This is a genomic window from Gluconobacter sp., assembly GCF_047723935.1.
In the GTDB taxonomy this organism is placed as follows: domain Bacteria; phylum Pseudomonadota; class Alphaproteobacteria; order Acetobacterales; family Acetobacteraceae; genus Gluconobacter.
The window spans coordinates 1-51479 of sequence record NZ_JBDOBO010000017.1 but is presented as its reverse complement, the minus strand read 5'-3'; the positions used below and the strand labels follow the sequence as shown (position 1 = coordinate 51479).

The following is a 51479-nucleotide window of genomic DNA, read 5'->3' as shown; positions in this document are numbered from 1 at the left end:
CACCATCGGTCACGTCGATCACGGCAAGACCTCGCTGACTGCTGCAATCACCAAGGTGCTGGCAAAGTCCGGTGGCGCAACGTTCAGTGCATACGACCAGATCGACAAGGCTCCTGAAGAGCGCGCTCGTGGTATCACCATCTCCACGGCTCACGTTGAGTATGAGACGAAGAACCGTCACTACGCTCACGTCGATTGCCCGGGCCATGCTGACTACGTCAAGAACATGATCACCGGTGCCGCTCAGATGGACGGCGCAATCTTGGTTGTATCCGCTGCTGACGGCCCAATGCCGCAGACGCGTGAGCACATCCTGCTTGCTCGTCAGGTTGGTGTTCCTGCTCTGGTTGTGTTCCTGAATAAGGTTGACCAGGTTGACGACGCTGAGCTGCTCGAGCTCGTGGAAATGGAAGTTCGTGAGCTTCTGTCTTCCTACCAGTTCCCAGGCGACGATATCCCCATCGTCAAGGGTTCTGCTCTTGTGACCCTTGAAGATGGTGACGCCACCATCGGTGAAGATCGCGTTCTTGAGCTGATGGAAGCTGTAGACACCTACATTCCGCAGCCTGAGCGTCCGGTTGACCGTCCGTTCCTGATGCCGATCGAAGACGTGTTCTCGATTTCGGGTCGTGGTACGGTTGTCACGGGTCGTGTTGAGCGTGGCGTTGTGAACGTCGGCGACGAAGTTGAGATCGTTGGTCTGAAGGATACCATCAAGACAACCGTTACGGGTGTTGAGATGTTCCGTAAGCTGCTCGATCGTGGTGAAGCCGGTGACAACATCGGTGCACTGGTTCGTGGTACGAAGCGTGAAGACGTTGAGCGTGGTCAGGTTCTGGCAAAGCCGGGTTCCATTACGCCGCACAAGACGTTCAAGGCTGAGGCTTACATCCTCACGAAGGAAGAAGGTGGCCGTCATACGCCGTTCTTCACGAACTACCGCCCGCAGTTCTATTTCCGTACGACCGACGTCACTGGCGTCGTGACGCTGCCGGAAGGCACGGAAATGGTCATGCCGGGTGATAACGTAGCCATGGATGTCGAGCTGATTGCTCCGATCGCCATGGACGAAGGCCTCCGCTTCGCAATTCGCGAAGGTGGCCGCACCGTGGGTGCAGGCGTGGTTTCTTCAATCAGCGCCTAAGTCCTGCGTTTCGCCGTTGATATGGAAGCCCCGGCCAGATTTATTTCTGGCCGGGGTTCCCTTTCAGATGCAATGGCAGTAGGACGAGACCCGAATTTTTGAGTTGGACGAATTAAGACTATGGACAACCAGAACATCCGCATTCGCCTTAAGGCGTACGATCATCGAGTGCTGGACAACAGCACCAAAGAGATCGTAAACACGGCGAAGCGTACGGGTGCGCGGGTTCGGGGTCCGATCCCGCTGCCGACGCATATCGAACGGTTCACGGTGAACCGCTCGCCACACGTGGATAAGAAAAGCCGCGAACAGTTCGAAATTCGGACTCACCGCCGGCTGCTCGACATTGTCGAGCCGACCCCGCAGACCGTGGACGCCCTCATGAAGCTCGACCTCGCCGCTGGCGTTGATGTCGAGATCAAACTCTAAGGTCCAGACGATGCGTACCGGATTGATTGCAAAAAAGCTGGGGATGACCCGGCTGTTTAAAGAAGACGGCACTCATGTGCCTGTGACGGTTCTGCACCTTGACGAAGTTCAGGTTGTGGATACCCGCACGAATGAGCGTGATGGCTATACAGCCGTTCAGCTCGGTCTTGGTAATGCCAAGGTGAAGAATGTCACCAAGGCAAATCGTGGCCACTTTGCCCGTACCAAGGTTGAGCCGAAGAAGCACCTCGTAGAGTTCCGCGTTGCGGAAGATGCTCTGCTTGAGGCCGGCGCAAAGCTCTCCGCTAACCATTTCGTGGTTGGGCAGAAAGTTGATGTCACGGGCCAGAGTAAGGGTAAAGGTTTTGCGGGTGTTATGAAGCGTCATAACTTCGCTGGCCTTGAAGCCTCTCACGGCGTTTCCATTAGCCACCGTTCTCATGGTTCTACGGGCCAGCGCCAGGATCCTGGCAAGGTCTTCAAGGGCAAGAAGATGGCAGGGCATATGGGTGACGAGCGTGTTACAACGCTGAACCTGGAAGTGGCAGCCGTGGATGAAGAGCGTAACCTGATCATGGTCAGGGGTGCGATTCCTGGTGCGAAGAACAGCCTTGTGCTGATTCGCGATGCAATCAAGAAGGCTCGCCACGCCGATGCGCCGTACCCGGCTGCAGTCGTAGCGGCCGCCGGTTGAGGACGAGGGGCATGGAATACGATATCAAGACCCTCGATAATGGCAGCGCTGGCTCAGTCGCGCTTCCAGAAGAGATTTTCGCGGTTTCTCCGCGTGCCGACATCATGGCGCGAGTTGTTCACTGGCAGTTGGCTAAGCGCCGCGCTGGCACGCATCGCACCAAAGGCATGGGTGAAGTTTCTGGCACGACGAAGAAGCCGTTCCGCCAGAAGGGCACCGGTTCTGCACGTCAGGGCTCGCTGCGTGCGCCGCAGTTCCGTACCGGTGGCGTTGTTCATGGTCCGGTTGTCCGTGACCACGGATACGATCTGCCAAAGAAGGTTCGTCGTCTCGGCCTGATTTCTGCGCTGTCGCAGAAGGCTGCTGCGGGCAAGCTGGTTGTGCTCGATACCGCCAATGGCGTGAGCAAGACCCGTGAAGCTGCTGCTAAGCTCAAGGTTCTCGGCTGGTCCTCCGCGTTGATCGTGGATGGTGCGGTTGATGAGCAGTTTGCTCGTGCGGTTGCGAACCTGCCGAAGATTGACGTCCTGCCGACCATCGGCGCGAACGTCTATGACATCCTCAACCACGATGTACTGGTTATTACCCGTGCGGGTCTTGAGGGTCTTAAGGAGCGTCTGGCATGACCATCTCTATCGTCATGAACGCACGTAAGACAGCTGAGAACATGTCTCAGGAAGCTCTTTACGATGTGGTCCGTTCGCCGCTGATCACGGAAAAGGCTACGCTTCTTTCGGAGCGTAATCAGGTTGTTTTCAAGGTCTCTACGACTGCAACCAAGCCGCAGATCAAGGCCGCTGTCGAAAAGCTCTTCAACGTTAAGGTTTCTGGCGTGAACACGCTGGTCCAGAAGGGTAAGACGAAGCGCGTCAAGGGTCGTCCTGGTCGCCGCTCTGACATCAAGAAGGCGTATGTACAGCTTGCAGAAGGTCAATCCATTGACCTTACAGCGAAGCTGGGCTGACGCGGGGTAATAACCATGGCACTAAAGCACTTTAATCCCACGACGCCGAGCACACGCGGCACCGTGCTGATTGATCGTAGCGAGCTCTGGAAGGGCAAGCCGGTCAAGCAGCTGACGGAAGGTAAGAACAAGTCTGGCGGTCGTAATAACCACGGCCGTACGACAGTTCGGTTCCGTGGCGGCGGGCACAAGCAGTCCTATCGTTACGTCGATTTCAAGCGTCGTAAGTTCGATGTGGGTGCAACGATTGAACGCCTTGAGTACGATCCAAATCGTACGGCGTTTATCGCGCTCATCAAGTACGATGACGGCGAGCTTGCTTACATTCTGGCTCCGCAGCGCATCAAGGTTGGCGATCGCGTCATCTCTGGCGCCCATACGGACGTGAAGCCGGGCAATGCGATGTCTCTCGGCGCTATGCCGGTTGGTACGATTGTTCACAACATTGAACTGAAGCCAGGTGCTGGCGGCAAGATGGCACGTTCCGCTGGAACGTATGCTCAGCTCGTTGGTAAAGATGCGGGCTACGCCCAGATCAAGCTTCAGTCTGGTGAACTACGTCTTGTTCGCGGCGAATGCATGGCAACGGTTGGTGCTGTCTCTAACCCAGACAACATGAACCAGCACATGGGTAAAGCTGGACGTTCCCGTTGGCTCGGACGTCGTCCGCACAACCGTGGCGTTGTCATGAACCCGGTCGATCACCCACATGGTGGTGGTGAAGGTCGTACCTCTGGTGGCCGTCATCCGGTTACGCCTTGGGGCGTTCCGACGAAGGGTTACAAGACGCGTGTTAACAAGAAGACGGATAGCCTGATCATCCGTCGCCGTAAGTCCGGCAAGTAAGAGGGGGCAAACAGAGATGGCACGTTCCGTCTGGAAGGGCCCGTTCGTTGACGGGTATCTGTTCGGTAAGGCTGAAGCGTCCCGCGCTTCGGGTCGTAATGAAGTGATCAAGATCTGGTCGCGTCGTTCGACGATCCTTCCGCAGTTCGTCGGGCTTACGTTCGGCGTCTATAATGGTCACAAGTTCCTGCCTGTGCAGGTCACGGAGAACATGGTCGGTCACAAGTTCGGTGAATTCTCACCGACACGGACCTACACCGGTCATGGCTCTGACAAGAAGTCGAAGCGGGGCTGAAAATGAGCAAGCCGAAGCACATCCGCACGCTTGCTGATACGGAAGCGCAAGCAATTACGCGTAACATCCGTGTTAGCCCGCGTAAGCTGAACCTGGTTGCGGCAATGATCCGTAACCAGCCAGCTGACAAGGCTATTGCCGCTCTGACCTTCTCGCGTCGTCGTATCGCGCAGCAGGTTAAGAAGACTCTTGAGAGCGCCGTGGCCAACGCTGAGAACAATCATCAGCTGGACGTTGATCGTCTGGTTGTGAAGACGGCTGAAGTCGGCAAGTCCATCGTCATGAAGCGTTTTCACGCTCGTGGCCGTGGTCGTTCGGCTCGCGTTGAAAAGTTCTTCAGCCACCTGAAGATTGTTGTGGCCGAAGCTGCAGAAGCGTCGGAAACCAGCGAAGAGCAGAAGGCAGCTTGATCCATGGGACATAAGGTCAATCCAATCGGGCTTCGGCTCGGTGTTAACCGTACCTGGGATAGCCGCTGGTACGCAGGTGCAGACTATGCACGTCTTCTTCATGAAGACCTTAAGCTGCGTGCATTCCTGCGTCGCAAGCTGTCTGGTGCTGGCGTCTCTCGTGTTGTTATTGAGCGTCCGGCAAAGAAGCCCCGCGTAACGATCTACGCTGCCCGTCCGGGTGTCGTGATCGGTAAGAAGGGTCAGGACATTGATGCACTGCGTAAGGAACTGAGCCGTATGGCGAAGACCGACGTAGCGCTGAACATCGTTGAGATCCGTAAGCCGGAAATCGACGCAACTCTGGTTGCTGAAAACATTGCTCAGCAGCTTGAGCGTCGCGTTGCTTTCCGCCGCGCCATGAAGCGCGCAATCCAGTCTGCAATGCGTCTGGGCGCCCAGGGCATCCGTATTACTTGCAGCGGACGTCTGGGTGGTGCCGAAATCGCACGTGACGAGAAGTATCGTGAGGGACGTGTGCCGTTGCATACGCTCCGCGCTGATATTGACTATGGCACGGCGACGGCCAAGACGACTTATGGAACCTGCGGTGTGAAGGTCTGGATCTTCAAGGGTGAGATCCTGGCTCATGACCCCCTGGCACAAGACCGTCGTGCCGCGGAGCAGGCTCCGCAACGTTGAATTGTAGGCGAAAGCCTACAGTTCCATTGCTGGTGCTGATTGAGGATTTAACAACATGCTTTCCCCAAAGCGGACAAAGTTTCGTAAAGCTCACAAAGGCCGTATCCACGGCCTGGCGAAAAGCGGAACGCAGCTGAACTTCGGTGCATATGGTCTGAAGGCTCTTGAGCCAGAGCGGATCACGGCCCGTCAGATCGAAGCGTCCCGTCGTGCTATTACTCGTGCGATGAAGCGTGCCGGTCGCGTCTGGATTCGTATTTTTCCTGACCTTCCGGTCTCGACAAAGCCTGCAGAAGTGCGTATGGGCTCGGGCAAGGGTTCCCCAGAGTACTGGGCAGCTCGTGTCAAGCCAGGTCGCATCCTGTTTGAGATCGAAGGCGTTCCGCCGGAAGTCGCTCGCTTGGCACTGAGCCTGGGAGCTGCAAAGCTTCCGATCAAGACCAAGTTCGTTCAGCGTATCGGAGACGCGTAAGATGGCCGACACGTACAAGCCTACAGATCTGCGCGCGAAGAGCGAGGACGAGCTGAACGTTCTGCTCATCGATCTGAAGCGTGAACAGATCAATCACCGTTTTGCGGCTGCCACCGGGCAGTCGGAAAACACCAGCCGTGTTAAGGTCGTGCGTCGTGCTGTCGCGCGCATCAAGACACTGGCTCATCAATCGAAGAACCGTGCGGGCGCCCAAACGTCCGCCGCAAAGTCCTGAGAGGAGACGGACGATGCCAAGGCGCGTCCTGACAGGGCGAGTAACGAGCGACAAGATGGACAAGACGGTTACCGTTCTTGTTGATCGTCGTATCATGCACCCGCTCTATAAGAAATTCATCCGCCGCTCCAAAAAGTATGCGGCTCATGATGAAGCCAATGTCTGCCAAATTGGCGATCTGGTTCGCATTGAAGAATGTGCACCGATTTCCAAGCGCAAGACTTGGTCTGTCGTCGCACGCAACGGAGAGGACATGGCTTCGGCTTCCTCTTCCGTCAGCGCATAAGGGGGTAGGCACATGATTCATCCCGAGACCAACCTTGACGTCGCCGATAATTCCGGTGCGCGTCGGGTGCAGTGCATCAAGGTGCTGGGCGGCTCCAAGCGGAAGACTGCCTCGGTCGGCGACATCATTGTCGTATCCGTTAAGGAAGCCATTCCCCGCGGTAAGGTGAAGAAGGGTGACGTCCATCAGGCCGTTATCGTTCGTACGTCTTATCCGGTACGTCGTGCAGACGGATCTGCGATCCGTTTTGACAAGAATGCTGCTGTGCTGATTAACAAGCAGCAGGAGCCGATTGGCACGCGTATCTTTGGCCCGGTCGTTCGTGAACTGCGTGCTCGCAAGTTCATGAAGATTATCTCCCTGGCGCCGGAGGTGCTGTAATGGCTGCACGTATTAAAAAAGGCGATCAGGTCCTCGTTCTTTCCGGCAAGTCCCGGGGTGTTCGTGGCGAAGTCCTTTCAGTGATGCCAAAGGCTGAGAAAGCTGTCGTTCGCGGCGTAGCTATCGCTAAGCGTCACACGAAGCCCAACCGCGCAGGTGGCGAAGGTGGTATTATCGAGCAGGAAATGCCGATCCATCTGTCCAACCTAAAGCTGGTTGATCCCAAGAGCGGTAAGCCGACACGCGTTGGTTTTCGGGTTCTTGAAGACGGTCGCAAAGTTCGTGTTGCTAAGGCAACCGGCGAAGTGATCGAAGGCTGAGGAACGCAAAAATGAGCGATAACAACACCGCTTTGCCGCGTATGCAGCAGCGCTACGAAGAAATTCTTCGTAAGCAGCTTCTTGAGCAGTTCGGCTACGCAAACCCAATGCAGGTTCCTAAGCTCGAGAAGATCGTGCTGAACATGGGCGTTGGCGAAGCTGCTGGCGACCAGAAAAAGCTGGATGCAGCAGTTGCTGAAATGGCAGCGATTTCCGGTCAAAAGCCGGTTAAGACGCTGGCACGCAAGGCTATTGCTGGCTTCAAGATCCGTGAAGGTCTTCCGATCGGTTGTAAGGTTACTCTGCGTCGTCAGCGTATGTATGAGTTCCTCGACCGTCTCGTGACGATCGCAATGCCCCGCATTCGTGATTTCCGTGGTCTTCCGGCAAACAAGGGCTTTGATGGTCGTGGCAACTTCGCCATGGGCATCAAGGAACAGATTGTTTTCCCGGAAATCGAATATGACAAGATCGATGCCGTTCGCGGTATGGACATCATCTTCGTGACCACTGCAAAGACCGATGCCGAAGCAAAGGCTCTGCTGAAGGCCTTCGATCTGCCGTTCGCAGGTTGATCAGGTAATTTTTCAGACCGATCGCGACTAAAAATAAGGATTCGGCCTTCCATTGGAAGGCCGCTTTCCTTTATAGACACGCTGATTGGAAAACCGTCGGGATAGGCCTGACAGGTTCCGGGAGAAAATTCGAGATGGCGAAGATCTCAGCGGTTAACCGTAATAACCATCGCGCAGCTCTTGCGAAGCGCGATAAGGAAAAGCGGACCGCTCTTAAAAACATCATCAAGGATCGTTCCCTTTCGGTTGAAGACCGATTTGAAGCGACTCTTAAGCTGGCACAAATGCCACGTAACGGATCCGCAACGCGCGTCCGTCTTCGTTGCAAGCTGACCGGTCGTCCCCGTGCTAACTACCGTAAGTTCGAGCTTTGCCGTATCGCTCTGCGTGATCTTGCGTCCGCCGGCCAGATTCCTGGCATGGTCAAGTCGAGCTGGTAAGGGATAGATCGAATGTCGTTGTCTGATCCACTGGGTGATATGCTTACCCGGATCCGTAATGCTCAGCGTGCTCGCCATGCTGCCTGCGTTGCGCCCGCTTCTAAGCTTCGCACAAACGTGCTTGAGGCTCTGAAGCGTGAAGGTTACATCCGTGGTTTTTCCACGGAAGAAGTCCGCAAGGGCGTATCGCAGCTCCGTATTGAGCTGAAGTACGTTGAAGGGCAGCCGGTCATTAAGGAAATCCATAGGGTCTCCAAGCCTGGCCGTCGTGTCTATTCGAAGATCAAGGAACTTCCGCGCGTTTATGCCGGCCTTGGTGTGTCGATCCTGTCCACCCCGCGTGGCGTCCTTTCGGACGTCGAGGCCCGCGCTGCCAATGTTGGCGGCGAGGTTCTCTGCCGCGTCTTCTGAGGAGGGTCGCATGTCTCGCGTAGGTAAATATCCCGTAGAAGTTCCGGCAGGTGTGCAGGTCGCAGTTGCCAACGGTGTCTTCACGGCCAAAGGCAAGCTTGGTGAACTGAGCTTCCCGGTTTCTCGTCACGTGGACGTGAAAATCGAAGACAACTCAGTTGCAGTTGCTCCGATTGGTCGTCGCTCCCGTGAAAACTGGACGATGTGGGGAACGACGCGCGCTCTGATCGCAAATATGGTCAAGGGTGTGTCTGTTGGTTTCACCAAGGGTCTTGAAATCCAGGGTACGGGTTTCCGTGCCGCTGTTCAGGGATCCAATCTGGTGATGAACCTCGGCTTCTCGCACGATGTCGTTTATCCGATTCCGGCCGGTATCAAGATCACCACGCCGCGTCCGACCGCTATTGTTGTTGAAGGCAACGACAAGCAGCGCGTTGGTCAGGTCGCTCTCGATATTCGCAGCTTCCGCAAGCCTGAGCCATACAAGGGCAAGGGCGTTCGTTATGACACGGAAGTTCTGCGTCGCAAGGAAGGTAAGAAGAAGTAATGGCATCGCAGCAAGGATTGCAGGAACGTCGCCGTCAGCGGCTGCGTTTCCAGCTTCGTCGCAAGAGCGGCGGCCGGCCGCGTTTGTCGGTCTTCCGTTCCAGCAAGCACATTCACGCCCAGATCATCGACGATGCACAGGGTCGTACTCTTGCCAGCGCGTCTACGCTGGAAAAAGAGCTTCGCGACAATGGCAACACCGGTGCTAACGTGGACGCAGCTTCGGCGATCGGCAAGCTGATCGCGGAACGTGGCTTGGCAGCTGGCGTGACGGCCGTCGTGTTTGATCGCGGCGCTTATGTCTATCATGGCCGGGTCAAGGCCCTGGCAGAGGCTGCCCGTGAGGGCGGACTCTCGTTCTAAGGAGGATCACACATGGCACGTGAGCCAAGAGAAGGCGGCCGTGGTGGTCGTGAGCGCGAGCAGGGCGATGATCTGGTCGACAAGCTCGTAACCATCAATCGTGTTGCCAAGGTTGTTAAGGGTGGCCGTCGCTTTGCTTTCGCAGCGCTGGTTGTCGTTGGCGATCAGAAGGGACGTGTTGGTTACGGTGCGGGTAAAGCTCGTGAAGTGCCGGAAGCCATTCGTAAGGCTACTGAGCGCGCTAAGCGCACGATGATTCGCGTACCAATGAAGGAGGGTCGTACCCTTCATCATGATACGTCTGGCCATTATGGTGCTGGCAAGGTGGTTGTTCGTGCAGCGGAAGCTGGTACGGGTATCATCGCTGGTGGTCCGATGCGTGCGGTTTTCGAGAGCCTAGGTGTTAACGACGTTGTCGCTAAGAGCCTTGGAACGCGTAACCCGCACAACATGATCAAGGCTACGTTCGCTGCTCTTGAAAAGGCAAGCAGCCCTCGCAACGTCGCTTCGCGTCGTGGCAAAAAGGCCGCTGAGCTTTTCGGTAAGCGCGAGCAGGCTCAGACTGAGGAGACTGCAAATGTCTGAAAACGGTAAGACCGTTCAGGTAAAGCAGATCGCTTCTGTCATTGGTCGCAAACCGGGCCAGGCTGAGACCATTGTTGGTCTTGGTCTGCGCGGTATCGGTTCCACCCGTACGCTGGAAGATACTCCGGCTGTGCGTGGGATGATCCGCAAGGTTGCCCACCTCATCCAGGTGGAGGGTTGAAATGAACCTTAACGAACTGCGCGATAACGAGGGCTCTCGGTATCGCAAGAAGCGCCTAGGACGTGGCATTGGTTCCGGTAAGGGTAAGACCTCCGGACGTGGTGTTAAGGGTCAGAAGGCTCGTGAAGGCGTCTCGCTGAATGGCTTTGAAGGTGGTCAGCTTCCGCTGTATCGCCGTATGCCTAAGCGTGGCTTCGTGAACATCTTCCGTAAGGAATATGCTCCGGTGAACCTTGGCGCGATTTCGAAGGCTATCGAAGCAGGTAAGCTGGATAAGTCGGCTCCTGTCACAGAAGCAACGCTGCGCGCTGCTGGGCTTGTCAACGGCAAGACCCATGGTGTTCGTCTTCTTGCGAAGGGTGAACTTTCGCATGGCGTGACCATCGAAGTTGACGGTGCTTCTGCGGCAGCTCTTGCTGCCGTCGAGAAGGCCGGTGGCTCCGTTAAGGTGCTCGCACCGAAGAAGGAAGTTCAGGCTGAAGCCTGAGCTTTCCTCTCCCAGATTTATCTGGGGTATGGTTAGATAGTGAACAGCGTCCCGTGCAGATGTGCGGCGACGCTGTTTTCATGAAAGGACAGGTGGATGGCTTCCGCAGCAGAGCAGCTCGCCGCCAATCTCAATATGAGTTCCTTTGCCAAGGCGACTGAACTCAAGAAGCGTATCTGGTTTACGCTTCTGGCCCTTATCGTTTATCGGCTTGGAACATACATTCCTGTTCCTGGTGTTGATGCGACAGTCATGGGTCAGCTGCTGGCACAGCATCAGGGTGGCATTCTGGGCATGTTTGACATGTTCACGGGTGGCGCTCTCGGACGCATGACTGTGTTCGCCCTGAACATCATGCCGTACATCAGTGCATCAATTATCATTCAGCTTCTTTCGACAGCTCTTCCATCCATGGAAGCAATGAAGAAGGAAGGTGAGGCGGGGCGTAAAAAGCTTAACCAGTACACCCGCTACCTCACTGTTTTTATTGCACTTTTCCAAGCGTACGGTATCGCTGTTGGTTTGGAGAACATGACGTCTCATGGCGCAAGCGCTGTGGTGATGCCGGGTGCCTTCTTCCTCGCGTCGTGTGTCGTGACGCTGGTTGGTGGCACGATGTTCTTGATGTGGCTTGGCGAGCAGATCACATCACGGGGTGTCGGTAACGGTATTTCACTGATTATTTTCGCGGGTATTGTCGCCAATTTGCCTCATGCGCTGGCCAGCCTTTTTGAACTGGGCCGCACCGGGGCATTGTCTCCGATTTTCGTGATGATCTTTCTGGTTATGGCGATCGCTGTCATTGCCTTTATCGTCTTCATGGAGCAGGCACAGCGTCGTGTTGTGATCCAGTATCCGAAGCGTCAGATTGGCAATCGCATGTTCGGCGGTGATTCCACGCATATGCCGTTGAAGGTAAACACGGCGGGTGTAATCCCTCCCATTTTTGCTTCTTCCGTATTGCTGATTCCTGTGACGATTTCAGGATTCATGAACGGGCATAATATGCCGGGCTGGCTTTCCGTTCTTGGGCAGCAGCTTGGTCAGGGACAGCCTCTTTATATGCTGTTCTATGCCGCAATGATTCTGTTTTTCTCTTACTTCTACGCTGCTGTGACATTCAATCCTGAAGAAACGGCTGAAAATCTGCGTAAGCAGGGCGGCTTTATTCCGGGTATTCGTCCGGGAGCAAGCACCGCGTCATATTTCGATCGGATTCTGTCGAGGCTGACCACGATCGGTGCTCTGTATCTGGTCGTTGTCTGTCTCCTGCCGCAGATTTTGATCAGCAAGTACAACGTGCCATTTTATTTTGGCGGTACGAGCCTCATCATTATTGTGTCGGTCACAATCGATACCGTGACGCAGGTCCAGTCTCATCTTGTTGCCCACCAGTATCAGGGGCTGATCCGCAAGCAGCGTAGCCGTGGTTCCAGGAATGGCATTTCGGGAGGAAATAAGCGTCGATGAATATCATTCTTCTTGGCCCTCCCGGGGCAGGCAAGGGGACGCAGGCGAAACGTCTTGAGCAGCTTTATGGGCTAAAGCAGATCTCGACTGGAGATATGCTGCGGGCGGAAGTTGCTGCGGGAACGCCAATCGGCAAGGAAGCAAAAGCCATTATGGAGAAAGGGGAGTTTCTTCCTGATCCGATAATGGTGAAGATGATCCAGGGACGGATTGCCCAGCCAGATTGTGCTCAAGGGTTCATTCTGGATGGTTTCCCAAGAACGGAAAGCCAGGCGGAAGCACTTGATGCCATGTTGGGCACCGACGGATTGAAGATTGACGCCGTCATTCTTCTGGATGTCGCCGAAGATCAGCTTGTCGAGCGTATTGCCAGTCGTACTGCGGAAGATGGTACACGTCGGCCAGATGACAATCCTGAGGTGGTGAGATCTCGTCTTGATATCTATCGCCGTCAGACTGCACCAATCCTTCCTTATTATGAGAAGGCTGGTCGTTTGAAGCATGTTGATGGAATGCTGGGCGTTGACGAAGTGGGTGCAGAGATTGATTCACTCATCGGAAAGACCGCAAAAAATTGAAGAAATGAGAATGATCACGAAGAAGTGATCATTCTCATTTGACTCAAGGGGGGTGCCCGGTATATTGCGCGCCCTCGACATATCTGCAGCGTAGAGGTGGCCTGTGTTCCGGAATCGGACTGGGAGCTGACATGCCTGCGATGCAATCGATCCGGTTTCGACCGGACATGAAACAGGCTGACGCGGTCAATTGATCGCGTCGATGGGAGAATTGGCGTGGCACGTATTGCCGGCGTAAACATTCCGACCAACAAGCGGGTGGTCATCAGCCTGCGCTATGTCTACGGCATTGGCCCGTCGACCGCGCAGGCAATCTGCAGCAAGCTCGGTATCCCCGATGCAAAGCGCGTTAACGAACTGTCTGACGATGAGATCGTAAAGATCCGTGAGCTGATCGATGGCGAATTCCGCGTCGAAGGTGATCTGCGTCGTGAGACGGCCATGAACATCAAGCGTCTGATGGATCTGGGCTGCTACCGCGGTCTGCGTCATCGTCGCGGCCTTCCGGTCCGCGGTCAGCGTACGCACACGAATGCACGTACCCGTAAGGGTAAGGCAGTGGCGATTGCTGGCAAGAAGAAGGTCACGCGCTAATTCGCGCCTGACTGCTTCACTCTGACGCTTCTCGCTAACTTTTAGGACGACCTCTATTATGGCTAAGGCCGCAGCACCGCGCATTCGTAAGAAAGAGCGCAAGAATATTATCTCTGGCGTTGCACACGTGCTTTCCACGTTCAACAACACCATGATCACGATCTCTGACGCGCAGGGTAATGCCATTGCATGGTCCTCCTCGGGCGCACAGGGCTTCAAGGGCTCGCGTAAGTCCACACCGTATGCGGCACAGGTTGCTGCAGAAGACGCAGGCCGTAAGGCTCGCGAGCACGGTATGGAAACGCTTGAGATCGAAGTGTCCGGTCCGGGTTCGGGGCGTGAAAGTGCTCTTCGTGCGCTGCAGGCTGTTGGCTTCACCATTACGTCCATCCGTGACATGACGCCGGTGCCCCATAACGGCTGCCGTCCGCGCAAGCGTCGTCGCGTTTGAGTGATGCCATGCCGTACATTCGTGAGGATGTACGGCATGTGTAGTGATTGCATCTCCCTCCGCACGATTTGTGCGGGCCAGGTGCCGCCAATTTTTGTTGGCGGGCTTCGTTGTTTGAAAGGCCACGACCTTGGTTCTCCAGAAAAACTGGCAGTCCCTCATCAAGCCGGAGAAGCTTGAAGTCGAGCCCGGCCCGGTTGCCTCGCGCATCGCCACAGTCGTGGCGGAGCCGCTGGAGCGCGGTTTCGGTATGACGCTCGGTAATGCGCTGCGTCGTATTCTTCTGTCCTCACTTCAGGGCGCTGCAGTAACTGCCATTCAGATTGATGGCGTGCTGCATGAGTTCTCTGCTGTACCTGGCGTGCGTGAAGACGTAACGGACATCGTCCTGAACGTTAAGCAGCTTGCTCTGCGTATGCACAGTGAGGGACCGAAGCGCATGATTCTCACGGCGACTGGTCCGGGAGAAGTAAAGGCAGGGCAGATTCAGGCCGGGCATGATATTGAAATCATGAACCCTGATCTTGTGATCTGCACCCTTGATGATGGTGTGAAGCTCGGAATGGAGTTCACCGTCAACATGGGCAAGGGTTACGTTGCTGCTGTTGCAAACCGTCCGGAAGATGCTCCGATTGGTATGATTCCGATCGATGCAATCTACTCACCGGTTCGCCGCGTGTCTTACAAGGTCGAGCAGACCCGCGTTGGTCAGGTCACTGACTACGATAAGCTGCTGCTGACGGTTGAGACGAACGGTGCTGTAACGCCGGAAGACAGTCTGGCTCTTGCTGCGCGTATTCTTCAGGATCAGCTTCAGCTGTTCATCAATTTTGATGAGCCGCGTCCGGTCCAGCATGAAGAGCCGCAGGACGACCTGCCGTTCAACCGCAATCTTCTTCGCAAGGTTGACGAGCTCGAGCTTTCGGTGCGTAGCGCCAACTGCCTCAAGAACGACAACATTGTTTACATTGGCGATCTGGTGCAGAAGTCCGAACAGGAAATGCTCCGTACGCCAAACTTCGGGCGTAAATCGCTCAACGAGATCAAGGAAGTTCTCACCGGTATGGGGCTGTCGCTCGGCATGAGCGTCCCGGCCTGGCCGCCCGAGAACATCGAGGATCTGGCCAAGCGTCTCGACGAGACGTTCTGAGAACTTTCAAGGTAAGGAAAACTAGCAATGCGTCATGGTGTGAGCGGGCGTAAGCTCAATGTCACCTCTTCTCACCGCGCTGCCATGTTCCGCAACATGGCCGTCGCACTCATCAAGCACGAGCAGATCACGACGACTCTGCCGAAGGCGAAAGAACTTCGTCCGGTTGTTGAGAAGCTGATCACTCTCGGTAAGCGCGGTGACCTGCACGCTCGTCGTCAGGCATTCGCTCAGCTGCGTGATGACACGGTTGTCAGCAAGCTCTTCAGCACGGTTGCTGAGCGCTACAAGGCTCGTGCCGGTGGCTACTCTCGCGTTCTGAAGGCTGGCGTACGCTACGGCGATAACGCCGACATGGCAGTCATTGAACTCGTAGAGCGTGATGTCGATGCCAAGGGCCAGGACAGCGGTCCGAAGCCAGTTGCAGAAGAGCAGGAAGCCGCCTGAGGCTTCTCGTTTTGAGACGAAAAAAAGGCCGGTGCAGCAATGCACCGGCCTTTTTTTTATTCTGCGGTTCACATTGCTGTGCAGAGTGTGTAGTTTTGCCACATCTCTTGCAGGACGATTCCCGTCTGGTTTGTTAACCGGCTGTTTTTCTCCCGCCCGTCAGGGCGGGGAGGGTATCTCTTTCCTGAAGGTCAACAATCTGTTGGCCTCGCTGTCCTGCATAATTTTGAGAAACGGGTCCGAGCACTCTCGTAGGGCCCGCAACGACGCCTCCCATATCTGTTTCGGCAATGAGGCCGAAGCAGGTTCGTGACGCGCCTATGCCTGGAGAGCATGAAAATGTCCGAAACAGCCGCACCTAAACGCGGACTAGCGGAAATTCTTGGCATCCCACGCGCCCTTTTCTGGGCTTTTGTTGGTCAGCTTCTATTCATGGTGGGAGACGGTGTTGAAGCCGGATATCTCGACACCTACATGCTGCACCACGGCCACTCCCAAGGGTTCGTCAACGAACTCTTCACTCTTTACGGCATCACGGTCATGATTGCCGCCTGGTTCTCCGGGCCTCTCTCTGATCTGATGGGCCCCAAGAAGGTCATGTGGATCGGTCTGGTCCTTTGGGCTCTTCTGGAAGTCTGCTTCCTGACGTTCGGGCTCGGTCCGAATAGCGGGCCGATGATTCTTCTCTTTTATGCGCTGCGTGGATTTGCCTATCCGCTGTTCGCATACGGTTTCCTTGTGTGGATTGCTGCCGCAACTCCGGCTGCCATGCTTGGATCGGCTGCTGGATGGTTCTGGTTCTCTTTCTCTGCGGGCCTGCCGACACTTGGCTCCCAGTTTGCACGCTATACGATCCCATATCTTGGTGAACTCAAGACGTTCTGGTGCTCACTTGGTCTGGTGATTATCGGTGGCCTCGTCGCATTGCTGTTCACGCACGAGCCTACGGGTAAGAAGCGTCTGCTGCCTGATCATGTGCCAACCAAGGATATCTTCTTTGGCTCGCTGAGCATCATGTGGCGTGAGCCTAAGACGACGATTGCGGGCATTGTCCGTATTATCGACACGTCTTCGGAATATGCATTCCTTGCGATCATGCCAGCGTTCTTCGTGGATCAGCTGCATTTCAGCCTGGAACAGTGGCTCAATCTGCTGTCGCTGATCTTCCTCAGCAACATTCTTTTCAACCTTGTCTCCGGCATGGTTGCTGACACTCTGGGCCATCGTTTCGTGGTGTCGGTCTTTGGTGGCATCGGTGGCTTCATTGCCATCCCGCTGTTCTACTATGTGCCGATCTGGTACCCGGGGAATTTCTGGGCCGTGGCTGCTGCCGGCATTTTCTATGGTGCGACCGTTGCTGCATTCGTGCCGCTTTCCGGCCTGATGCCGCAAATCTGCCCACGTGAAAAAGCCGCTGCACTTTCCATTCTCGGCTTGGGCGCAGGTGCTTCTACCTGGGTTGGACCAGCAATCGTTTCGCTCTGTGGGGCCGTTTTTGGTCCGGGCATGAGCTATGTGATCTGGACGTTTGCCGTAATTTATCTCGCTTCTGCGGGAATGACGCTGGCTCTCAAGATTTCTCCTGAAGCTCGCCGTTATACGGAAGAAGCTGCAGCGCGCGGCGAAGTGAGCACGACTGTCGGGCACTAAGGCCCATCAGTCACACCTTCGTTGTTAAGTTGTAAAAGAAGAGGGGTGGTTCGTTATCGAACTGCCCCTGTTTTTGTATGTTCTTGATGGAATGATCTCGGAGTTAAAAATTATGGATGCTGATCTGGCTTCATATCTGGATGAGAGTGTGCCGTCGTTGCAGGAGGGGGCTGAACGTCTTGTGGATTGTACCGGCGCAAAGAAAAATATTTGCTCATTTGTAAGAGAAAGTCGGGCCGTGGTGGCGGATCTGATGGTGGATCAGCCATTTTTCTTGCTGCTGTCCGCTTTTGTCAGCGGTCTGTTGTTAGGACGTAGTCTTTTTTCAGGAAAGAAACCTTCCTGAGGCACATGACGTTACGACATGACCACGACCTATAATTCAAGGATCATGTCCCATGCTGCATTATGCTATCGTTTTCTTCATTATTTCTATCATTGCCGGTGTGTTCGGCTTTTCGGGCATTTCCGCAGCAACCGCTGGTATTGCCAAGCTGTTTTTCATCATCTTCCTGGTACTTGCTGTTCTGGCCATTCTGGCTGGCGTTGCCGGGCTACACGCTCTCTAAGCGCTGTATCCTTCGCCGGATGAGGGCATAAAAAAGGGCGGGATGAAAATCCCGCCCTTTTTGTTTTCAGCGTCCGTTTTTGTCTTTCTGGATGAAAGAGGGAAGCAAAGGGTTGTCTGTCTGAAGAGAGGCTTTCGTTGGGAGGTCTTTTACATTCCAGCCGCCGCCAAGATCAGTCAGCAGAGCAACTTCAGCATTGAATTGCTGCTGGCGAATGCTCAGTTGGCTCTCTTCATACTGAAGAGCGGTCTGCTGTGCTGTAATGACGGTCGTGTAAATCTGGGTGCCGGCGAGATACTCATTCATGGAGACCCGTACGGCAGCCTGGGCACTTGCGACGGCTTGGTTCTGAAGTCCTAGCTGCTGATCAAGGTAATGCAGATTCGACATCTGATCTTCCGTGTCTTGCATGGCTGCAAGAACAGTCTGTCGATATGTGGCGACCGCATTATCGTAGTCTGCCTCGGCTTCACGGATAGCAGCAGTTCGTGCGCCGCCCTGGAAGATCGTTTCCGTGGCAGCCGCGCCCAGGCCCCAGGTACGGGTAGCGGTCTGGATCAGTTGCTGGAGCGGATTACCGCTATAACCATAAGATGCAGAGAGCGTGATTTCCGGGAAGAACGCGCCAATCGCATATCCGATTTCGGCATTATAGGCTTCCATGTTGCGCTCAGCCTGGGCGACGTCCGGTCGGCGTTCAAGGATCATGGAAGGAACGGCTACAGGAGCTGCAGGAATCTCCTTGGGAAGCAATGCTGGAGCGATCGTCACGTCTGCCGGTGCGCGACCGGTCAGCATTGCAATGGCATGCTCATATTGGGCGCGGGCAATATGAGCATTGGCGAGGCTGGCTTCGGTGGATTGCAGAAGATACCGGGCCTGCAGAACGCTTGTTGGGTCAGCAACGCCTGCCTCAAGCTGGTTTTCAAGAATTTTGAGATTGTCCCGGTATAGGCCCACGTTGCGCGTATAGAGATCGACCAAACTGTCCTGATATCGCAGGCTGAAATAGTCCTGCGCCAGTGTCAATTGATAGGACAGGCGCATGCTTGCAACCAGCGCGGCGTCGCCCTGCGTTGCAGCAACCTGCTGCTGAACCTGCCGCCGTATTTTTCCCCAGACATCAACCGTCCAGCTTGCAGATGGGCCGGTTGCCCAAGTGTTGCTCGTGTAAGACTGTGATGAGGTGTAGGTGAAACCACCACTGGTGCTTGAGGCACTGCTGCCCTGCGAATTCCTGTTGAAGCTGAAATTCCCGCTCAGTGTGGGGTACAGGCTTGCCTTGATGGAATCGATGGTCGCCGCGGCTTTGCGATACTGCGCTTCGTATTCCTTCAGGCTCTGATTGGATGTCGCGATGCGTTCTTCCAGATCATTGAGAAGCGGATCATTGAAGATGGTCCACCAGTCGCCTTTGGGCATCTGAACCAGATCCGGGCGTGCCTTGTTCCAGCCGGCTGGTGGCGGCACTTCTTTGAAGTGTGGAGAAATGACTGCCGAAGGACGATGGTAATTCGGTCCAACCATGCACCCACTCAGGAAAGGCACGGCTGCTGCTCCCAGCAGAAAAGTACGCAGGGAAGGCATACGAAGGACGGTCATCAGATTTCCGTTTCCCGGGGCGAGATGTGAAGCAGAATGGCAAAGTTATGCCGGGCGCGGCCGAGCATCTTTCCAAAACGATCGAGATAAAGGAACACGACGGGCGTGCTGTAGAGCGTGAGAAGCTGGCTGACCATCAGCCCACCCAGAATGGCGATGCCAAGCGGGCGGCGCAGTTCGCAGCCATATCCATTCCCGAAGACGAGAGGCACGGCACCAAAGGCTGCAGCCAGAGACGTCATGAGGATCGGGCGGAACCGCAGAACGCTCGCCTGCTGGATAGCCTCAAAAGCTGTTGCGCCCTCGCGTTGTGCGACAAGAGCACAGTCGATCAGCATGATCGCATTCTTCTTGACGATACCAATCAGAAGAATGACGCCAATCATCGCCATGAGTGAGAACTCCTGCCCAAACAACTGAAGGGCGAGAAGGGCGCCGACGCCAGCAGAGGGCAGGGTGGACAGGATCGTCAAGGGATGGATCAGGCTCTCATAGAGCATACCCAGAACGATATAGACCGCCGCAAGAGCAGCAAGGATCAGCAAAGGCTCATCACTGACAGACTTCTGGAAAGCTGCGGCATTGCCTGCAAATCCACCATGAATAGTGGGCGGAACATGCAGTTTGACCATAGCCGCTTCGACAGCCTGAACGGCAGGTCCAAGAGATGCACCTGGCGCCAAATTGAAAGACACGGTTGTAGCGACGGAAAGTCCATCATGATTGACCGTCAGGGCCGTGTTCGTGGCGCGCTGATATCCAAGCACCGAAAGCGGCACCATGTTGGAAACGCTAGTGGCAACAGCTGCACCGCTAGACGCGGATTTTCCGCCTGCCAAAGCATTCGCCACGGAGTTGATGTAAGACTGTTCGCTCTGAGAGAGGGTGCTGGTTGTGGTGTCGGCTCGAACACGCAGGTTGTTCGAAGACGTGCCGCCTGCGGCGGTTCCACCAGATGCGCTAACCCACATCTGTTTCAGCGTTTCGGGGCTTTCCCAGTATCTCGGAGCGACTTCCATCACCACATGATACTGGTTCAGATTCCCGTAAATGACGGAAGCTGAACGCTGACCAAACGCATCGTAGAGTGTATTGGCTATGAGTTGGGGCGTGATGGAATAGCGGGAAGACATATCCCGGTTGATCGCAATGGCAATGGCCTGACCGCCTTCCTCTACGTTGGACGAAACATCCATGAGCAGGGGAATTTTTGAGAGCGCTGCAACAATTTTAGGCGTCCACTCATAGAGCTCTTCGGCAGATGGGCCTTCCAGCGAGTACTGATAGGCTGCGTCTCCCGAGCGCGCACCAATACGGACTGCCCCTGGAGCCATAAGGCGGAGTTGCGCGCCTGGAACGTGCGAGAACGCCCGGTTGATGCGTTGAACCGTCGCAGCCAGATCGTCCTTACGTTCCTCTTTAGACTTCAGAGCGACAAAAAGATTGGCGGAATTGGCCGAGCGTCCGCCTGCGCCACCCATAACCCCCGCAACATCCCTGTCTGCTGCGACGACTTTCATGGCGCGGGCGGTAATGTCTTTCAGGGACTGAAAGGACACGGACTGATCGGCGACGAGACGCCCCATGAGTTGCCCGGTATCTTCAGACGGAAAGAAGCCCTTGGGCATTTTCACAAAGAGAACACCGGCCAGAATCAGTGTTGCTGGCAAGGACATAACGATCAGGAATGGATGCCGAAGGCTCCATCCGAGTGACTGTTCATACCCTTTGGCGACCCGGTCGATCATGCATTCAAGCATGGAACCAATTCTGCCCCAGAAGCCCTGTGAGGCTACGGGCGCAGAGCTGAGGATCAGGGCGCTGAGCATCGGGGTGAGGGAGAGGGACAGCACCATGGAGATGGTCAGCGTGATAACCATGACCATTGCGAACTCATGGAATAACCGACCCGCAATGCCGCCCATGAACATGATGGGAGCGAAAACCACAATCAGGGACACGGTGATGGATAAAACCGTAAAGGCAACCTCGCTTGCCCCGAGAATTGCGGCTTCCACCCGCTCATGACCCATTTCCATATAACGGGTAATGTTCTCAAGCACGACGATGGCATCGTCCACAACGAAGCCGGTGGAGATTGTCAGAGCCATCAGAGACATATTGTCGAGCTGATAACCCAGCAGCGACATCACCCCGAATGTTCCGATGATCGAGATGGGGACGACGATCGCTGGAATGAGAATGGCGGACAGGCTGCGCAGAAACAGCAGTACAACGACGACGACCAGCACCACGGCTATGATGAGAGTTTGTTTCGTATCATTCAGGGACGCGCGGATTGTCTTGGATCGGTCAATCAGGACGTTGATATGGGTGTTGCCCGGCATTGCCGACTGAAGAATGGGAAGGCGCTTGCGAATACCATCAACCGTCTTGATGACGTTGGCCCCCCCCTGTGTGAACACCGTACAGATGATGGCGCGCTGGCCATTGAGGAAGCCCGTCTGGCGCAGATCTTCAACGCTGTCATTGACTTCCGCGACGTCTGTCAGGCGGACGGGTTGGCTGTTGCGATAGGCGACGACCAGCCCACGATAATCCACGGCCTTGCTGGCCTGATCGTTGGTGGACAGCATGAGGCGCGTGCCGTGGGAGTCAATGAAGCCCTTCGGCGTGTGAGCATTAGCCGATGCAAGTGCTGCGCGAACATCTTCGAAACCAATGCCATACCGGAACAGGCGGAGAGGATTCAGTTCTACGCGAACCGCAGGGAGGGAACTGCCGCGGATTTCGACTTCGCCCACGCCCTCAACCTGACTGAGCTGCTGAATCAGAACGTTGCTGGCAAACTCATAAAGCTCCTGTGGCGTCCGGGTGCTGGACGTCAGCGTCAGTGCAACAACCGGGGGACCGTTGGAGTTGGCTTTGTCGTAAGTCGGGTTTGTGCGCAGAGTGGAGGGAAGATCCTGGCGTGCGCCCTGAAGCGCAGCTTCGACGTCTCGCGCGGCACCATTGATGTCGCGGGAGAGGTCAAACTGAAGCGTAATGCGGGTCTGGTTGACCGTTGATTCAGACGTCATCTCCGTAACGCCCGAAATCGCACCCAGATGCCGCTCCAGCGGGGCTGCGACTGTACTGGCGATTTCGGACGGAGAACCGCCAGGCTGGTTCGCCATCACCATGATGACCGGGAAGTCCACGTTCGGCAGATCGGCGACGGGCAGGCTGAAATAGCCCAGGATGCCGCCGATCAGGAGCGCAACGGCCAGAAGGATCGTTCCAACTGGCCGCATGACGAAAAGGCGGATCAGCCTCACGGGTTGCTGTGCGTGCTTGGAGTTTGCGCCCGGCCTGCATGATAGCGCTGCATCAGCGTTCGCGTCTTACGGCCGATGCCGTCCATGAACAGATAGATGACCGGAGTGGTGAACAGGGTCAGCATCTGTGACAACATCAGGCCACACACAATCGCCACGCCGAGGGGGCGGCGCAGTTCGGAGCCGACGCCATGGCTCAGCATGAGAGGCAGGGCACCGAACAGTGCGGCCAGTGTCGTCATGAGGATCGGACGGAAACGCAGGAGAGCTGCCTGACGAATGGCTTCGAGCGGTGTGTGCCCTTCCAGTCGCTCAGCCTCGAGGGCGAAGTCGATCATCATGATGGCATTCTTTTTTACAATGCCGATCAGCAGCACGATGCCGATGATCCCCATGATGTCGAGGTCCATACCGAACAGGTACAGGCCAATCAGCGCGCCGATAGCAGCGGATGGCAGCGTCGACAGGATGGTGATGGGGTGGATGAAGCTCTCATAGAGAATACCCAGCACAATATAGACCGCGATGACCGCAGCCATAACAAGCCAGACTTCGTTCGTCAGAGACGAGCGGAAAGCTGCGGCTGTGCCTTGGAACGCGGTTTCGAATGCAGGAGGAAGGCCAAGCTGCTTCTCAACCCGTTCAATGGCACTCGTTGCCGCACCGAGCGAATACCCTTTCGAGACGTTGAAAGAGATCGTCGTGGCTGGGAACTGGCCGTAATGACTGATGAGGAGGGGGGCAAGGCTATGACTGATCGTCGTAACCTGCTTCAGCGGGACCAACCCGGAAGTCGGCTGACGTGTCGGGCCGGAGGTGCTGCTGCCTGCTTCGGATGAAATCCCCGGCAGGTACAACTGGTTGAGGGACGTCAGGTCGTTTTGAAGGTCTGGAAGAGCTTCCAGAATAACGCGGTACTGGTTGGCCTGCGTGTAGATCGTTGAGATCTGACGCTGGCCATAACTGTCATACAGAAGGTTATCGACCGTCTGCGGTGTGATGGAATAACGAGCACCCGTTGCACGGTCGAGCGAGAGCTGGGCAACCAGACCTTCAGCTTGCAGATCGGACGTGACATCCGACAGGGAAGGCTCCTGTTTCAGCGCGTCGACAATTTTTGGAACCCACGTCTTGAAGGTGTCGTAATCCGGGTTCTCAAGCATGAACTGGTATTGTGTGGCCGAAATCGAGGAATCCAGAGACAGATCCTGAATCGGCTGAACAAACAGCTGCGTTCCGATGACATTCTGGCCGACCTGGCCCAGACGCTGAAGGATGGTTGTCAGGTCAGAGGTGCGCTCATCCCGTGCCTTGAGATTAATCAGAAAACGACCGACGTTTAGCGTCATGTTCTGGCCGTCAATTCCCACAAAGGACGAAATGCTGGCCACATCCGGATCCTTGAGGATCTCGGCGCCCAAAGCGGCCTGACGCTCCTTCATGCCGTTGAAGGAAATCGCCTGGGACATGACGGAAATGCCCTGCACAACGCCTGTATCCTGCGTTGGGAAGAAGCCTTTCGGGATTGTGTAGGCCAATGCACCCGTCAGGATGATTGTTCCGAGCGTGACCAGAAGCGTCAGGCCACGGAACCGCAGAACCACGTCCAGCCAGCGGCCATACAGGACAATCATGCCATTGATGCCGCGTTCCGTTGCATCGGACAGGCGGCCCCAGAACCCACGGCTCTTGGAGGGGGCATGCGTATCCGTCAGCATCCGCGCGCACATCATTGGAACCAGAGTAATGGAAACAATGGCCGAGATGACGATCGTGATGGAGAGCGTCATGGCGAATTCGTGGAACAACCGTCCCACGACATCCTTCATGAACAACAGCGGGATGAGCACTGCGATCAGCGAAACCGTTAGCGAGATGATGGTAAAGCCGATTTCTCCGGCACCCTTCAGGGCAGCGGTGTAACGGTCTTCGCCAGCTTCCACGTAACGGGCAATGTTCTCGATCACCACGATGGCGTCATCCACAACAAAGCCTGTGGCAATGGTGAGGGACATCAGCGACAGGTTATCGAGCGAGAACCCGAGCAGATACATTGCCGCCATGGTGCCCACCAGCGAAAGCGGGACCGACAGGCTGGGAATGATTGTGGCAGGGACATTGCGCAGGAAGACGAAAATGACGCCGACCACGAGCAGCATGGACAGACCCAGCTCATATTCAACATCATCAACGGAGGCGCGGATGGTTGTTGTCCGGTCTGTCAGCGGTGTGATTTCGATGCCAGGGGGCAGGTCCTGCTTGAGCTGGGGCAGGATGCGCAGAACGTTGTCCACCACGCCAATCACGTTGGCGCCGGGCTGACGCTGAACATTCAGGATCAAAGCAGGCGTCTTGTTCGACCATGCCGCCAGCTGAGTGTTCTCTGCACCTTCGACGACAGTAGCCACATCACGAACGCGGATCGGGCCGCTGTTCTGATAGGCAATGATTTGGTCCATCAACTGATCGACGGACTTGATTTGCCCATCAATGCGTAGAGATGTAGAGCGTTTTGGGCCGTCAAATGTGCCTGTTGGGGAGTTGACGTTCACGGTCGTAATGATCGTGCGCAAGGTATCAATCGCGATGCCGTACGATGTCAGCTTCGGGATGTTGACCTGAATGCGGTACGCCTTGCGATTGCCACCAGACAGCGTGACGAGACCCACGCCGGAGATCTGGCTGATCTTCTGCTCAAGACGCGTGTTGACGTAATCTTCCACTTCCGGAAGCGGCAGGGTTTTCGACGTGATACCCAGTGTCAGGACCGGAGTATCCGCCGGATTGACCTTCGCATAAATCGGAGGTGCTGGCAGATCTGTTGGGAGTAGAGATGTGGCGTTGTTGATGGCTGCCTGAACTTCCTGCTCCGCCACGTCCATGGACATGTCGAGGCCGAAGCGCAGGGTCACCACCGAGGCACCGCCAGAAGACTGTGACGTCATCTGGTCCAGGCCCGGCATCTGCCCAAGCTGCGTTTCAAGTGGAGCCGTGATGGACGTGCTCATCACGTCCGGTCCGGCGCCTGGGTAATAGGTCGATACCGTAATGGTTGGGTATTCAACCTGAGGCAGCGCGGAGACTGCCAGGAAGTGGTAGCCGAGCAGTCCGCTCAGCAGGATGGCGAACATCAGGAGGCTGGTGGCAACCGGACGCTCGATGAACAGGCGGGACGGATTCACGGTCTTGCTGTTCCCTGTGAGCGGTCAGTGATTGCCGGTAACATCGGCTGCGGACGGATCATTGCCACGCTTGGCGGCATCGGTGCTCTGCTGGCCATTGCTGTGGCGATGATGGGTCTCGGCCGTCTTGGCTTCTGCAGCGGCGTTCTGGGTGTTCGGCGTGGACGTATCGGGGATTGAGATTTTCTGTCCCGGACGCAGATGGCTCACACCATCAGTCACGACGCGATCACCCGTCTTCACACCGGACAGAATGACGGCGTTGCTGTCGTCCGTCTCACCAACCTTGACCGGCACATCCTTCACCGTCATGTCCGGCTGAACGACATACAGGAACTGTCCGTCAGGGCCGGTCTGGAGTGCATTGCCTGGCACGATAAGGACGTCGTGCAGCGTATTGACGAGGAGATGTGCATTCACGAATTCATTCGGGAACAGCCGCTCGTCTTCATTGGCGAAAATGCCACGCATACGAACCGTACCGGTGGACGTGTCGATCTGACTGTCCAGTGCTTTCACGGTGCCGTCAGCAATCTTCTGAGTGTTATCGCTGTTCCAGGCCTCGACCGGGAGTTCCTGAACTTCACGCAGACGATCGGCAACAGGGCCAATCTGGTTCTGCGGAACAGTAAAGATAACGGAGATTGGCTCCATCTGCGTCAGGATTGTCAGGCCGCCGGACTGGCCAGCGGAGACATAGTTGCCCTTATCGAGCACACGGATACCAACGCGGCCATCAACCGGGGCAATGATGTGACAGTACATCACGTTCAGTTCGGCGTTATGGACGTTGGCTTCGTCGAACTTCACAGTGCCTTCAAGTTGCTGAACCGTGAATTCCTGATCTCGGGCTGTCATCGCTGATGTCGAGTTCTGACGGATCAGCTTCTGGTAACGGGCATTGTCCACACGAGCTTTTTCAAGCTGGGCGCGGTCGGCTGCAAGTGTTCCTTTGTACTGGGCAAGAATTGCTTCGTACGGACGTGAATCAATCAGCTCCAGTTCATCGCCTTTTTTAACGTGCTGGCCTTCCTGATAATACACATCAAGAATATGTCCGTTGACGCGCGGTGTAATCGTCACGTTTGTCACGGGAATGACTGTGCCGATCAGTTGCAGGATGACAGGCATGTCGCCTGTATGAACCGTGGCAACGGCAACAGGCTGAGTGTCGCCCGCGGCGCCATTTTTGTGCGATTTTCCTGAATGGGATCCGTGCGTCCGCAGGACTGCAAAAAGGATCAGCAGAATCACCAGAACAATCGTGCCCCATAGCAGCCAGCGACGGCGGGGGCGTCGGGCTGGCGAGGGGGACTGGGCGTTTATGCTCTGGTGGCGGTCGCTGGGTCCGGCCGTCTGCTCGTCCATAGTGGTCCTGTCTTTCCCGTACAGCTTTTTGGTATGGATGCACCTGAGAAACGGCATCCTTCCGTCAGTTCTTTCCTTATAGTGCAGCGAACGCAATGCTGCCATGACGGGACCTTAAATCCTGTTCAGGTTTGGCAACGAATACGCAACATGGAAGGCTAAGAGATTGCTTTTCAAGGCAATCTGTCTCTTGCTTCATTTCATGCTCGCACCATATCCTTATGGAAACCCGATGGTCCGTGGGCCGTTTAAGGCAGGAACGGATCACATCCGGATAAGGAGATACAGACATGGCTGATACGACAGGTACAAAGGCTGAGGGCCTACTTGATGAAGTCAAGGGCAAGGTCAAGGACGGCGTTGGCGGTCTGACGGGTGACACCGCCACGCAGGCTGAGGGTAAGTTCGATCAGCTGTCTGGCATGGCTCAGCAGGAATTCGCTGACCTCTATGACGAAGGCGAGACGAAGCTCGAAGCTGCGACGGCTTTTGTGCAGGATCGTCCGCTTATCTCGATCGTCATTGCAACAGTTGTTGGCATGATTGTCGGCGGTCTGCTGTTCGGGCGTAAGAGCAGCTGATTTCACACACGCATTACATCGTGTGCTAGAAGCCTCCCGGAGTAATCCGGGAGGCTTTTTTTCTATGGAATGGTTTTACGAGAATAACGGGCAGCAGACTGGGCCCGTATCCCGTGAAGAAATTCTGCGTCTGATCATGCAGCAGCGGATTCGTCCGGAGACGCTGGTCTGGACACCGACCTTTGGGGATTCCTGGCGTCCGGCATCGTCCGCCGGGCTGGTTTCACCATTGACGGGACTGATACGCCCTTCCGCCGAAATTTCAGAGCATTGGGCCTGGGCGCTTCTGGTTGGTCCGTGGATCATGGGGCGCCTGACGCTTTACATCATGGACTGGCGGCATGTTGCGGAAGCAGACCGCATGAGCACGATGTCTATCGTCAGTCTTCTGGTGCTTGGCCTTTTCTTTACTGCGTTTTTTATGGATCGGAATTCGATCCGGGAAACAGGCGCTACACCTCCAGGTTTCTGGTGGTGGCTGTTCCTGCCTGGATATTTCTGGCGTCGTCGCCAGATCACCGGACGAGGGCGATCTCTTCTTGCCGTCAGCATCGTGCTGCTCGTGTTCAACATCGGTGACACGATCAGCCGGTGGCCCGAAATACAGCAGCAAGTTAACCACACGCATCATGCCTCCAGCGCACCTCAGGTTCCGGCAGAGGGCGAGGGTGAGCAGGAAAACCTCTGAAAGGCACGTGAAAGAGTCTTTCAAGGCACACTTGACAACTTATTCTGAAAAATAAGCCATTTTTGGGCTTCCCTTTCGAGTCGCCATGATTCAAAACCGATTCGGTAGTCAGTTGATTAACCGGATTGGTCGGGGAGAAGTTCAGGAATGCCAGATTACGCCCTTGAAGCGGCCCACGGAGGGCTGGTCGTCGGGATCGACGAAGTCGGGCGTGGTCCTCTGGCTGGGCCTGTAGTGGCAGCAGCCGTTGCGTTCACATCTCCCCCCGATGAAATGCTTTCGCGTCTTCTGGATGATTCCAAGAAACTGACAGCGAAACGGCGAATGGTTGCCTACGAGCTACTGATGCAGGCTTCGAATATCCTGATCGGGGTCGGCGCAGCATCCGTCACGGAAATTGAACAGATCAACATTGCACAGGCCTGTCACCTTGCGATGAGGCGTGCATTGGACCGACTGGGCCCAATGCCAGATCTCGCGCTTGTTGATGGCAAGCATGCGCCCAAGCTGCCTTGTCCCATTCAGATGGTGATTGGTGGAGATGGCATCAGTCTCTCCATCGCGGCAGCTTCCATTATCGCAAAAATTACAAGAGACCGCCTGATGGCCCGTCTTGCCGTTCGGCATGATGCCTATGGATGGGAGCGCAATGCCGGATACGGCACCGCTGTTCATATGAGCGGCCTGAAAACGCAGGGCGTTACACCCCATCACAGGCGCGGATTTGCGCCTATTCGAAACATGATTGAAGCAGAGGCACACGCAGCATGACCGGCGAACTCCCAGTGGACCAGATCCTGCGTGGCGAATGCGTAGAGACGATGAAGACCCTGCCGGATGGCAGCGTGGACTGCATCTTCGCCGATCCACCATATAATCTTCAGCTTCGTGGCGAACTGCGGCGCCCGGACGAAACTGTTGTTGATGGCGTTGATGATGCCTGGGACAAGTTCGACGATTACTCGGCGTACGACAAATTCACGCGTGAGTGGCTGTCAGAAGCACATCGTATTCTGGACAAGGACGGCACGATCTGGGTGATCGGCTCCTACCATAACGTGTTTCGTCTTGGTGCTATTCTTCAGGATCTTGGGTTCTGGATCCTGAACGATATCATCTGGCGCAAATCCAATCCGATGCCGAATTTTCGTGGGCGCCGGTTTACGAATGCTCATGAAACCATGATCTGGGCGGCCAAGAGCCCGCAGAGCCGTTATCGTTTCAACTATCAGGCCATGAAAGCGCTGAACGATGACCTTCAGATGCGATCGGACTGGTACTTGCCGTTGTGCACGGGGAACGAGCGCCTCAAGAACGAGCACGGCTTGAAGCTGCATCCGACGCAGAAGCCGGAAAGCCTTCTGCATCGTGTGCTTGTGGCGTCCACGAATGTTGAGGATGTGGTGCTTGATCCATTCTGTGGCAGTGGCACGACCCCTGCGGTGGCCAAGCGATTGGGGCGTCACTACGTCGGAATTGAGCGTCACCCGGATTATGTGAAGGCGGCGCGTGAGCGGGTAGCCCGCGAAGAGCGTCTGACGTCCGAGCATGTTGCTGTTACGCCTGCCAAGCGCGATATCCCAAGGATACCGTTCGGGAGCTTCGTGGAAACGGGTGTCTTGCCTGCGGGAACGGCGCTTTACGATCGTCAAAAGCGTCTGAAGGCAACGGTCACGCCGGATGGCACGCTGGTATCGGGCAATCAGCGGGGTTCCATTCACAAGTTGGGCGCAATTCTGACCAATGCGCCTTCCTGCAATGGATGGACGTTCTGGTTCTTTGAGCGGGACGGAGAAATGGTGCCAATTGATATTCTGCGCCAGGAAAGCGTTGCCCTGCGAAACGTGGGCTAAAGCGCCCTTCCGCTCTGTAAAGCAGATTATAAAAAAGGCCTGAAGGAGAACTCTCCTTCAGGCCTTTTCTGTTTCTAAAACGTTAGGAAATCAGCGTCCTGCAAATCCAAGGAAGCCGGATGCCGGATCAGCGGTACCGCCCTTTTCATCGAAATGAGGAGAAGGCGCCGCACGCGTTGCTGTCGAGGCTTTGCCGCCGATTGTCAGGTGACCGCTGCCACCTTTCATCTGCACACCACTATCCTTAACGCTCGTTTCCAGGCGCCCATCCGGATTGTAGGTCCGCATGGAAAGCAGCAGGAACATGATGTCTTTGCGATTCAGGTCAATCGCCATGTCCAGCGGGGTCTGATCGAGAATGTTGTGGCCATTCATGTCAGCACCACGATTCAAGGCTTCTTTGGACGCATTCAGCGAACCGCGATTGATAGCATCAAAGAGAGCCGTCGTCGGGTTCGTGTCCACACGTGCATGGCCCGCATCGTCATCTGCCGCTTCTGCGCCTGGCAGAGCTGAAGGCGGGGCGGCGCGTTTCGCGGCCTTGCGGGCTTCTGCCTTTTTGGCAGATTCTTCCGCTTCCTGTTCAGCTTCTGCGTCATCGGCATCCTGCGCATGGGCAGAGTGCCAGGGCACGAAGATTGTCGGTGTGGCTGCCAAAGCGGCAATCAGCAGAAGGCGGGGCAGGGTGAGGGGCAGTCGCATAGGGTCAATATACTGCGATCTGAAGTCCTGTGCGAGTCTCCAGAATCGTCGTCCGCAACTTGTCACATGCTGCAATATCAACGTCCTTCCCGCCACCAGCCAAAGCCAAGGAATAGTAGGGCGAGAACGAGCGCAAGCCATGCTGGAACGAGGTCCTGCGTTCGCGTTTCCCCGGCCACGGCCGCTTGACTGACTGGCAGGCCGATCCATCCCGAACCGGATAGATCCTGCCCTGTGGTGATTTGTCGCAGATGAGGAATACCGATTCCTGCCCAGTTCTGGCTTCCGCCCGATGCCTGGGCCGTTGCGCCCATGACTGTTGCGGTTGCGCGGAGGTCCTGCCGTTCAAGAATATCCTGTGCGGCAGGACTGGCGAAGGCGACAAGGCCATCTTGCCGGATTGTCCAGATACCGCCGCCCGTTACCGGCATGCTGCCATGCCAGAGGCCTTTCCCGCCTGTCATGGCAATAGGCTGGGTGTGACCGTCGGGAAGAGTCACCATGGCTTGTGGAGTTATGGCGGTCTGACCCAGCGCATGACGGTCCACCAGAAGCTGGCCATTTTCGATGCGGGCACTTAGCCGGTTCTCTTCGAGATCCGGTTCTTTCATGAGCCAGTGCGAGAGGCGCCGCAGGAGTTCAGCTTGTGGGCCTCCACCGCCTTCATTGCGTGACCAGAGCCAAAGCTGATCAGACAGAAGCATCGCAACGCGTCCCTGATCCACTCGGTCAAGCAGAAGGAGGGGTGAGCCATTGGGGCCGTTCATCAAATTCTGGCCGTGTGACTGGTCTACCTTTGCTGAACGGTACCAGGGACCCCAGTCATTGCTGTTGCCCAGTCCCGCAGTGACTGGATGAGCTTTGCCGAGATCTGTCAGAACGGGGCGGAAGGCTTGGGACACCAGGCCATCGGTTGGCACATGCGCAGGGAAAATCTGTGCCAGTGTCGTGTCCTGCAAGGAGCCATCCTGCACGAATTCTGGTCCCGCAGTGACAAGCAGGCCACCGCCACGGCGAACGTAATCCGCGATGTTGGTCAGGTACTCTTCCGGCAGGATGTTGCTGTTGCGAAAGCCATCCAGAATGATGAGATCAAAGCTGCGGATTTTTTCCTGAAACAGCTCCCTGATCGGGAAAGGAATCAGCGCCAGATCTGAAAGCGGTGTGCCGTCATCTGTGCTCGGGGAGCGGAGAATGGTGAAGTGGACCAGATCGACCGACGGGTCCGCTTTCAGCAGTCGGCGCCAAACACGCTCGCTCTGGTTCGGGACGCCAGAAACCAGCAGAACGCGCAGCCGGTCCCGAACACCGCGAATGCGAATAACGTCGTTGTTGTTCAGCGTAGAGGCCTCGCCCGGGAGGGCTGAGACGGAGAGGCCAACCAGTGTTTCACCGGGATGCTGGACAGGAACGGTTATATCCTGCGGCTGGCCTGTTTGGATCGTGCGAGTTGTTGCAGGAGCATCTCCCGCACGGACGGTCAGGGTTGCTGTCGCCGGGGCAGGCGTTCCCAGATCGTCCACCTGAAGGCGAATGGTCGCGTTCTGGCCGACAATGGCATACGGCGGAGTGCTCAAAATTCGCAGACTACGATCCGTCTCTTCTCCCTTCGCCGTCAGAACCAGATGGAGCGGTAGTCTCTGTCCGTTCGGGCCCTGAAAGCGAGTTGGAAGCCGTGATGGGACGTCATGATCCATGCCATCCGTGACAACGATGGCTCCGGCAAAACGACCTTGCGGCAGATCCGCGTGATCCATCGCGTCAAACAGGCGCGTTCCGTGGCCTGAGCCTCCCGGCACATCAATGCGATGAAGTGTCAGGCCCGGCAGGTGCGTTGCATCCTGCGTGATCTGATTGGCTGTCTGATCTGCGAGAGATGCACGCTGCCCGACCTGCATGGACGGAGAATGATCCACGATCAGAAGGGCATCCTGTGGAACAGGTCGTAGAACTGGGTGCAGGGAGCGCGGTCCAGTCATCCAGCCCAGAAGCATCAGAACGGCCAATGCACGCCAGACCATCCCGCGTGCACCACGCACCAGACTGTAAAGGGCGCCTAGAATAATGAGTGCGCCCACAGTAGCCAGAAGCCAAAGTGGAAGCATGGGGGCAAGGTCGAACGTCATGGTGCGTCCTCCTCGTCTTCGTCCGTGCCGACAGAGGGGCTTTGCGTGTCAGGATTGTCCTGCCCCAGGCGATGGAGCATTTCCGGGTAATGGGCCTGATCGCTCTTGTAGTTTCCGGTCAGGGCGTAGAGCACCATGTTGACGCCAAAACGATAGGCTTGTGTGCGCTGATCATCGCCACCGGGGAGAACGGCGTAAGGGTGGTTGCCGGACGCATCGACAGCCCATGCGTGGGCCCAGTCTCCGTTGCCGATGATGACAGGACTGACATCATCGTTCGCTTCATCTCCGTTACGAGCCACATAAACGGGCTGCCCATTGACGCGCCCAGGGAAGCCGCTGTGGAGTAGATAGAACGTGTGCCCCAGAACGTGCTTGTCCGTGAGTTTGGCAAGAGGAGGAATGGTCAGTCCGTCCGTGACGCGCTTCAGAGCGGCTCTCACGGCACCTCCTGATCCTGCATCCATATCCGTGCCGGCGCCCTGCTGATCAATCAGCAGAATCCCGCCGTGATCCATGAAGGCGTTCAGGGCTTTGGTGCGAGCGGCATCCGGTTGTGCGTCTGCTGTAATGGGCCAGTAGATGAGCGGATAAAACGCCAGATCGTCTTTCCCGGGAACCACACCGTCAGGGTGCCCAAGAAGGGCAGAGCTTCGGGCACTTGTATAGTCAGACAGCCCCTGAAGTCCTTCGCGAGAGGCTGTATCCACATCGTCATTGCCAGTGATGACGTAGGCCAGCCGGGTTTCCAATGCGGCCTGCGGCACCGTTGTCGGGAGTGCTGAGGGGACTGGTTGCTGAGCCTGGGCCTGTTGGAACGAAAGTACCACAAGTGCGCCACACAGAGGGCCAAGCAGTCCACGCCGTCGCAGAGACAATGCAAAATCCACAAGCAGGACCAGCAGCCCAGTGGCCAGAAGCCATGGGCCGAATGGCCGGTCTGGTGACGCGCCCTCGGGCGTAAGCCGCGTTCCCAAAAGCATCTCTTCACGAAGCGGAGGGGCATGGTCTGACAGGTTCAGTGGGCGTGTTCCGTGGGCGGGACCATAGAGCCCTGCTGGATGTGTGACGCTGACTTCTGTGGTGGCGAGAGCATTGGCTTTGACGGATCTGGCTGCTGCGGGAGGCATCGTGAGGCCGCCGGTACTGTCCAGCGTGCGCCAAGGGGTAAGATCGGTGGGGCTCGTGCCAGTCACGCCTGCGGAGCGCTCGATCAGACGCTCCAGCATCTGTGGAAACAGGCCGGAAATGGGAAGATTGGACCAGTCAGGAGAGGCTGTGATGTGGAACAGGACAATTTCTCCATTGCCTTCCGACCGTGCCGTGACCAGCGGCGTCCCGTCTGCCAAGGCGGCCCAGACGTGATCCTGCAAACCCGTTTCCGGCTTCGCAAGAACCTGTCGTGAGACTGTCACGTCTGGCGGAATGGCGAGGTCAGCAAAAGGCGACGTGGCGGGGAAAGTTTCCAGAGCCTGAGGCTTGCCCCAAGACATCGGCCCCCCAAGCTGGCGCATACCGCTCATCAGGGGAACGGGCAGCAGGGCATCCGGTGCGTCGTCGGTCGCGTTATCCTGTTGCGAAGACTGAGCGGCTGCAAGGCCCGGCCCAGCAAAGCGGATAAGCATTCCACCATGCCGGACCCACTCGAGAACGCGGTTGCGGGTCTGCTCGCCAGACAGGGATCCATCGGTGGCCACCAAGACGGAAAGTGATGAACCAAGCAGAGCGCTAGCGTCACCGGTTCGGCGTTCGGAGAGTGTATCGAGCGCATGGTTAAGGAAGAATGCTGAACCAATGAGCGGTGTGTTGTCACCGGGCGTCTGAAGGAGACCAACGGGGCGCCGATGCCCGGCGTCTCCTCTCAGCACTGTCGTCGCTGGGCCTGCCAGTCCTTCTACAGCGAAATGATCCAGCTGGTTGCGAAGTAGCGCAGGTAGCGGAAGTATTTTGTCTTCCCCAACCTGAACCGGATACGCCGCCAAGGTCCCGCCATTCCCTGCAACGGCACGAACCGTGGCTGTTCGGCTGGGGCAAGAAAACCCTTCGACCTTTGCATGGAGGGTGCCGTTTGCCTCCTGATTGGCGCTCAGGCGTAGAACATCGCAGGGGTTCCAGCGCATATCTTGGACCGCTTCTGCTTTGCTCGAGGCTCTTTGCAGAGCTTCGTCATGAGGGGCAGCGACCCCGTCAGACAGCAGAGTAATATGTTGGTTCGACAGATTCATATGGCCAAGCTCGTCAGCCAGCCCTGCGCGATCAACCGGCCAGGGCTGAGGGCGCATGTGCTCAAGACGTTCCGAAAGAGCGTGGCTGTCTCTCGTGACGAAAGGCTCCGGCATCGCGCCATCGGGGGAGCGGGCTGCACGAACAAGTGTTACCGGGTTTCCGCTGCGGAGGGCTGACTGTCCAAGGGAAAGAGCCGCTGCAACGCGTTCATTCCAGTGCGGGATTGCGGCCCATCCGTCATCCATAACAATGAGGACAGGACCGTTAGTCTTCCCAGAGCTGTGTGGAATGAGGACGGGACGGGAAAGGCCGAAAATAACCAGTGCAACTGCGGCAATCCGCAGAATCAGAAGCCACAGAGGCGAACGTGCAGCATCCTCCCGCTGCGCCGTCAGGCGCCGGAGCAGTAGCAGCGATGGAAAGGACTTTTCCTGCGGGGCAGGAGGTGTCGCGCGGACAAGCCACCACAGCGCTGGAAGTGCCAGCAGACCAAGTAGAAGAAGAGGCGAGAGAAAAATCATCGTCCGCTTCCCATGGCGAGGTGGAGTGCCAGCAACGCAGGGAGCGGGTCCTGCGATGTTTCATGCACAATGCAGTCGGCGTGCAGGTTTGCCGCACTTGCTTTCAACGCATCCAGATGCGCTGAGACCGCGTGTTCATAAGCTGAGTTGAGACTTTCCACGGCGGGAAGGGTCAGAACACCGCCCTCCAGACCGGAAAAGCGGATTCGTCCTGTCTGGTTAAGGGAACGCTCGCCGGGATCCAGAATGCAGAGCAGATGGACGCGGACAGGCCGACTGGCACAATGCTTGAGAACGGCTTCGATCCGGTCTCCTTCCCAAAGAAAGTCACTGATGAGAACCAGATCTGTCTGAGGTGACAGCGCATTTAGTGGTGGAAGTTCTGGTTCATCCGTCGAAGAGTGAAGGAGAGCTTCGCCAAGCCGGCTGAGCACCTGAGCTCCACCAAAAACGCGTCCGGCTTCTGGCCCTGTCAGAAGGCCAGCCCGTTCACCGCCGCGGAGAGCCGCACCGGCCAGTGCCAGTGTACAGAGCTGAGCACGCTCCCGTTTTGTGGGGAGCTGCACTGAAGACCGCCAGTCCATGGATGCAGATGGGTCGCACCACACAAGCAGAGACTGCGCATTTTCCCGCTCCCGTTCCCGCACCCAGAAGGTGTTTTCGATGGGAGAGCGTGCGGACTGCCGCCAGTCAATGGCTGTCGCTGGTTCCCCAGAATGATAGGGGCGGAACTGCCAGAAGTCTTCCCCACCCCCCGAACGTCTGCGGCCATGTGTGCCGGCCTGAAGGCTGGCAGTAATCTTTTCGGCCTGAAGCAGCAGAGCCGGCAGAGCGAGCCGTTCGGCTGGTGCCGTGAGAGAGGCGGGAGAGTGCCTGTTCTGGGAGGAGAACAGGCCCCGGAGCGTTTCAATCGGACTTTTCACAGGGTTCAGAGAATCGTTTGAGCCTGTGCGCGGATTAGGGCTTCGACTGTTACGCCGGAGGCCCGCGCACCGAAGCCAAGACCAATACGGTGTGAGAGGACGGGTTCTGCCAGCGCGATGACATCGTCCAGGCTGGGGGCAAGACGGCCGTTCAGCAGGGCGCGGGCACGGGTTGCAATCATCAGGGCCTGCGCGGCGCGAGGACCTGGGCCGAAAGAAACGGCATCCCGCACTTCGGAAGAAGCAGACGGGTCTTCTGGGCGAAGCGCGCGCGTCAGGCTCAGGATTGCGTCAACGATTTTATCGCCAACAGGAAGCCGACGAACGAGGGCCTGCGCTGCCAGAAGGGATTCGGCGTTCAGAAGCGTCGGAGCCTGTGCCGTTGTGGCGCCCGTGGTTTGCAGGAGCATCTGGCGCTCTGCGTCCCGGTTGGGGAAATCCAGCGGAATGCGAAGCATGAACCGATCGAGCTGGGCTTCTGGCAGCGGGTAGGTGCCTTCCTGCTCGATCGGGTTCTGTGTTGCGAGAACGTGGAAGGGACTTGGAAGAATATAATCCTTGCCACCCTGCGTCACGCGGTGTTCTGCCATGGCCTGCAATAGGGCGGACTGCGTGCGAGGGCTTGCGCGGTTGATTTCATCCGCCAGCACAAGCTGTCCGAAGATCGGGCCAGGAAGGAATCGGAAGGCCCGCTGTCCGTTGACGTCCTGATCCAGGATTTCAGCGCCCGTGATGTCTGATGGCATCAGATCAGGCGTAAACTGGATACGCGTGGCATCCAGTCCCAGCACGCGGGAGGCCGTATTGACGAGAAGGGTTTTGCCAAGGCCCGGCGCACCCATCAGAAGTGCGTGACCGCCAGACAGGATCGTGACGAGAACCTGCTCGATCACCCGGTCTTGTCCCAGCACGATACTGCCGATAGCTGTGTGGACATCGCGGAGAACAGGGGCCAGACGATCGGCCTCGGCCACATCTGCTTCGCCCCGGAGGGTTCCGGCGGAGGCGCCGGTAGAATAATGCTGCTCGCTCATATCACCAGTCTGACAGGTGTGGGGGTTTCATCAAGGCTCGATTGCACCCAACTTGGTGTGAGAAGAGAAGTTTTCATTTTAACCGGAGGGAAAATTGAGCGCTCATGATTGTCGGGATGTCTCCCCATCTGACGTTTTCCCCGCGACGGGACCTGCCGATGCTGCCGCAGCACCCTCTGCCGGTGTCCGGAAAATTCCATTTCTGATTCGCCGGGATGGCACCTGGCTGTATCGGGGGTCTCCCGTGACGCGCAAGGCGATGCTTTGCATGTTTTCGTCCATGCTGACACGTGATAGCGAAGGCACGTACTGGCTGAAAACACCCATGGAAAGTGGGGTTATTCAGGTGGAGGATGTTCCCTACATCGCCGTTGAAATGGATTTTCGGGGAAGCTGTGGGCGCCACCAGACGCTCTGTTTCCGCACCAATATGGACGAACTCGTTTGCGTGGGGCCGGAACACCCCATCCTGTGTGACTGGGACCGTCCGCTCGATGAGTGTGGAGCCATTCCTTATGTGCATTTGAGAAACGGGGAAGGTGATTTCCCGATACAGGCGCGAATCAGCCGATCCGTCCATTTTGAGCTCGCGGCTCTTGCCGTGCAGGGCCATGTTGAGGGCAAGCCGTGTCTGGGCGTCTGGAGCCAAGACTGTTTCTTCCCGTTATCACGTCAACCATGACGGAGACATCCGGACTTCTGGCCCGTCTGGACGACCGGAGTGGTCTGGATGTTTTGTGGAGGCTCCTGCCAGAAGCACGCCTAGTTGGCGGGTCCGTCAGAGATCTGCTGCGCGGCGTCTCCGTGCACGATCTGGATATGGCAACGCCCGAGCCTCCCGAAATCGTACAGGACATTCTGAAGGCTAACGGAGTCCGGGTTATTCCGACCGGATTATCTCATGGCACGGTGACGGCTGTGATTCGTGGTGTGCCGTACGAAATTACAACCCTACGGCGTGACGAACAGACAGATGGTCGGCATGCTGTGGTCGCCTGGACAGAAAGCTGGGAAGAAGACGCTGCACGTCGCGATTTTACCATCAACGCGATGTCTCTGGATCGGCACGATCGTCTGCATGACTATTTCCAGGGCAGCCGGGACCTTGAAGCCCATCACGTTCGATTTGTTGGAAATGCCGGGCGCCGCATTGAGGAAGATGCTCTGCGGGCGCTCAGATTTTTTCGCTTCGATGCGCGTTATGGCAGGGGAACACCGGATCATGAGGCCTGCACGGCGATTGCGGAGCGGCTTGATCTGATTGATGGCTTGTCTGCCGAACGGATTGCTTCAGAGTTGCTGCGGATTCTGACGGGGCCAAGGTTGCAGGAAACGTTGCAGGCTATGCAGGACGTTGGACTTTTGGCTCGGATTGTCCCTGCACCCAATCTGGTCTTGTTACAGCGGCTTCTGATGTGTGAAGCGCCAGAAAATCCAGTGTTGCGGCTATCGGCTCTCGGTCATGCGCAAGGTGAATTGTTGGCAGAGCGTCTAAAGCTCTCCAATGCGGATCGTGACCGGCTGCGTTTGTTTGATTCTGATCGGCCAGATCTGGCACCCGCAATGTCTGCCGACGATATCCGGCGGGCACGTGTAGAACAAAACCTTTGTGTTTTGCTGGATAGAAGCTGGCTGTTGCAGGCTGCTCTCATTGGTGCCCGGAGCATTGAATGGAACAGGCTGCGAGATCGTCTGAAGCAGGAACCGCAACCTGTGTTCCCGCTTGGAGGCAAAGAGGCCAGAGACGCCGGGATTATGCCGGGCCCAGGTATGGGGCAGTGGTTGGCAAAGGGGCGTTTGTGGTGGATGAGCCATGGGTGCCTTCCGGGCCGAGACGCATGCATGGCTTATCTTCTGAATGAGATGGGCGACGCGTCAGAGTAGGCACATGGTGTCGTCGCGGTTTCGTGCTTTTGCAGAGGCCTGCTAAACCCCCTCGAATGAGCAGAAAGACAGCCCTTGATACAGACAGCCAGATTCTGATTCGACGGATCTGGCGTGATGAAATGCGTCATCACGTGCGCCAGATTGTGAGCGTGGTTGTGCTGACGGTTCTGATGGCAGGACTGACAGCGCTCTATCCAGTGGTGATCAAACGCGCTGTAGACATGTTTGCGGCTCAGGACCCGCGCATTCTTTACCAGGTGCCGGCACTCGTTGTGATTGTAACGACCCTCAAAGCTGCCTCGCAGTATGGGCAGACAATTGCCGTTCAAGGGCTGGTACTGACTGTTATCCGTGGGCTTCAGTCGCGGATGTTTGCACATGCCCTGCAAACAGACATTTCGCGCATTGAGCGCGAAGCGCCTGCTCAGTGGGCTGCACGTTTCACAACGGACGCTGTTTCGATCCGTGAAGCCATGGTCCGGGTCGTGAATGCGCTGGGCGACGCTGTTACTGTGGTCGGGCTTGTAGCAGCCATGATCTGGGCTGACTGGGAACTTAGCCTGATTGCTCTAGTGCTTTATCCCGTCGCAGCCGTGCCGATTCAGAAGCTTGGCAAGAAGGTTCGTCGGGCTTCGGGGGGAATGCAGGAGCAGATTGGCGAGACTTCTGCGCTCCTCAATGAGAGCTTTGCCCTAGCGCGTCAGGTGCGCATTTATCGGATGGAAAGCCGGGAAAGCGAGCGCGTCGATCATTCTCTGGATCTGTTGCACACTGCTTTTCTGCGGATTGCGAAGGGACGTGCACGCGTCGATCCCGTTCTGGAAGTTCTGGGTGGTACAGCTGTTGCCGTTGTGCTGGGCTTCGCTGGGTGGCGTGCGGCCATGGGGGGCGCCACGCTTGGCGATTTCACAGCTTTCATCACAGCGCTGCTGACCGCGGCGCGCCCCATTCGGGCTCTGGGCTCTCTTAATACGGCGATGCAGGAAGGATTGGCCGGGCTGTCTCGTGTCTTTGCCGTTATTGATGAGCCTCCTGCGGTTGTCGAACGGACGGACGCTCTGGCGGTTCCAACTGGGACAGGGCATCTGGTTTTTGAAGAGGCGTCTTACGAATACGAAGATGGGCGTGTCGGACTGGCTGGTCTGACCCTGGATGTTCAACCAGGGCAAACAGTCGCGCTGGTGGGCCCTAGTGGTGCGGGAAAATCGACTGCACTCTCCCTTATCCCACGTCTGCATGACGTGACGGCAGGGCGTATTCTGCTGGAGGGCGTAGATATCCGGGATGTGCGTGTATCGTCCCTGCGTGATGCGATTGCGTATGTCAGTCAGGACACGACGCTTTTCGATATGTCGCTCATGGAGAATATCTGGATCGGCCGTCCGGATGCGAGCAGGGAAGAGGTCGAGAACGCCTGTCGGATGGCGGCTGTCGATTTTCTCGGTAACCTTCCTCATGGACTGGAAACGCGTGTTGGACCGGGGGGGCGGCGCCTCTCAGGGGGACAGCGACAGCGTGTTGCTCTCGCGCGGGCTCTTCTGCGTAACCCGCGCGTGCTGTTGCTGGACGAAGCAACAAGTGCGCTAGATTCGGAAAGTGAATCTCGTGTTCAGGAAGCTCTCGGCACGCTTCGCACAGGCCGCACCACTGTTATTGTGGCGCACCGGCTTTCAACCGTGCAGGCTGCTGATGTGATCGTTGTAATGGATGAGGGGCGAGCTGTTGAAGCGGGCTCTCATGCTGAGCTTCTAAAAAAGAACGGCCTCTACGCCCGCTTGGTCCGAAGCCAGTCTCTTGAAGCGGCCTGATAGAGATTTTTGAGTTCAGGCAGGAGCTTTTCATAAAGCTCTCGCTTGAATCCCAGATTGCGCTGAAGAAGATCCTCAGGGGCAATCCATTCCCATGTATCGAACTCGGGCGGGAGATGAAGATCCAGACGGATATCCCCGTCCTCCCCATCAAATCCGAGAACAAACCATTTCTGTGTCTGGCCTCTGAATTTTCCGCCTAGCGCACGGCCAATCAGGGGGACAGGAAGATCGTAAGACAGCCAGTCCGGCCGTTCTGCGAGCAGTGTCGCCTTTGTGCAGCCAGTTTCTTCCTCAAGTTCACGGAAGGCCGCAGTTCGCGGGTCTTCTCCGTCATCGATACCGCCCTGAGGACATTGCCAGATATCCCCAGGCAGATCGGCGCGACGGGCGACAAAGAGCTCTCCATGACGATTGAACAACGCCACGCCAACATTGGGGCGGTAGGGCAGGTCTGAAAAATCGGTCATAGGGGTGCCGTCTGAATGTTTGTTGACTGGATGAATGCCTGATGATCCGTCGTGCCGTTGTCGGCAAGTGCGGAGGGCGGGACCAGAATGAAACGCTCTGCTGCCGGGCTTTTCAACCATGCTTCAAGGCGGTCGATTGCGACGGGTGTCAACGGCCCCATCATCAACAGAACATGGGTGGGCTTGGCCCCGCCCGGGACTAGGGCTGCAAATTTTGCGTCAAGCGTCTTGGCATCTGTGTCACCATTGATCCACGTGGACGCTGTCATACCCCGTATATGACGGTCTTCCTGCGAAGATCTGCTGATATACAGAAAGCCACGACTGGAAATCGTATCTGCCAGAGATTGAAATGCAGGCATAGCTGCGTAGCCATCTGCCGGCTGGCTGTCTCCGGCTTCGGAAGCATCGGTTAGACCTGTGGCTCCTTTAGCCTGCGAGAGGCACCAGTCCAGTTCCTGTCGGTCTTCTGCTTCCGAATTGCCATAGCCTAACGCATGAGGGCCTTCGTCAACTTGCTCCGGATGAGCGCTTTGCATGGGGAGTGTGACGTAAGTTTCGCGATGGGCAGCATGTGCTCGGGACAGGACGTCCGTCAGGTTGCCAAGATAGGGTGACACACCGACAGCAACAGGCTCAGGGATACGGGAAAGGACGTCATATGTCATGGCGTCTGAATATCCGAAACCTTCGAGCACGATGGCCACAACACTTTTGCCTGAAGCTGTAATTGTCGTCAGATCAGTATGGGTTGTCTGCGCAATCGGGGGCGGCATTCCCGGGGTTTTTATCGCTGACGCAGGTTGTACTGGTGAGACTGATGAATTTGCGTTGAGAGCGGCTTTGGAGTTCTGATTTACCGGCGTAGCCGGGGGGGATGTCTTTTCACCGGAAGCAGTATTTTTTGGCGGGTGTGACGGTATCGCCAGAGCAGTTTCGGTTTTTTGTGGTGGCACGTCTGCAGGTGTTTGATGCCGAAGCATCAGGGCTGCTGACGTGCCACCAACGAGGACGACACCCCAGAACGCGATCAGAAGGCGCCCGATAACGGGAAGGCGGCTCCAGAGCCCAGAGTGGGATGAAGCGGGACGGTTCTGCACGGTCTGGGCTGTCCTGTGTCGTTCTACGGGTTAGTGCGTCGGCGCCGGTGCAGGGGCGGCCTTTTTGTCTGCTGGAGGCGCTTTGACTTCCGTAGCCTGCTCCACTGCGGGTGGAGGATTGGAGATCCCAGCCATGGCGTTGACGACCTTGATGGCCTGCTGCAGCTGGAAGTCCGTTGCAGGTTTGGTCAGATCAAATTTCGGCCAGTCTGCCGGCGGAGCTTTCGGAATAGACTTGGAGATCGGGGGCAGATCGGTCCGAGGCGTTTCTGCTGTCCGGTTTCCACCGACATTGGTCAGAATGTGGGACAGGTCTGCTTCCCGATAACCATAGGCGTCATCGTCCTTGGTTTCCGCAACGGGGATGTCAGGCGTGATGCCCAGTCCCTGGATGGAACGGCCAGATGGCGTGTAATAACGCGCCGTTGTCAGGCGAACGGCACCCTGATCTCCAATAGGAATCAGTGTTTGGACAGACCCCTTGCCAAACGTCTTTTCACCCAGAATGACAGCCCGACGATGGTCTTTTAGCGCTCCGGCCACGATTTCACTGGCAGACGCAGAGCCACCATTGGTCAGAACGACAATCGGAAGGCCATTTGTAATGTCCGTGCCGCGCGCATCCCAGCGCTGGTTGTTTTCAGCATGCCGCCCGCGGATGGAGACGATTTCTCCTTCCTTGATGAAGTCATCAGAGACGGCAATAGCCTGATCCAGCTTGCCGCCCGGATTGGATCGCAGATCAAGAATGATACCTGTCAGCTTGTGGGCTGAACTCTTGGCAGCTTCAGCCTTCAGTTTGTCAAAAGCGGCATGCATTGCGCCTTCGAGATCATCGTCGAACTCTGTCAGGCGAATATATGCAGTGCTGCCGTACAGAGCGGACCTTACGATCTGGACGTGAACGATTTCGCGCTTCATGTCGAACGTGAGTGTCTTGCCCGTTTTCGGACGAACCACGGTCAGGCTGATGGATGTTCCCGGATCGCCGCGCATCTTGCGAACAGCTTGATCGAGCGTCAGGCCATCAATGCTCTTGTGATCCACCATGGTGATGAAGTCACCAGTCTGGATACCAGCCCGTGCGGCAGGCGTGCCATCAATTGGAGACACAACGCGCACATGGCCGGATTCAGCCTGAACCTGTAGGCCCAGACCGCCGAACTTGCCGGAAATCTCGGTCTGCATGTCCTTGAACTGGGCGGCGGTCATGTAAGATGAGTGGGGATCGAGTTCGCCAACCATGCCGTCCAGAGCATTGTTGATGAGGTCTTTATCCGTCACGGGATGGACGTATTCAGCTTTCACAACATCCATGACCGTGCCGAGCAAAGTCAGGAGGCGAACGGTTTCAGCGCTGTTGTCGTGAGAGACGTCGCGAGCGATGGCGGCGGTGGGGAAACTGCCAGCGGACCCGACGAGACGCAGTGCGCCCGGTCCGACAGCCAGTCCGGCCAGAAAGGCGGTGCCCAGCAACAGGCCAGTACGGAACTTCATGTGATCTCCATCCTCGGGAACGGGCGTGCTTCCGGCGTCTCTTGCAGTGTGTGAACTAGCGCGAAACGGGTTGCCGAAATGTTAAGACGTGATCTTACAGTGTCCTGCCCTGTCAGAAAACAGGGTCACAGAAACGGAGCAGGGCTGACGATCTGGGCGCCGTGGCGCAACTGGACAAAGAGCAGCCCCTCAGCAGACGGCATTTGCCCGAGTGCGGCGGCTTTCCTGACACTTTGCCCGCTGGAAACACCCAGTGATCCCAAGCCAGAGAGAACAAAGCGGTAATTCTGTCCACAATCCAGAATCAACATCTGTCCAAAAGAGCGGAACGGACCGGAAAAGACGATTCGGCCACTGCACGGAGCTTGAACGGAGGCTGAAGGTGCGGCGGCATAGGTGATGCCTGTTGACGGGCCAGCTTCCGTATCCTGTCCCCAGCGAACCGCAATACGCCCGGTGACAGGTGCGTGGCCGCTCCCGGAAGAAACACCGTTTCCGGCGGAAAGAGCTTTGACCTGAGCACGGGCTTTGCGCGCCTGTTCCATCTGATGGCTCTTTGCGAGCGCGCGGGCTTCGGCTTCCAGTGTTGCTTTGGCCTGAGCTTCCTGTCGGGCGATTGCGTCAATTTCCGCAGAAAGGTCCGCAGACGCCTTCATCGCTTCGGCAACTGCGGATTTCGCACGGCGTGCGGCCTGGTCCGAGACGTTTTCCTGCTTGGCTGCAATCCGGGTTTTGGCGGCCGCGATATCACGTTGATGCGTCTGTGACTGAAGGAGGCCATCGAGCTCTTTCTGGCGGGCTTCCAGAGTGGCCCCGATTTCCTGAAGCTCATCTTCCTTCATTTGCAAGTTTGCAGCCCGCTGCTGGGTCAGGCGGGAGAAACCTCCTAAAATGGAAAGCGCGGTAATGCTCTCCGTCGCAGTCGTCGGGGAGGCCAGCAGAGCAGCATCGGGCGCTATCGAGAGTCTCGCGGCAACAGGCAGGAGCGGTTGGAGCGCTTGGTTTTCGTGGGCAATATCCTGCCGCACGGTTGCTTGCCGACTGGTGAGATCTGCGATTTCGACATTCAAAGCCGCGATACGGGAACGTGTCGTCTGTACAACGGTCTGGGCCGTGTGGGTCTGAGCGGCCAGTGCATCTTTTCGCGCGCTGTCCTGCAAGGCCTTTTGCTGTGCAGCAACGGCAGCAGCCTGTCTGGCACGGAGTGTGGCGGCTTCCTGAGCCTGCTGTGTCTCAAGCGCTTTCCGAGCCGCTTGAGCACGGGCGAGCGCTTGTTGTCCCGCACTTAGGGCATGCGTCGGGTGGGCGTGGGTAGTGGTATGATGCCCATGAGGCGTGGACGCAGTCGCGGCCACCAGCAATGGCGAGAACGCCAAAACCAGTGGCAGAACGACGGCTGAGTCAGGCGTTTTCAAGTAGGGAGACGCCCGTCATCGCTGGGGGCTGAGCAAGACCCAGAAGTGCCAGAAGCGTCGGGGCGAGGTCTGCCAGGCGTCCGTCGTGAAGCGTTTTGCCGTCAGCATGGGCCAGAATGACCGGAACGACGTTGAGGGTGTGGGCCGTATGAACGCCGCCCGTCTCAGGGTCCCGCATGGTTTCGCAGTTTCCGTGATCGGCGGTGACGATCAGTGTGCCACCTGCACGGACAAGTGCGTCATTGATGCGGCCCAGCCCTTGATCCACGGTTTCGCAGGCCTTGATGGCAGCGGGCAGGGAGCCCGTGTGGCCGACCATGTCCGGATTTGCGAAATTCAGAATGATCATGTCAAAGCGGCCGGAATCAATGGCTTCGACGGCACGGTCTGTCAGCTCAGGAGCGGACATTTCCGGCTGTAGGTCGTAGGTGGCGACCTTAGGAGACGGCACGAGAATGCGCTCTTCGCCCGGAAGCTGAACTTCGCGACCACCGTTCAGGAAGTATGTGACGTGAGGGAATTTCTCAGTTTCGGCCATACGAAGCTGAGTCTTGCCAGCCTTGGCCACGACCTCACCCAGAAGATCTTCCAGAGAGACTTTGGGGAACAGGACTGTCATGTAGGGCGACAGATGATCCGAGTAGCGCGTCATGCCGGTAATGGCGGCAAATTTGATGCGGCGACCGCTGTCGTATCCATCAAAGTCCGGTGCCACGAGAACGTCCAGCAACTGACGGATACGATCGGCACGGAAATTACAGGAGAGAATGCCGTCACCGTCCTTCATGCCTCCATACTGTCCAAGGACAGTTGGCAGAACGAATTCGTCTCCCTTGTCTTCCGCGTAGCTAGCTTTGAGTACAGAGAGGGCGTTATCTGCATGAGGGCCTTGGCCATCACGGATCGCATCCACGGCCAGCTTGACGCGCTCCCAACGACGATCGCGGTCCATGGCGTAGTAGCGGCCACTGATTGTGGCAATCTGTACGGTCTGTGGCAGATCTCGAAGGAGGGCTGAAATGAATTCCTCGCCGGAGCGCGGGGGAGTATCACGGCCGTCACTGAAGATATGTAGAGCGACAGGCACTCCTGCTGCGCTGACGATTTTCGCGAGAGCCAGAATATGGTCCTGGTGTGCATGAACGCCGCCGGGAGAGACGAGACCCATCAGATGGCAGGTTCCGCCTGAAACCTTCAGCGCATGAATATATTCTTTGAGGGCTGTATTTTCGGCGAGTGAGCCGTCACGGGCACTACGAGAAATGCGAGGTAGTTCCTGCATCACGACGCGACCTGCACCAATATTCAGGTGGCCGACCTCGGAATTTCCCATCTGGCCTTCAGGAAGTCCGACATCTTCTCCGCATGTCTTAAGAAAAGCATGCGGGTTGTCCGCCCAAAGTCCGTCAAACGTTGGCGTGTTTGCCAGTCTTACCGCGTTATCAGAGTTTTCTTCACGCCAGCCGAACCCATCCAGAATGACAAGCATGACGGGGCGGCGTGGAGAAGAAGCGGTATGGGACATGATTGGACTTCCTGTCTCGCATTAAGGAGGAAAAGACTGTTGGGCATTATGCCACCTCTCCTCCAAAATGCGAACGCCCGCCAGATGGCGGGCGTTGCAGGTGACATGACAGTCGCGTGAGCGTCAGATCTTGTCGATGCCGCCTTTGACGGCGTCCTTGACGTCACCCTTGGCGGTCTGGGCCTGTCCCTTCAGATTTTGGACAACGCCTTCACCTTCAAGCTTTTCATCGTCGGTGACACGACCAACTTCTTCCTTGATCTTGCCGACGACCTTGTTGGTGGCGCCTTTGATCTTGTCTTCAATGGAGCTCATGACATTACCTCCTGAAACAGGGTTGCCGAACATAAACGGCTGGTGAGGCAGGAAGTTTCATGTCTTGCACTCAGATATGCGTGACAAAGCGGCGTGCGGCTTCCATATATCCAAGACTGAAAACCTCAGATTTTCTGGAGATTGACCATGACCCAAAGCTGCGGTCCCGTTTTGGGAACCAATGGCGGGGGGTGTGGCGTCGGCCTCACGCCGGAACAGCGCCGTATCCTGCTCGAGCATGGCACCGAATATCCCGGTTCCAGCCCGCTGAATGATGAAAAGCGGGCAGGAATTTATGCCTGCGCAGGATGTGGGCGTGAACTTTTTTCATCCGCCACGAAATACGAGAGCGGAAGTGGCTGGCCGTCTTTTTTCGCGCCTTTGGAAAACGGTGTCGGGACGACGCAGGACGCCAGCCACGGAATGGTTCGGACGGAAGTGCACTGTGCGGGTTGTCATGGGCATCTGGGGCATGTTTTTCCTGATGGGCCACCGCCCACAGGGTTACGGTATTGCATGAACGGTCTGGCACTCGATTTTCGCCCGGCCGAAGGAGAAAAAGCATGAGTCAGGCGCTGCCGCCTATCGTTCTCGACCACCCGCTGGTGCGCCACAAGCTGACCCGTCTGCGTGATAAGAATACATCTACAGCAGGCTTTCGTCGGCTGACCCGTGAGCTCAGTCTGCTTCTGGCCTATGAAGCGACGCGCGGGCTTTCTCTGGCGTCTCGCCATATTGAAGCCCCGAGCGGGCCAATGGAAGGTGAGGAACTGGACGGCAAGAAGCTGTGCTTCGTCTCCATTCTGCGCGCAGGAAACGGCCTTCTGGACGGAATGCTGGATCTGGTTCCGTCTGCGCGTGTGGGACATATTGGTCTGCGCCGCGACCATGAAACGCTGGAAGTCAGCGAATATTATTTCAATATGCCAAGCGACGTTCCGGGGCGGACATGTATTGTTCTGGACCCGATGCTCGCCACCGGGCATTCCGCTGCGGCGGCTGTTGCGCGCGTCAAGGAAGCGGGTGCTATTTCACCTGTTTTCGCCTGCCTGCTCGCAGCACCGGAAGGCATTGATTACATGACGAAGCTGCACCCTGATGTGCAGATCGTAACGTGTTGTGTTGATCAGAAGCTTGATGAACACGGATACATCGTCCCGGGTCTGGGCGACGCTGGCGATCGTCTTTTCGGGACGCGCTAAACGGGTTCAAATGTTCAGCACACGCGCTTGTGTGCTGAACATCCCGCCGTTTTGTGGCCGGTTATGCATCACCCCCGTTCAGGAGATGAAGTACCATGACCGCTTACGCTATTTTCATTCGTGACAAATTGACCGACCCAGCCGAGTTTGAAGCCTATTCAAATGGTGTCGGCGAGACCTTTAAGGGGCATCCTGCCAAAATTCTTGCTGCCTACGGAAAGCAGGAAAAGCTTGAAGGTATCGAGCCAGATGGTGTCGTTATTGTCGAATTTCCGGATATTGCTGCTGCCCGGGCCTGGTATGACAGCCCAGCCTATCAAACGGTCGCGAAGCATCGCTGGAAGGCCGCTTCTTACAACGTGGTGATTGTAGAAGGCGTCTGAATTTCGGAAATTAGGTTGCAGTTGCATTGTGTTCGACGCTGGGAGACCAGATCGAACACAATGCGTGCAGTTTCAGTCCCGTCGAACGATGTAATGACGGGCAAGATCGGTTTCGATCTGCGTGGCGTGCTGAGTGTCACGGGCTTCGATCATCACAACCAGCTCGGCTGTCTGAACTGACGGCGAGGCAAAAAGGCGATGATGAGACACTTCGATGATGTTTCCACCGTAATTGCCAATACGCGCGGAGATGTCAGCCAGCATTCCGGGGCGGTCGGGAATTTGGAAGATTAGGCGAAGAATTCTTCCGTCCCGGAGAAGAGAGCGAAGGATCGTATTGGCCAGAATACGGGCATTGATGTTGCCACCCGACAAGGGAAGGGCAACCTTGCGGCCCTTGAACAGCTCAGGGTTGGCCAGAACAGCAGCCAGACCCGTCGCGCCAGCGCCTTCGCAGACCTGCTTGGCTTTTTCTGCCAGCGTCGTGATGGCGCTTTCGACCTGAAGTTCGTTAACCACGAGAATTTTGGAAATCCGGTGACGAAATGCTCTGAGGCAATGATCGCCCAACTGCGTTACGGCAATGCCTTCAGCAATTGTCGAGCCACCGAGAGTGGCACCACCTTCTGTCGGAAATGCGGCTAGAGAGGCATAAGCCTCGACCTGAACGCCAATGATTTCCACATCGGGGCGAAGTGCAGCCATGACGGTTGCAAAACCACCGATCAGGCCGCCACCGCCGACAGGGACGACAACCGTATCAATGTCAGGCGCATCTTCGAGAAGCTCGAGTGCAGCAGTCCCCTGACCCGCAATGACGGCAGGGTCATTGAACGGATGGACGAGGACCCGACCTTCTTTATTCTGAATTTCTTCCGCCGTGACGCATGCAGAAGCAAAATCGTCGCCTGCGAGGACAACATTTGCTCCCCATGCCTGGGTCGCTGCAACTTTGGTTGCTGGCGTAAAGCGGGGCATGACGATCGTGGCATCAATACCAAGGAGGCTGGCCTGACGCGCCACACCCTGTGCGTGATTGCCTGCCGAGACTGTAATAACGCCGCGGGCGCGTTCCTCGGGCGTCAGGAGCGCCATTTTGTTGGCGGCTCCCCGCTCCTTGAACGAGCCGATAGCCTGAAGATTTTCAAGCTTGAGCGTAATTTCGGTACCTGTCAGGCGGGAAAGGGCCGGGCAGGCAATCGTCGGCGTGCGAACAACCGTGGACGCAATACGCTTCTGAGCGTTTTCAATGTCCAGAAGGGTCACGACAGGGGCGACGGACGTCAGGACGTCAGACATTAGCGGTATGTGACTTTCAGGATCTCGTAGCTGCGGTCACCGCCGGGAGCGGGAACGGAGATGGTGTCGCCTACATCTTTGCCAATCAGTGCCTTCGCCAGAGGAGACGAGATTGAAATCAGGCCCTGCTTGATGTCGGCTTCATGAACGCCAACGATCTGATAGGCGTTTTCCTTGTCCGTCTCTTCGTCAACGACTTCGATATGCGCGCCGAAACGTACTTTCGTGCCGGTCAGGGTCGAAGGATCAATAACTTCTGCCGAGGAAACAATGCTTTCCAGCTCAAGTACGCGACCTTCGATGAAAGACTGACGGTCTCGGGCAGCGTGATATTCGGCGTTTTCGGAAAGGTCGCCGTGTTCGCGGGCTTCTGCGATGGCACGAATGACTGCAGGGCGGTCAACGCTCTTGAGGGTACGCAGTTCGTCTTCAAGACGCTGCAGTCCCTTTGCGGTCATGGGGATCTTCTGCACTCTGAAATCCTCGGAAAAGCGTGACTGAAATTGAATGAACAGCCTGACAACATAGGATTTTAGGGGGGTTTATGCAAGGTGGCGCGTTTTTGTTTATCGAAAAGCGATAAAATTCTTGGCAGGCAACACCTGTCGGTGCTTATCGTTTTTCGATAAGGAGAAGTCATTATGAAAAAAGTTGATACCTTGCGCCGTGTTCGTCAGATCCTGCGTTTTCTCTTTGGGATCTCATCGGTGCTTTTTTGGGGCGAACTAGTGCTCTTGGCATGCACTCTTGTTCTGACACCGGTACTCCATTTTTTCGGAGGAAACTTCTTTTATTCTCTGTCGCAGAGTGTTGTTGAAATATTTGGTCTCATCATAGCAG

59 protein-coding genes are annotated in these 51479 nt (G+C 56.6%); 42 read left to right on the top strand and 17 right to left on the bottom strand.

Annotated features, from left to right (window positions below):
• The 31 genes from tuf to ABF979_RS08315 all read left to right on the top strand — a co-directional run.
• Nucleotides 1-1144, top strand: a 1144-nt coding sequence (gene tuf / locus ABF979_RS08465; protein WP_415559107.1) for an elongation factor Tu, incomplete at its 5' end; no start/stop codon positions are given.
• 120 nt (nt 1145-1264) lie between these two features.
• Nucleotides 1265-1573, top strand: coding sequence for a 30S ribosomal protein S10 (gene rpsJ, locus ABF979_RS08460; RefSeq protein ID WP_007282720.1), 309 nt, complete (start codon nt 1265-1267; stop codon nt 1571-1573).
• A 10-nt stretch (nt 1574-1583) separates the two neighbouring features.
• Nucleotides 1584-2267 (top strand): 50S ribosomal protein L3, encoded by a 684-nt coding sequence (rplC, locus tag ABF979_RS08455; protein WP_046901177.1) that lies wholly within the window; start codon nt 1584-1586, stop codon nt 2265-2267.
• 11 nt (nt 2268-2278) lie between these two features.
• Nucleotides 2279-2893, top strand: coding sequence for a 50S ribosomal protein L4 (gene rplD, locus ABF979_RS08450; protein WP_046901178.1), 615 nt, complete (start codon nt 2279-2281; stop codon nt 2891-2893).
• Between the two features lie 41 nt (nt 2894-2934).
• Entirely contained in the window at nt 2935-3231 is a 297-nt protein-coding gene (locus ABF979_RS08445) for a 50S ribosomal protein L23 (RefSeq protein ID WP_174694852.1), read from the top strand.
• Nucleotides 3232-3246: 15 nt separating this feature from the next.
• Nucleotides 3247-4077 carry a 50S ribosomal protein L2 gene (gene rplB / locus ABF979_RS08440; protein ID WP_046901180.1) on the top strand — a complete coding sequence of 277 codons (831 nt, stop codon included), beginning with the start codon at nt 3247-3249 and terminating at the stop codon, nt 4075-4077.
• A gap of 16 nt (nt 4078-4093) precedes the next feature.
• On the top strand, nt 4094-4372 hold the full coding sequence (rpsS, locus tag ABF979_RS08435) for a 30S ribosomal protein S19 (RefSeq protein WP_011251962.1): 279 nt from the start codon (nt 4094-4096) through the stop codon (nt 4370-4372).
• A 2-nt stretch (nt 4373-4374) separates the two neighbouring features.
• Nucleotides 4375-4782, top strand: coding sequence for a 50S ribosomal protein L22 (rplV, locus tag ABF979_RS08430; RefSeq protein WP_046901181.1), 408 nt, complete (start codon nt 4375-4377; stop codon nt 4780-4782).
• A 3-nt stretch (nt 4783-4785) separates the two neighbouring features.
• A complete protein-coding gene (gene rpsC / locus ABF979_RS08425; protein ID WP_046901182.1) occupies nt 4786-5463 on the top strand; it encodes a 30S ribosomal protein S3 in 678 nt (225 codons plus the stop codon).
• Between the two features lie 55 nt (nt 5464-5518).
• On the top strand, nt 5519-5935 hold the full coding sequence (gene rplP, locus ABF979_RS08420) for a 50S ribosomal protein L16 (RefSeq protein WP_007282728.1): 417 nt from the start codon (nt 5519-5521) through the stop codon (nt 5933-5935).
• A gap of 1 nt (nt 5936) precedes the next feature.
• Nucleotides 5937-6170: a 50S ribosomal protein L29 gene (gene rpmC, locus ABF979_RS08415; protein ID WP_415559105.1), complete on the top strand. Its 234-nt coding sequence runs from the start codon at nt 5937-5939 to the stop codon at nt 6168-6170.
• 13 nt (nt 6171-6183) lie between these two features.
• A complete protein-coding gene (gene rpsQ, locus ABF979_RS08410) occupies nt 6184-6456 on the top strand; it encodes a 30S ribosomal protein S17 (RefSeq protein WP_010502113.1) in 273 nt (90 codons plus the stop codon).
• 12 nt (nt 6457-6468) lie between these two features.
• On the top strand, nt 6469-6837 hold the full coding sequence (gene rplN, locus ABF979_RS08405) for a 50S ribosomal protein L14 (protein ID WP_007282731.1): 369 nt from the start codon (nt 6469-6471) through the stop codon (nt 6835-6837).
• Nucleotides 6837-7157 carry a 50S ribosomal protein L24 gene (gene rplX, locus ABF979_RS08400; RefSeq protein ID WP_046901183.1) on the top strand — a complete coding sequence of 107 codons (321 nt, stop codon included), beginning with the start codon at nt 6837-6839 and terminating at the stop codon, nt 7155-7157. Before rplN ends, rplX begins: the two co-directional genes overlap by 1 nt.
• 11 nt (nt 7158-7168) lie before the next feature.
• On the top strand, nt 7169-7732 hold the full coding sequence (gene rplE / locus ABF979_RS08395; protein ID WP_046901184.1) for a 50S ribosomal protein L5: 564 nt from the start codon (nt 7169-7171) through the stop codon (nt 7730-7732).
• A gap of 134 nt (nt 7733-7866) precedes the next feature.
• Nucleotides 7867-8172 carry a 30S ribosomal protein S14 gene (gene rpsN, locus ABF979_RS08390; protein ID WP_007282734.1) on the top strand — a complete coding sequence of 102 codons (306 nt, stop codon included), beginning with the start codon at nt 7867-7869 and terminating at the stop codon, nt 8170-8172.
• Nucleotides 8173-8184: 12 nt separating this feature from the next.
• Nucleotides 8185-8583 carry a 30S ribosomal protein S8 gene (gene rpsH / locus ABF979_RS08385; protein WP_010502111.1) on the top strand — a complete coding sequence of 133 codons (399 nt, stop codon included), beginning with the start codon at nt 8185-8187 and terminating at the stop codon, nt 8581-8583.
• Nucleotides 8584-8593: 10 nt separating this feature from the next.
• Nucleotides 8594-9130: a 50S ribosomal protein L6 gene (rplF, locus tag ABF979_RS08380; protein WP_046901185.1), complete on the top strand. Its 537-nt coding sequence runs from the start codon at nt 8594-8596 to the stop codon at nt 9128-9130.
• Nucleotides 9130-9492 carry a 50S ribosomal protein L18 gene (gene rplR / locus ABF979_RS08375; RefSeq protein ID WP_046901186.1) on the top strand — a complete coding sequence of 121 codons (363 nt, stop codon included), beginning with the start codon at nt 9130-9132 and terminating at the stop codon, nt 9490-9492. The genes rplF and rplR overlap by 1 nt, the downstream gene beginning before the upstream one ends.
• Nucleotides 9493-9504: 12 nt before the next feature.
• Nucleotides 9505-10077 (top strand): 30S ribosomal protein S5, encoded by a 573-nt coding sequence (gene rpsE, locus ABF979_RS08370; RefSeq protein WP_046901187.1) that lies wholly within the window; start codon nt 9505-9507, stop codon nt 10075-10077.
• Nucleotides 10070-10258: a 50S ribosomal protein L30 gene (rpmD, locus tag ABF979_RS08365; RefSeq protein WP_203547652.1), complete on the top strand. Its 189-nt coding sequence runs from the start codon at nt 10070-10072 to the stop codon at nt 10256-10258. The genes rpsE and rpmD overlap by 8 nt, the downstream gene beginning before the upstream one ends.
• A 1-nt stretch (nt 10259) precedes the next feature.
• The gene (rplO, locus tag ABF979_RS08360) at nt 10260-10745 is read left to right on the top strand and encodes a 50S ribosomal protein L15 (RefSeq protein WP_046901189.1); all 486 of its coding nucleotides are present in this window, start codon (nt 10260-10262) and stop codon (nt 10743-10745) included.
• A 96-nt stretch (nt 10746-10841) separates the two neighbouring features.
• Nucleotides 10842-12215, top strand: a complete 1374-nt coding sequence (gene secY, locus ABF979_RS08355) for a preprotein translocase subunit SecY (protein ID WP_215750708.1) — start codon at nt 10842-10844, stop codon at nt 12213-12215.
• Nucleotides 12212-12793 (top strand): adenylate kinase, encoded by a 582-nt coding sequence (locus ABF979_RS08350; protein WP_215750709.1) that lies wholly within the window; start codon nt 12212-12214, stop codon nt 12791-12793. The genes secY and ABF979_RS08350 overlap by 4 nt, the downstream gene beginning before the upstream one ends.
• A gap of 216 nt (nt 12794-13009) precedes the next feature.
• Nucleotides 13010-13387, top strand: coding sequence for a 30S ribosomal protein S13 (gene rpsM / locus ABF979_RS08345; protein ID WP_202207711.1), 378 nt, complete (start codon nt 13010-13012; stop codon nt 13385-13387).
• A 58-nt stretch (nt 13388-13445) separates the two neighbouring features.
• On the top strand, nt 13446-13838 hold the full coding sequence (gene rpsK, locus ABF979_RS08340) for a 30S ribosomal protein S11 (RefSeq protein WP_007282744.1): 393 nt from the start codon (nt 13446-13448) through the stop codon (nt 13836-13838).
• A 130-nt stretch (nt 13839-13968) separates the two neighbouring features.
• Nucleotides 13969-14988 carry a DNA-directed RNA polymerase subunit alpha gene (locus tag ABF979_RS08335; RefSeq protein WP_202207710.1) on the top strand — a complete coding sequence of 340 codons (1020 nt, stop codon included), beginning with the start codon at nt 13969-13971 and terminating at the stop codon, nt 14986-14988.
• Between the two features lie 27 nt (nt 14989-15015).
• Nucleotides 15016-15435, top strand: a complete 420-nt coding sequence (rplQ, locus tag ABF979_RS08330) for a 50S ribosomal protein L17 (RefSeq protein WP_046901194.1) — start codon at nt 15016-15018, stop codon at nt 15433-15435.
• A gap of 333 nt (nt 15436-15768) precedes the next feature.
• Nucleotides 15769-17085, top strand: a complete 1317-nt coding sequence (locus tag ABF979_RS08325) for an MFS transporter (protein WP_215750710.1) — start codon at nt 15769-15771, stop codon at nt 17083-17085.
• 112 nt (nt 17086-17197) lie between these two features.
• Nucleotides 17198-17431: a hypothetical protein gene (locus tag ABF979_RS08320; RefSeq protein ID WP_215750711.1), complete on the top strand. Its 234-nt coding sequence runs from the start codon at nt 17198-17200 to the stop codon at nt 17429-17431.
• 52 nt (nt 17432-17483) lie between these two features.
• Complete coding sequence (locus ABF979_RS08315; protein ID WP_007282750.1) at nt 17484-17654, top strand: DUF1328 domain-containing protein; 171 nt, start codon at nt 17484-17486, stop codon at nt 17652-17654.
• A gap of 66 nt (nt 17655-17720) precedes the next feature.
• Here the strand turns inward: ABF979_RS08315 and ABF979_RS08310 are convergent, their stop codons facing one another.
• The 4 genes from ABF979_RS08310 to ABF979_RS08295 are packed head-to-tail and all read right to left on the bottom strand — an operon-like array spanning nt 17721 to nt 27084.
• Nucleotides 17721-19256: an efflux transporter outer membrane subunit gene (locus ABF979_RS08310; protein WP_415559101.1), complete on the bottom strand. Its 1536-nt coding sequence runs from the start codon at nt 19254-19256 to the stop codon at nt 17721-17723.
• The gene (locus ABF979_RS08305) at nt 19256-22534 is read right to left on the bottom strand and encodes an efflux RND transporter permease subunit (protein ID WP_415559099.1); all 3279 of its coding nucleotides are present in this window, start codon (nt 22532-22534) and stop codon (nt 19256-19258) included. Before ABF979_RS08305 ends, ABF979_RS08310 begins: the two co-directional genes overlap by 1 nt.
• Nucleotides 22531-25716, bottom strand: a complete 3186-nt coding sequence (locus ABF979_RS08300) for an efflux RND transporter permease subunit (RefSeq protein ID WP_415559097.1) — start codon at nt 25714-25716, stop codon at nt 22531-22533. The genes ABF979_RS08305 and ABF979_RS08300 overlap by 4 nt, the downstream gene beginning before the upstream one ends.
• 24 nt (nt 25717-25740) lie before the next feature.
• A complete protein-coding gene (locus ABF979_RS08295) occupies nt 25741-27084 on the bottom strand; it encodes an efflux RND transporter periplasmic adaptor subunit (RefSeq protein ID WP_415559095.1) in 1344 nt (447 codons plus the stop codon).
• Between the two features lie 290 nt (nt 27085-27374).
• Here ABF979_RS08295 and ABF979_RS08290 point away from each other — a divergent pair, with 290 nt between their 5' ends.
• From ABF979_RS08290 to ABF979_RS08275, 4 genes are all read left to right on the top strand, one after another.
• Nucleotides 27375-27665: a CsbD family protein gene (locus ABF979_RS08290; RefSeq protein ID WP_046901199.1), complete on the top strand. Its 291-nt coding sequence runs from the start codon at nt 27375-27377 to the stop codon at nt 27663-27665.
• Nucleotides 27666-27729: 64 nt separating this feature from the next.
• Nucleotides 27730-28353: a DUF4339 domain-containing protein gene (locus ABF979_RS08285; RefSeq protein WP_415559093.1), complete on the top strand. Its 624-nt coding sequence runs from the start codon at nt 27730-27732 to the stop codon at nt 28351-28353.
• Between the two features lie 147 nt (nt 28354-28500).
• Nucleotides 28501-29124, top strand: a complete 624-nt coding sequence (locus tag ABF979_RS08280; RefSeq protein WP_415559091.1) for a ribonuclease HII — start codon at nt 28501-28503, stop codon at nt 29122-29124.
• The gene (locus tag ABF979_RS08275; RefSeq protein WP_415559089.1) at nt 29121-30206 is read left to right on the top strand and encodes a site-specific DNA-methyltransferase; all 1086 of its coding nucleotides are present in this window, start codon (nt 29121-29123) and stop codon (nt 30204-30206) included. Before ABF979_RS08280 ends, ABF979_RS08275 begins: the two co-directional genes overlap by 4 nt.
• Nucleotides 30207-30296: 90 nt before the next feature.
• On the opposite strand, the gene ABF979_RS08270 is transcribed toward ABF979_RS08275, so the two are convergent.
• The 5 genes from ABF979_RS08270 to ABF979_RS08250 all read right to left on the bottom strand — a co-directional run bounded on the left by ABF979_RS08270 (nt 30297) and on the right by ABF979_RS08250 (nt 37738).
• Nucleotides 30297-30908: an ankyrin repeat domain-containing protein gene (locus ABF979_RS08270; RefSeq protein WP_046901203.1), complete on the bottom strand. Its 612-nt coding sequence runs from the start codon at nt 30906-30908 to the stop codon at nt 30297-30299.
• Between the two features lie 77 nt (nt 30909-30985).
• The gene (locus ABF979_RS08265) at nt 30986-33034 is read right to left on the bottom strand and encodes a VWA domain-containing protein (RefSeq protein WP_415559087.1); all 2049 of its coding nucleotides are present in this window, start codon (nt 33032-33034) and stop codon (nt 30986-30988) included.
• Nucleotides 33031-35781 (bottom strand): DUF4159 domain-containing protein, encoded by a 2751-nt coding sequence (locus ABF979_RS08260; protein WP_415559085.1) that lies wholly within the window; start codon nt 35779-35781, stop codon nt 33031-33033. Before ABF979_RS08260 ends, ABF979_RS08265 begins: the two co-directional genes overlap by 4 nt.
• Nucleotides 35778-36704 carry a DUF58 domain-containing protein gene (locus tag ABF979_RS08255; protein WP_415559083.1) on the bottom strand — a complete coding sequence of 309 codons (927 nt, stop codon included), beginning with the start codon at nt 36702-36704 and terminating at the stop codon, nt 35778-35780. The genes ABF979_RS08260 and ABF979_RS08255 overlap by 4 nt, the downstream gene beginning before the upstream one ends.
• A gap of 5 nt (nt 36705-36709) precedes the next feature.
• Nucleotides 36710-37738, bottom strand: a complete 1029-nt coding sequence (locus ABF979_RS08250; RefSeq protein WP_046901207.1) for an AAA family ATPase — start codon at nt 37736-37738, stop codon at nt 36710-36712.
• A gap of 94 nt (nt 37739-37832) precedes the next feature.
• On the opposite strand from ABF979_RS08250, the gene ABF979_RS08245 reads away from it, so the two are divergent.
• From ABF979_RS08245 to ABF979_RS08235, 3 genes are read left to right on the top strand one after another with little or no spacing between them, the layout of a single operon-like run.
• Nucleotides 37833-38420 carry a DUF1285 domain-containing protein gene (locus tag ABF979_RS08245; RefSeq protein WP_415559081.1) on the top strand — a complete coding sequence of 196 codons (588 nt, stop codon included), beginning with the start codon at nt 37833-37835 and terminating at the stop codon, nt 38418-38420.
• On the top strand, nt 38417-39622 hold the full coding sequence (locus ABF979_RS08240; RefSeq protein ID WP_415559079.1) for a CCA tRNA nucleotidyltransferase: 1206 nt from the start codon (nt 38417-38419) through the stop codon (nt 39620-39622). The genes ABF979_RS08245 and ABF979_RS08240 overlap by 4 nt, the downstream gene beginning before the upstream one ends.
• Nucleotides 39623-39678: 56 nt before the next feature.
• Nucleotides 39679-41433: an ABC transporter ATP-binding protein gene (locus ABF979_RS08235; RefSeq protein ID WP_415559077.1), complete on the top strand. Its 1755-nt coding sequence runs from the start codon at nt 39679-39681 to the stop codon at nt 41431-41433.
• On the opposite strand, the gene ABF979_RS08230 is transcribed toward ABF979_RS08235, so the two are convergent.
• The 6 genes from ABF979_RS08230 to ABF979_RS08205 form a co-directional block, all read right to left on the bottom strand.
• Nucleotides 41391-41903: an RNA pyrophosphohydrolase gene (locus tag ABF979_RS08230; RefSeq protein ID WP_415559076.1), complete on the bottom strand. Its 513-nt coding sequence runs from the start codon at nt 41901-41903 to the stop codon at nt 41391-41393. The two genes, ABF979_RS08235 and ABF979_RS08230, sit on opposite strands and share 43 nt — an antisense overlap.
• On the bottom strand, nt 41900-43003 hold the full coding sequence (locus ABF979_RS08225; protein WP_415559074.1) for a divergent polysaccharide deacetylase family protein: 1104 nt from the start codon (nt 43001-43003) through the stop codon (nt 41900-41902). The genes ABF979_RS08230 and ABF979_RS08225 overlap by 4 nt, the downstream gene beginning before the upstream one ends.
• 30 nt (nt 43004-43033) lie before the next feature.
• The gene (locus ABF979_RS08220; RefSeq protein WP_415559072.1) at nt 43034-44500 is read right to left on the bottom strand and encodes a S41 family peptidase; all 1467 of its coding nucleotides are present in this window, start codon (nt 44498-44500) and stop codon (nt 43034-43036) included.
• A 125-nt stretch (nt 44501-44625) separates the two neighbouring features.
• Nucleotides 44626-45915, bottom strand: a complete 1290-nt coding sequence (locus ABF979_RS08215) for a murein hydrolase activator EnvC family protein (protein WP_415559070.1) — start codon at nt 45913-45915, stop codon at nt 44626-44628.
• Entirely contained in the window at nt 45902-47440 is a 1539-nt protein-coding gene (gpmI, locus tag ABF979_RS08210) for a 2,3-bisphosphoglycerate-independent phosphoglycerate mutase (RefSeq protein WP_415559068.1), read from the bottom strand. The genes ABF979_RS08215 and gpmI overlap by 14 nt, the downstream gene beginning before the upstream one ends.
• 123 nt (nt 47441-47563) lie before the next feature.
• The gene (locus tag ABF979_RS08205) at nt 47564-47755 is read right to left on the bottom strand and encodes a CsbD family protein (protein ID WP_046901216.1); all 192 of its coding nucleotides are present in this window, start codon (nt 47753-47755) and stop codon (nt 47564-47566) included.
• 147 nt (nt 47756-47902) lie between these two features.
• On the opposite strand from ABF979_RS08205, the gene msrB reads away from it, so the two are divergent.
• The 3 genes from msrB to ABF979_RS08190 all read left to right on the top strand — a co-directional run bounded on the left by msrB (nt 47903) and on the right by ABF979_RS08190 (nt 49340).
• Nucleotides 47903-48322: a peptide-methionine (R)-S-oxide reductase MsrB gene (gene msrB, locus ABF979_RS08200; protein ID WP_203547637.1), complete on the top strand. Its 420-nt coding sequence runs from the start codon at nt 47903-47905 to the stop codon at nt 48320-48322.
• Complete coding sequence (gene upp / locus ABF979_RS08195) at nt 48319-48957, top strand: uracil phosphoribosyltransferase (protein WP_064275018.1); 639 nt, start codon at nt 48319-48321, stop codon at nt 48955-48957. The genes msrB and upp overlap by 4 nt, the downstream gene beginning before the upstream one ends.
• A 95-nt stretch (nt 48958-49052) precedes the next feature.
• The gene (locus ABF979_RS08190) at nt 49053-49340 is read left to right on the top strand and encodes a DUF1330 domain-containing protein (protein WP_099213198.1); all 288 of its coding nucleotides are present in this window, start codon (nt 49053-49055) and stop codon (nt 49338-49340) included.
• 72 nt (nt 49341-49412) lie between these two features.
• On the opposite strand, the gene ABF979_RS08185 is transcribed toward ABF979_RS08190, so the two are convergent.
• Both ABF979_RS08185 and greA read right to left on the bottom strand, forming a co-directional pair.
• On the bottom strand, nt 49413-50639 hold the full coding sequence (locus ABF979_RS08185) for a threonine ammonia-lyase (protein WP_415559065.1): 1227 nt from the start codon (nt 50637-50639) through the stop codon (nt 49413-49415).
• A complete protein-coding gene (gene greA / locus ABF979_RS08180; RefSeq protein WP_086632975.1) occupies nt 50639-51112 on the bottom strand; it encodes a transcription elongation factor GreA in 474 nt (157 codons plus the stop codon). The genes ABF979_RS08185 and greA overlap by 1 nt, the downstream gene beginning before the upstream one ends.
• A gap of 168 nt (nt 51113-51280) precedes the next feature.
• Here greA and ABF979_RS08175 point away from each other — a divergent pair.
• Nucleotides 51281-51479, top strand: a 199-nt coding sequence (locus ABF979_RS08175; protein WP_415559064.1) for a hypothetical protein, incomplete at its 3' end; no start/stop codon positions are given.

Bases quoted from the DNA above. Each gene is read 5' to 3' on its own strand.
- rpmD (WP_203547652.1), top strand. From the start codon at position 10,070: ATGTCTGAAAACGGTAAGACCGTTCAGGTAAAGCAGATCGCTTCTGTC.
- rplN (WP_007282731.1), top strand. From the start codon at position 6,469: ATGATTCATCCCGAGACCAACCTTGACGTCGCCGATAATTCCGGTGCG.
- rplD (WP_046901178.1), top strand. From the start codon at position 2,279: ATGGAATACGATATCAAGACCCTCGATAATGGCAGCGCTGGCTCAGTC.
- ABF979_RS08260 (WP_415559085.1), bottom strand. From the start codon at position 35,781: ATGATTTTTCTCTCGCCTCTTCTTCTACTTGGTCTGCTGGCACTTCCA.
- secY (WP_215750708.1), top strand. From the start codon at position 10,842: ATGGCTTCCGCAGCAGAGCAGCTCGCCGCCAATCTCAATATGAGTTCC.
- ABF979_RS08205 (WP_046901216.1), bottom strand. From the start codon at position 47,755: ATGAGCTCCATTGAAGACAAGATCAAAGGCGCCACCAACAAGGTCGTC.
- rplB (WP_046901180.1), top strand. From the start codon at position 3,247: ATGGCACTAAAGCACTTTAATCCCACGACGCCGAGCACACGCGGCACC.
- gpmI (WP_415559068.1), bottom strand. From the start codon at position 47,440: ATGTCCCATACCGCTTCTTCTCCACGCCGCCCCGTCATGCTTGTCATT.
- rplE (WP_046901184.1), top strand. From the start codon at position 7,169: ATGAGCGATAACAACACCGCTTTGCCGCGTATGCAGCAGCGCTACGAA.
- ABF979_RS08220 (WP_415559072.1), bottom strand. From the start codon at position 44,500: ATGAAGTTCCGTACTGGCCTGTTGCTGGGCACCGCCTTTCTGGCCGGA.
- rpsQ (WP_010502113.1), top strand. From the start codon at position 6,184: ATGCCAAGGCGCGTCCTGACAGGGCGAGTAACGAGCGACAAGATGGAC.
- ABF979_RS08240 (WP_415559079.1), top strand. From the start codon at position 38,417: ATGACGGAGACATCCGGACTTCTGGCCCGTCTGGACGACCGGAGTGGT.
- ABF979_RS08230 (WP_415559076.1), bottom strand. From the start codon at position 41,903: ATGACCGATTTTTCAGACCTGCCCTACCGCCCCAATGTTGGCGTGGCG.
- rpsS (WP_011251962.1), top strand. From the start codon at position 4,094: ATGGCACGTTCCGTCTGGAAGGGCCCGTTCGTTGACGGGTATCTGTTC.
- ABF979_RS08350 (WP_215750709.1), top strand. From the start codon at position 12,212: ATGAATATCATTCTTCTTGGCCCTCCCGGGGCAGGCAAGGGGACGCAG.
- ABF979_RS08265 (WP_415559087.1), bottom strand. From the start codon at position 33,034: ATGACGTTCGACCTTGCCCCCATGCTTCCACTTTGGCTTCTGGCTACT.
- ABF979_RS08320 (WP_215750711.1), top strand. From the start codon at position 17,198: ATGGATGCTGATCTGGCTTCATATCTGGATGAGAGTGTGCCGTCGTTG.
- ABF979_RS08280 (WP_415559091.1), top strand. From the start codon at position 28,501: ATGCCAGATTACGCCCTTGAAGCGGCCCACGGAGGGCTGGTCGTCGGG.
- rpsE (WP_046901187.1), top strand. From the start codon at position 9,505: ATGGCACGTGAGCCAAGAGAAGGCGGCCGTGGTGGTCGTGAGCGCGAG.
- rpmC (WP_415559105.1), top strand. From the start codon at position 5,937: ATGGCCGACACGTACAAGCCTACAGATCTGCGCGCGAAGAGCGAGGAC.
- ABF979_RS08285 (WP_415559093.1), top strand. From the start codon at position 27,730: ATGGAATGGTTTTACGAGAATAACGGGCAGCAGACTGGGCCCGTATCC.
- rplF (WP_046901185.1), top strand. From the start codon at position 8,594: ATGTCTCGCGTAGGTAAATATCCCGTAGAAGTTCCGGCAGGTGTGCAG.
- msrB (WP_203547637.1), top strand. From the start codon at position 47,903: ATGACCCAAAGCTGCGGTCCCGTTTTGGGAACCAATGGCGGGGGGTGT.
- rplP (WP_007282728.1), top strand. From the start codon at position 5,519: ATGCTTTCCCCAAAGCGGACAAAGTTTCGTAAAGCTCACAAAGGCCGT.
- rpsN (WP_007282734.1), top strand. From the start codon at position 7,867: ATGGCGAAGATCTCAGCGGTTAACCGTAATAACCATCGCGCAGCTCTT.
- rplQ (WP_046901194.1), top strand. From the start codon at position 15,016: ATGCGTCATGGTGTGAGCGGGCGTAAGCTCAATGTCACCTCTTCTCAC.
- ABF979_RS08295 (WP_415559095.1), bottom strand. From the start codon at position 27,084: ATGGACGAGCAGACGGCCGGACCCAGCGACCGCCACCAGAGCATAAAC.
- rplO (WP_046901189.1), top strand. From the start codon at position 10,260: ATGAACCTTAACGAACTGCGCGATAACGAGGGCTCTCGGTATCGCAAG.
- rplX (WP_046901183.1), top strand. From the start codon at position 6,837: ATGGCTGCACGTATTAAAAAAGGCGATCAGGTCCTCGTTCTTTCCGGC.
- rplV (WP_046901181.1), top strand. From the start codon at position 4,375: ATGAGCAAGCCGAAGCACATCCGCACGCTTGCTGATACGGAAGCGCAA.
- rpsH (WP_010502111.1), top strand. From the start codon at position 8,185: ATGTCGTTGTCTGATCCACTGGGTGATATGCTTACCCGGATCCGTAAT.
- rpsC (WP_046901182.1), top strand. From the start codon at position 4,786: ATGGGACATAAGGTCAATCCAATCGGGCTTCGGCTCGGTGTTAACCGT.
- ABF979_RS08290 (WP_046901199.1), top strand. From the start codon at position 27,375: ATGGCTGATACGACAGGTACAAAGGCTGAGGGCCTACTTGATGAAGTC.
- rplR (WP_046901186.1), top strand. From the start codon at position 9,130: ATGGCATCGCAGCAAGGATTGCAGGAACGTCGCCGTCAGCGGCTGCGT.
- upp (WP_064275018.1), top strand. From the start codon at position 48,319: ATGAGTCAGGCGCTGCCGCCTATCGTTCTCGACCACCCGCTGGTGCGC.
- ABF979_RS08190 (WP_099213198.1), top strand. From the start codon at position 49,053: ATGACCGCTTACGCTATTTTCATTCGTGACAAATTGACCGACCCAGCC.
- ABF979_RS08250 (WP_046901207.1), bottom strand. From the start codon at position 37,738: ATGAGCGAGCAGCATTATTCTACCGGCGCCTCCGCCGGAACCCTCCGG.
- ABF979_RS08315 (WP_007282750.1), top strand. From the start codon at position 17,484: ATGCTGCATTATGCTATCGTTTTCTTCATTATTTCTATCATTGCCGGT.
- ABF979_RS08275 (WP_415559089.1), top strand. From the start codon at position 29,121: ATGACCGGCGAACTCCCAGTGGACCAGATCCTGCGTGGCGAATGCGTA.
- ABF979_RS08185 (WP_415559065.1), bottom strand. From the start codon at position 50,639: ATGTCTGACGTCCTGACGTCCGTCGCCCCTGTCGTGACCCTTCTGGAC.
- rpsJ (WP_007282720.1), top strand. From the start codon at position 1,265: ATGGACAACCAGAACATCCGCATTCGCCTTAAGGCGTACGATCATCGA.
- ABF979_RS08270 (WP_046901203.1), bottom strand. From the start codon at position 30,908: ATGCGACTGCCCCTCACCCTGCCCCGCCTTCTGCTGATTGCCGCTTTG.
- ABF979_RS08445 (WP_174694852.1), top strand. From the start codon at position 2,935: ATGTCTCAGGAAGCTCTTTACGATGTGGTCCGTTCGCCGCTGATCACG.
- ABF979_RS08325 (WP_215750710.1), top strand. From the start codon at position 15,769: ATGAAAATGTCCGAAACAGCCGCACCTAAACGCGGACTAGCGGAAATT.
- ABF979_RS08310 (WP_415559101.1), bottom strand. From the start codon at position 19,256: ATGACCGTCCTTCGTATGCCTTCCCTGCGTACTTTTCTGCTGGGAGCA.
- ABF979_RS08235 (WP_415559077.1), top strand. From the start codon at position 39,679: ATGAGCAGAAAGACAGCCCTTGATACAGACAGCCAGATTCTGATTCGA.
- rplC (WP_046901177.1), top strand. From the start codon at position 1,584: ATGCGTACCGGATTGATTGCAAAAAAGCTGGGGATGACCCGGCTGTTT.
- rpsK (WP_007282744.1), top strand. From the start codon at position 13,446: ATGGCTAAGGCCGCAGCACCGCGCATTCGTAAGAAAGAGCGCAAGAAT.